This window comes from Brevibacterium sp. AGC70 (genome assembly GCF_057334195.1).
Map to the genome: position 1 here is coordinate 338,054 of NZ_JBHFIH010000019.1, position 46,557 is coordinate 384,610.

Genomic DNA, 46,557 nt, shown 5'->3' on the forward strand with positions numbered 1-46,557 from the left:
CACTAATAGCGCCCGGCGCCGGGGGTGTTTAGTGACGTCGGGCAGGTTTTGCGGGAGAAGTCGAGGTCGGTGAGGACCTTCTCGAAGACGCCCAGCCCGGTCTCGAGGTCCTCTTCGCTGATGTTGATCGGCGGGACGACGTGAAGACGGTGGTAGTTGTTGAAAGGGACGACGCCGTGTTCCTTGAGTGCAGCAACCACCGAGGCGACTTCGGGCGAGCCCCCACCGTAGGGCGCCAGCGGTTCGCGGGATTCCTTGTCCCAGACCAGTTCGATCGCCCAGAAGGCGCCGACTCCGCGGACTTCGCCGACGTGCTTCGAGTTCTCCGCTATCTGGCGCAGCCGTGGCCCGATGATCTCCTCGCCGATACGTCTGGCGTGCTCCGTCATGCCCTCTTCGTCCATGGCCTTCATCGTGGCCACCGCTGCTGCGCAGGCCAGCGGATGACCGGAGTAGGTGAGCCCGCCGGGGTAAGCCTTCTGTGCGAATGAACCATAGATCGCATCGTCCATGATCACCCCTCCCAAGGGCACGTAGCCGGAGTTCACGCCCTTGGCGAAGGTGATGATGTCGGGCACCACGTCGAAGTGCTCGAAGGCGAACCATCTGCCGGTGCGACCGAACCCGGCCATCACCTCGTCGGCGATGTAGATGATGTCGTGCTTGTCGCACAGCGCACGGACGCCGCGCATGTAGTCGCTGCCCGGGAGCATGATGCCTGCTGTGCCCGGAATGGTCTCGAGGATGATTGCGGCGATCGTCGACGGCCCCTCGAGTTCGATGGTGCGCTCGAGGTGCCGCAGCGCCCGCTCGGTCTCCTCCGCCTCTGTGGTGGCAGAGAACTCGGACCGGTAGAGGAAGGGCCCGAAGAAGTGGACGACACCTGAGTCACCACGATCATTCGACCAGCGACGCGGGTCGCCGGTGACGTTGACGGCGGTCTCGGTGCCGCCGTGATACGAGCGATAGCGGGAGAGGACCTTATGCTTGCCCGTGTGCAGCCGGGCCATGCGGATCGCGTGCTCGTTCGCGTCGGCTCCGCCGTTGGTGAAGAACACATGGTCGAGTCCGACCGGGGTGCGATCGGTGATGAGGCGGGCGGCCTCCGAACGAGCGCCGTTGACATGGGCGGGACTGATCGTGCACAGCAGGTCCGCCTGATCCTTGATGGCCTGGACGACCTTCGGATGCTGGTGCCCGATGTTGGTGTTGACCAGCTGGGAGGAGAAGTCGAGGAATGACTGCCCCTGGCCGTCGATGATGGTCGATCCCTGCGCACGGGAGACGGTCATCGGCTCAAGCAGCTCCTGCGCCGACCAGGAGTGGAAGACGTGCGCCCGATCGAGCTCGTAGGCCCTGGCGGATTCGTCCTTGATCGCTGAGATGTCTGCCTCGCTGAGCTGCTGCACAACGCATCACCCTTTCACCATTGTTCAGGTTCGTCCGATCATCGTAGATCAGATTCCGGTGAAACGGTCCGCGTCCGTGGTTTTCGGTAGAGTGACCGGCATGCCTTACCGCACGCTCGCCGCCGTGTCCGAAGCCGAGATCGAGATCAAGAAGTCACGCTTCATCGGATTCCTCGCACCGGTCGCCGATGAGGCAGAGGCCAGGGAGGTCATCGCCGAGCGCCGCAGCGCCCATCCGAAGGCGCGCCATCATTGCACCGCGTTCGTCCTCGATCCGGATTCGCGCACGCAGCGCTTCAGCGATGACGGCGAACCGGCAGGAACGGCAGGGGCACCGATCCTCGACGTCGTCTCCGGTCACCAGCTGACGTTCGTCGTTGCGGTCGTGACCAGGTACTTCGGGGGAACTCTGCTGGGTGCGGGAGGACTCGTCCGCGCCTACGGCCAGGCCACCTCGGCGGCATTGGAGACGGCACGCGTGGTGACCAAACATGAGCTGGTGCCTGTGCGCGCCGAGGTCGACTATGCCCAGGCCAATGCCCTGGACCGGGCGGCCGGGAACAGAGGATGGACGACGCGGTCGCGCTACGGTGCCGCCGTCGTCATCGACATGATGGTCCCCGTCGCCGAGGTGGACGCGGCCCTGGCGATCTACGCAGACGTCACCGCAGGGCAGGCAGAGCCCGCCGTCGGTGACGTCGAATGGACGTGATCAGTGCTGGACTGATCAGTCCAGGGCTGCGATCTTTCCGACCTGTGCATTGGTCAGCATGACGAGATCTTCGGGACGGATTTCGATCTCGAGGCCGCGACGACCTGCGGAGACGAAGACCGAGGAGTGCTCGAGTGCGGTGCGGTCGATGACGACCGGCACAGCATGGCGCTGCCCGAACGGGGAGACCCCGCCGACCGGGTAGCCGGTGCGACGCTCGGTCTCGGCCACGCCAGCCAGCTGAGCCTTCTTCGCTCCGCGTGCGGAGGCGAGGCCCTTGAGGTCGAGCTGCCCGGACACGGGAACCAGGGCGGTGACGGGTGCGCCGTCGACCTGGATCATGAGGGTCTTGAATACTTGGTCCGAGCCCACGCCGAGCTTGTCGGCTGCTTCGGTTCCGTAACGGCGTGTGCTCGGATCGTGATCGAAGCTGTGCAGGGTGTAATCGATGCCTGCCAGGTTGAGCACACGGACGGCCGGGGTAGCCGCGCTTGTCGGTTTGGATGCCACTGTCATAAAGGGGTCGTGCCTCCTGCCCGTAAATCTGCGAGGACACGCGGAGCATTTCTGCCCAGGGCATTCGCCCCTGTGTTCCCGCGTCGATACGGACGGAATGTTGTATCGAGTGCTGATGGGTACCCGCCCACAATAAGCGAAGTCCCGGCCCGAGCGCCAATCAATGACGGTTGCTGAAGAGTCAGATACCACCTACGACCTGGGGTGACGCCGGCGTTCACGGTCAACTGCGGAGGTTGTACAGCTCAGCCCCAGCCGATCTCGTGGAGCCGTTCGTCATCTATTCCGTAGAAGTGTGCGATCTCGTGGACGATGGTGATGACGATCTCGCTCCGCAGGTGGTCTCGGTCTTCTGCGAAGGCAATGAGGTTGTCGCGGTAGAGGAAGATATTGTCCGGCAGCTCGAGTCCGGAGATGCCGCGCTCCCCCACCGGCGTTCCGTCATAGAGGCCCAGCAGATGTGTATTGCCATCCTCAGGCCGGTCCTCGACGAAAAGAGCGACATTGTCGAGCTCATCGGTCACGCCCGCTGGAAGCTGGTCGAGTGCCTCGTCAAGGATCGCTTCGAACTCTTCTTCACTGAGGTCTTCCATGCCCACCAGCCTAACGGGACGATCTCAGAAGGGACTGTGGGCCGCTGTCCCGCGGGCCTCAAACCTTTGTCCTCCATGCCCTCTCGCGGAGCCCGGAAACAGTGTGACCGAGGACACGGGTTGCCGGTTTGCACTCTTCGAAATGGTTGGGATAAGCTTAACGTCGTTGCCCCGGGGAATCCGAGGTCAACCTGGGCCCCCATCGTCTAGAGGCCTAGGACACCGCCCTTTCACGGCGGCGACACGGGTTCGAATCCCGTTGGGGGTACGGTGTAGGATTGTAAAGTCCGACATCGGATCAGATGCAACATAGTAAGGCCCTGTAGCGCAGTTGGTTAGCGCGCCGCCCTGTCACGGCGGAGGTCGCCGGTTCGAGTCCGGTCAGGGTCGCGGAGCACGAGGCTCTTCTTCGGAAGGGCCTTTGTTTCTCTCAACATACTTGACGTATGTTTGCGGCCTGGCTCTGTAGCTCAGTTGGTAGAGCGTTCGACTGAAAATCGAAAGGTCACCGGATCGACGCCGGTCGGAGCCACCACACAAGAGAACCCCCGGATTTCCTCAGAAATCCGGGGGTTCTCTGCGATTCCGGGCTCAGCCTTCTGCGAGCACCGGCCGGGAGTCCCCGGGCACCTGCTGCCGATGGCGCGGAGGAAGAATTCTGCCGCGACGATGGGCTGTGACGATGAAGATGGCACCGGCAAGCGTACAGAGGGCAATGGAGAACACGCTGCCTTCGGGACCGAAGTCTCCCCCGGTGATGAGCACCGGTCCAGACATCGTTGCATCCAACAGTCCCTGCGGCGTGTTGGCTCCGGATACCTCAGTGCTGAAGATTCCACCGGCAGCCATGTTCCACCCGAAATGCAGACCGATAGGCACCCACAGTCGTCTCGTCGCCATGTATGCGGCAGTGAGCATGAAGCCGGCCTCGACCGCGATGGCGATCGCACCGAAGAAGGAGGCGTTGGGGTTGAGCAGGTGCATGAGGCCGAACACCAGACCGGTGACCGCCATGGCGATCCATGAGCCTGTCCGCTCTTCGATGACCCGGAACAGGACACCTCGAAAGATCACTTCCTCAGTGACTGCGACTGCTGCCATGAACCCGAGCAATCCCAGCAGTGCCCCCGGGGATCCGAGGCCGTCGACGGTGTATCCGCCGAGGAGCGCAATGATCACGATGACGAGAGAGAACAGGCCGATGCCGATGAGCGCTCCGAGGCCGAGCGACCGGTCTGCGCCTGCGTGGGACACCTCGGTGACAGTGCGATTCTCCGTGCGCGAAACGACTGCGTGATAGACAACGAGCGTCAGGGTCGCAGTGATGAGCCCGGCCGCCAGGGCCAGCACCCCATTCCCTCCGACGAAATCTGTGGCGACGCTTCCGAGGACGGTGACTGCCACGACGGCGATGAGCTGTTTGATGAAACGCACGATACTGACTCCATTCGCAGGATGACCGGAAGCGTCTGCCTCGGCCATCCACGACGGTAGAGGGCACCCGTCCGGGCCGACATCACTCCTGAGAGTGAAAACGGATGCGACCAACTGGTTACGTATCGGTAACCATGGCATGTAATGTGATGTCTGCAACTGGGTTCCCAATCGAACCATGCGCTCAGACTCACGATGCAAAGGAGCAGACATATGACCCGCGGTACCCAAATCAGAGGTGCACGAGTACTGATCACCGGTGCAGGCAGCGGCATCGGACGCCTGATGGCTCTGGACGCTGCGGCACGTGGAGCCGCAGAGATTCTCATCTGGGACCTCTCTGCCGAGACCGGTCAGGCCGTTCGCGATGAACTCGTGGCAACCGGAGCGAAAGCCCGCTCGTTTGCAGTCAACGTGGGCGACTCCAGCCAGGTCACAGCGGCCGCAGAGGAAACCGGACCGATCGACGTCCTCATCAACTGCGCGGGAATCGTCACCGGCAAGAAGCTGCTGGAAGCCGATGAGGACGCAGTTCGACGCGTCTACGACGTCAATGTCTTCGCCCTGTATTGGACGACACGTGCCTTCCTGCCTGGAATGATCGAACGGAACCGCGGCAGCGTGGTCACCATCGCCAGCGCCGCTGGCCTCACCGGTGTGGCCAAGCAGACCGACTACTCGGCCAGCAAGTTCGCAGCTCTGGGCTTCACCGAGTCCCTGCGCAACGAACTGCGCACCGACGGCAGCAAGGTCGGAACTCTCGTCGTGTGTCCCTTCTACATCAACACAGGCATGTTCGAGGGTGTCACGACGAAGTTCCCCCGTCTCCTGCCCATCCTCGAGGAGAACTACGTCGCCACCAAGGTCATCGACTCCATCGAAGCCGGACGTGAGCAGCTGATTATGCCCGCCCTGGTCCGTCTGCTGCCAAGTCTGCGTTTGCTGCCGACACGGGCATTCGACCGAACCTTGGACTTCCTCGGCGTCAACAAGACCATGGAGCACTTCACCGGCCGTCGTCCCGTGGCCGCGGAACCCAACACTGCCTCGCCGGCTGCGGAGCTCAATTCTGCCGACCCCGCCGCTGCCAGGGGCTGACGAGGGACACGAGCTCCTCCTTTCCTCGTCCGCACCCAGCCTGGGTGACAATGAGAGGAGGAGCATCGACGCGGAGTTCACAGGCGCACTGAGGCCGCTGAGAAGGAGGACGCTATGCCCCTCACCGATCTGGTCCTCGAAGGCGGAGGAGCAAAACTTCCCGGGCTCGTCGGCGCTGTCAATGCGCTGACCTCGGCCGACTACTCCATCCACCGCATCGCGGGAACCTCAGCCGGCGCGATCGTTGGCGCGTTGGCCACCGCGGGCATTCCACCTGAGCGCCTCACCGAGACGATCCTCGGCAAAGACTTCACCGACTTCGAGGACCTCAGCCCCGCCTTCCGATTCACGCCATGGCTCGGAAAGGTCCAGGGGCTGCTGTTCCACAAGGGAATGTACCTCGGCACTGCCCTCCACGACTTCCTTGACGATATCCTCACCGCACAGGGCATCCGCACATGGGCAGACCTCCGCCTGCACGACCCGGAAAGTGCCTTGCCTCCCGAACGGCAGTACCGCCTCGTCGTCATCGTCTCGGATGTCTCCCGCGGTCGAATGCTGCGTCTGCCCTGGGACTACCGCCCGGCGCTCGGCGTCGACCCGGACTCGCAGTCCGTCGCGGACGCTGTCTGCGCCTCGGCGGCGATGCCGTTCTACTTCCGACCCAGATCACTGCCGGCCGATCGCCGCATCGCCGGCGGCTCATCGGTGCTCGGCTCGGACGGGGGCCTGCTGTCGAACTTCCCCGTCGACCTCTTCGACCGAAAGGATCAGCGACCAGCGCGCTGGCCGACTCTGGGAGTGATGCTGTCAGCCAGGACGACGGCAGGCGCACAATGGCGACCGAATGCGAACACCTACCAATACGCCGTTTCTCTCCTGTCGACCATGATCAATGCCCACGACCGACGCCACATCGACGAACCTTCGATCACCGAGCGGACGATCTTCGTCGACACCGTCCGCCACAGCAGCACCGATTTCGCCCTGTCACGGGGGGACAAACTCGACCTCATCGACTCGGGGGCGAACGCGGCTCGATCATTCCTCAAACGCTGGGACTGGCTTGAATGGAAGGAGCACCACGGGCGCCGATGAGCTGCGGCGCCTTTGAGCCGCCGCACCACAGGTATCGCCATGGACCCTATCGGCAAGGCCGAGCTCGCGTGCAACAATGTCCGTGAGAGTTATACTGATCGACCACACGCGAAGGAGAGATCATGAGCGACAATCCCAACGAACCGACGCAGTGGCAGGACGACCTGGAGGTCGAGGACCCGACGCTCGACGAGCCCACCGCTGATGACTTGGACGACCCAGAGCTCAACGCGGCTGAGGCCGACGCCCTCGACGTCGACAGTGATCTCGACGCTTCGTCCGCTCCCTCTGTCGAACCCGGCGCCGAAGGTCCGGAGGGAACCGGCATCGAAGGCGCCGATAACGAGCTGTTGGATGCCAAAGACATGGAATCGGGAAATGCAGCGCCCGACATACCGGACGAATTCTCCACCGATTCCTCACCTGCAGCCGAACAGGGGAACCGGCGCAGCGATCACATGGTCTCCGAGGACCACGACGATGCAGAGGTAGCCGAACTTTCCGGTGATGACCTCGATGTCGACGCACTCGCCGACGATGGGATCGAGCAACGGGGTCTATGAGTCCACGTCCGAGACCGCGAAATATGACAGGACGTTCGCGGTCTGTGCCGGGCGGCCAGAAGCCAGGCCTTCCAAGGACTGCAGAGCCATAGACACCGCAGTTCGATAGAGCAGCGACCCCGTGCTGATCCTCGCTACGCCCACGTCGGCCAACTGCTCAAGTGAGAAGCGAGGACTGGCGAGGACGTTGACCGGCAGCGGGCAGGCATCGACGATGCCGGCGATGACGTTCAGTTCGAGATCGCCGGGAACGAAGATCCCATCGGCTCCGGAATCAACGTAGCGCCGCATCCGGTCGAGGGTATCGCCGAGGTTGTCCTGCCCTGTCCAATAGGTGTCGATCCGAGCATTGACGAAGAGATCCGGAAATTCGTCCTTGATCGCGTTCACCTTGCCAGCAAGCGCCACCGCGGGGAGGAGTCGACCGCGAGCAGAATCCTCGATGTTGATGCCGTCGACGGCGAGGACACCCTCAGATGAGGCACGATGTCCACCCGGTGCAACCGCCGGGGCAGGCAGACTCGGGAAACTCCTTCGCAGAATATCGACGACGCCCTTCGGATCGTCGCTGTACCCATCTTCGAAGTCGCAGGTGAGCAGGCCCTCTGGCAGTGCTCGCCGCATGTTCGCGATGAGAGCGGCCATCGCAGTCAGAGTCTCGCGGTCCTCATCGGCGGCGCCGATGCCGGCCGCCACACCGAGACTGGTCGTGCCGACGGCAGGGTGACCAGCCTCGGCGAACAATCGGGCACTCGCCACATCCCAGGCGCAGGGCAGAATGAATGGCTCCCCCGGGCGGTGCAGACGGTGGAAGGTAGGGATCGGTGCGGACGGTGTGCTCATAGCTGTGTCACCTCTGTGATCAGGATCCAGTCGAGACGCTCCCGGCCGGCAGGTGTGAGTTTGAGAGCTCGACTGCTCGGTCGGCGCGTGATCCACGTGCGGTCGAGAAAGTCGCGGCACAGTTCGTCTCCGAGCCACCCGCCGAGGTGGGTCCGTCGTTCCGTCCAATCGAGGCAGCGGCGTGTGACCGGACGGGCAGATGTCGTTGTGGTCGGCACATCGATGCCCCACGCCTCCGCGATTGCCTCCCTACCGGAATCGGTCACGGTCACCGCCTCGTCGATCCACCCGTGTGCGCTCAGGGCTGCGAACAATCGGACGCCGAGCTTTCCTGCGATATGCCGGTAACAGGTCCTCGCCTCGAGGAGGTGACGGTCACGGGTCTTCGCAACCAGAGACGAGGCCGATTCGACCCGCTGGCTTGCGAGGGCTCCGGTGTGCTCGAGCCAATCGGCGATATCTGCCGAGGCGAGCTGGACATAACGGTGCCGACCCTGTCGGCGCTCCGCCAGGACTCCGCGGTCGATGAGGATGCTGACATGTTCCGAGGTCGACGACATCGGCAGCCCGAGTGCACGGGACAACTCGGTCAGCGTCCAGGCTCTGCCGTCGAGGACGCAGGTGCAGATCATCACTCGTGTGGGCTCGGCGATGGCCGATGCGAGTGCGGCGATGTCCGGCGCCGCTTCCTGGTGTGCCCTGCTCATGCCTCCATGCTAGGACTCCAACGGTTCGGGCAGTGCCGAAGTGACCTCGCGCTGTGGCATATGGTGGACAACGATGACAGAGACAGCGGATGTGAGGGGGCAGTCATGACAGACATGACGGTGGACGACTCGGCGGCAGACCGCCTGGAATCCGCACTGTCGGGACGAATCGACCGGTCGGCCATGGACACCGTCGCAAATCTCGCACACCAGGTCTCCCTCCCTGAGCTCACCCGGCTCGTCCACACGACGACCCCGCTGCAGTCGGCGGTCCTGTTCCGAGTACTGGACAAGGACGGGGCCCTGGCGGTGTTCGAGAATCTGACGCCGAGCTATCAGGCGGACCTGATCCAGAACCTCCGCGAACCCGAGATCGCCGATATCGTCGAGGGCCTGGACCCCGACGACCGTGCCGAACTCTTCGGTGAGCTTCCGGCCAATGTCACCCGACGGCTCATGAGCGGACTCGACGCCGAGGAACGGGAGATGACGACGGCCGTTCTCGGGTATCCGAAGTCGGCGATCGGCCGCTACATGTCCCCTGAGGTGCTCAGCCTCCACGAGGATTGGACGGCCGCCGAGGCGATGGAGGTCGTTCACTCCCGCATCGACGGACCCGAAACCGTCTACCTGCTGCCGGTGGTCGGCCCTGGCCGTGTGCTCCTCGGCGTCGTGTCGCTGCGCAATCTCATCGCCGCCGACGAGTCGACGGTCATCAGTGAAATCGTCCGCGATTCCATCAGCACCCATGCGCTCACCGACCGTGAGGAGGCATCCCGCCAGTTCCTCTCGCACCGGCTCATCGCGATGCCGGTTGTCGACGAGGAGGAACGGCTCGTGGGCATCTTGACGATGGACGATGTCCTCGACATCGTCGACGAGGAGGACGCGGAGGACATCGCTCGGTCCAGCGGTTCCGAACCCCTCGACCGTTCTTACCTGTCGAGCACCATCGTGCGCCTGGTCAGGAGCCGCATCGTCTGGCTGCTCGTCCTCGCAGTCTCCGCGATCCTCACCGTCCAGGTCCTCGAAGTGTATGAGGACCGGCTCGATCAGGTCGTCATCCTTGCCCTGTTCATCCCCCTGCTGACCGGCACGGGCGGCAACACCGGCAACCAGGCTGCGACGACAGTGACCCGGGCGCTGGCCGTCGGCGAGGTGAGAGTCCGCGACCTCGGCCGGGTCATCTGGAGGGAGCTGCGGGTCGGCGCACTGCTGGGAGCCGTTCTCGGCCTGTTGGGCTTCCTCGTCGCCGGCCTCGTCTACGGGTGGGCGATCGGACTGGTCATCGGGCTCACGCTGCTGTCCGTGTGCATCATGGCGGCTACCGTGGGCGGACTGATGCCGATCATCGCGAAGAAGGTGGGCGCGGACCCTGCGGTGTTCTCCAACCCCTTCATCTCCACGTTCTGCGATGCCACTGGCCTCATCCTCTACTTCTCGATCGCGACGGCGGTGCTGGGTCTGAGCTGACTCGCAATCCTCGCTGACGCCCGGGGGGCTCAGGCCGACCACGCCTCCCACAGCCGGGCGTAGCGACCGCCTTGGGCGACGAGTTCCTCGTGTGGGCCCTCTTCGACGATCCGTCCGTGCTCCATGACGAGCACGCGATCAGCGGTCTCGGCCTGACTGAGGCGGTGGGCGACGACGAGGGCTCCGCGCCCGGCAAGTGCGGCCCTGGCCGACTGCTCGAGGGTATGGGCTCCGGCGGATCCCGCCTCGGCGGTGGCCTCGTCGAGGATTGCGAAGTCCGGATTCGCCAGTACAAGACGGGCGAGGGCGATCGTCTGCTCCTGCACCGCGCTCAGACGGGTTCCGCCGTCACCGACCTCGGTGTCGGAACCGTGTGCAAGTTCGCTCACCCAATCGGCTCCCACCATGTCCAAGGCCGCAGCGACCTGTTCGTCCGATGCGTCAGGGACGGGCAGGGCGACGTTGTCGCGCAGGGTGCCGTTGAAGGTATGGACCTCCTGGGCGACCATCGTGATGTGCGAGCGCAGCACGAATTCGGGCAGCGCGGTCAGAGGAGCCGCCGACTGTTCATTTTCGGTGCGCTCTTTCGCCGAGGAGGCTGTGCCGGATTCGAGTCGCGCCGAACCGTGCGTGGGTGCGGAGAGTCCGGCCGCGATCCGTGCCAGCGTGGACTTCCCGGCCCCGGTGGTGCCGACGACGGCGACGACTTCGCCCGGCTCCAGTCGCAGATTCACGCCCTTGAGGACGTGGTTGCTCGATTCCGGATCCTCGTCGTAGGTGAACCACAGGTCTTCCAACACCAGTGCGGGCCGGTCGATGCTGATGTCGGTCGTCCGCCTCGGCGAGCTGGCGGCTTCGTCGATGACGCCGACCATGCGGGTCAGCGAGGCACCCGCGGATTGGATCTGGTCGAAAAGGCCGACTAGGGCGCCGATGGGATTGAACAGGCGGTGGAAAACCAGGGCCGCGGTGGTCACGGCGCCTGCGGTCGTCTCGCCGGCGAAGACCAGGACGAATCCGGCGATGAGGAGCAGGGAGAGTACGACAGCCTCGGCGCGGTTATTGCGCGAGAAGGCGCGGGTGAGGAAGCTGAACACTCCGATCGACAGGTCCCTGGCCTGCCCGGAGGCCGAGTCGATACGAGCCAGCTCTCCTGACTCAGCTCGGTAGGCACGGAGAGTCTGTGCTCCGGTGAGCCCGCCCAGCAGTCGACCGGCGCGCCTGCCGAACGCCGCCCGCTCCTCCTTGTAGATCGGTTCCGATCGGGGCAGATACCAGCGCAGGGTGAGCCAGTACATCGGCAGTGCGACGAGGCCCACGAGTCCCAGTCGCCAGTCGATCGCGCCCAGGCCCACGGCGGAGACGATGACGATGAGCAGCGATTCGACGACGAGAGGCAGCACCTGGGCGGCCGCCTCGCTGATCTTGCGGGAATCGTCGGCGACGCGGGAGACCAGGTCGCCGGTGCCAGTCTTCTCGATGCGCTGGGAATCCAGTCTGAGCGCGGACTCGACGACCTGAGTGCGCAGCTCGGCGACGACGGGCATGGCGATATGGGCCAGTGACCAAGCGCTGACCCACGTGCCCAGTGCCATGACGATGCCGGCGGCCGCTACAGCGATCGCGCAGGTCCAGACGAGATCCGAGCCGGCGCCGGTGGGCAGTTCGTCGACGAGGCGGCCGATCGCCCAGGGCCCGACGAGCCCGGCACCGGCGTTGGCCAGACCCGAGACGGCGAGCACAACAAGCCATCCGGTTCGCGCCCGCAACAGCGGTGCCAGGTGGGAGAAGGAGCGTCGCCTCGAGGCGATCGACAGAGTAGCGGGCGCGGGGGACGCGGTCATCGGGTCACCGCCTGACGGTAGGACTCTGCGGCCGCTGACTCCGCTGCGAGGAGTTCGGCGTGACCGCCGATGAGAACCTGTCCGTTCGCAGGGACGAAGACAACCGTGTCAGCGGCTGCCAAGAATGCCGGAGAGCTGGTGACGATGACGGTGGCAGCCGATCGGCTGGCTCGACGCAGATCGCTCACTCCGCTCGAGATGCGTGCCTCGGTGACGGCGTCGACGGCGGTGGTGGGTTCGTGGAGGACGAGGATGCTCGGGTCGGCGTTCAGCGCTCGGGCCAGGGCCACGCGCTGCCGTTGGCCGCCCGAGAGGTTGCCGCCGAGTTCCTGGATTCGGTGGTCGAGTCCCCCGTCGATGAGTCCGAGGAGTTCGTCGACCCCCGATGCGAGGAGCACCTCTGCGGGGACAGGGTGGTCGGTCGTGCCGACGACCATGGTGATGTTGGAGCGGATCGTGCCCTCGAAGAGGTCGACGGTGTGGGGCGAGACGATCATCTGGTCGGGACTCGTTCCGCGGGCATGGGATGCCAGCGCTGCGAGGAGTGCCGTCGTCGGCTCGGCGCGCTCGGTGACAATGCACGTCAGCGAGCCGAACTCGGTTGTGAAGTCGACACTGCGGTCCTCACCGACTGCCCAATCGCGGACGTCGACCGCGGTGTCGCCGATATGGATCCTGATCAGCCTCCCGCCTCGGCGAGGGGCGCTCTTGTCGGATTCTGTCTCGTCTGATTCTGTCTCAGTGTCTGCGTCGGTCGATGTGAGTGCCGCGGCCGAGGGAACAGCCTCGGCGGAGTCGATGTCGGTCAGGAGCCTGGCGATCCTGCCTGCCGCGCCGTGCGATTGGGCGAAGAGGCCGACGATGTCGGCGAGCGCGCGCATCGGTTCGGTGAGGAACGCGGTCATACCGAGGATGCCGATGAGTGCGCCGACGCTCATCTGCCCTTCGACGAGCCGCAGGCTTGCGACGACGAGGACGACCGCGAGCACCATCGACATCACGAGAGCACCCAGGCCTGCGAGTCGGCCTGTTCTCTCACCGGTGGCGATGCCGGCTGTCGCGGCCTCGTCGGAGGTCTTCTCATAGCGGCGCACGGCCCAGGGCTCACCGCCCATGGCCTTGATCACGCGCAGACCGTGCATCAGGTCGGATGCGGAACGACCGGCTCCGGCGACTGCTTCGAGCTGGGTTGCGGCCTTCGCGGACACGGAACGGCTGGGAAGGGCGACGATGAGTAGCCCGAAGGGTACGGCGATGAGGACGACGAGCCCGGTCACTGGGTCAGCGATGAGGAGGAATACTGCGGCAGTCACCATGCCCAGCACCGAAGCGATACCGCGCCCGGCCTGGGCGAAGGACTGAGCTGCGGTGTCGGCGTCTGCCGAAGCGATCGAGAGGACCTCGCCGGAGGCTCGGTCGGGTGGAAGGCTCGCCGAGGTGAGCGCGGCGTGGGTGATCTCGACGCGAAGGGCATGGGCTTCGTGTTCACGGGCGGAGTTGCAGAAGCGGGAGCCGAAACGATACCCGAGGCTGAGCACCGTGAACAGCAGGCCGATGCCGATGATCGAGACGGCGAGCATCGGAAGGGAGCGCGGGATGATCGCGACGTCGACGACGATTCCGATGGCGACGGGCACGAGCGCCTCACAGACCTGCCACAACGACAGGGTGAAGGCTCCGGGCACGAGCAGCGCGAGTCGACGCCGGGCGGCCCTGCGCAGCAGCATCGAACCTGATGAGGGAGTCTTCGGCACGAAGGCTACCCTAACATTTTGCGAGGAGCCATGAACGGCTTGCTTGGGCTTACGATTGCCTTATGGGCAATAGGCTCGATGACAACATCTCCTCAGCGGCGAACCGCACCATCGTCGTCACCGGTGGCAACAGCGGAATCGGTCGGGCAACAGCGTCCATGCTTGCGGGCATGGATGCTCAAGTGGTGCTTGCCGTTCGCAACTTGGACAAGGGACGAGCTGCAGCTGACGCGATGCGTGGGACCGTCGACGTACGACATCTCGACCTCGCCGATCTCGCCTCGGTGCGCGCCTTCGCTGAGGAATTCACAGAGCCCATAGACATCCTCATCAACAATGCGGGGATCATGGCCCCGCCCTTGGGTCACACCGCCGACGGGTTCGAATCTCAGTTCGGCACGAACCACCTCGGCCATTTCGCCCTGACCAACCTGTTGCTTCCCCAGATCCGAGATCGGGTAGTCACCATCTCTTCGATCGGGCATCGGATGGGGACCATCGACTTCGATGACCTCAATTGGGAACGCAGACCGTATAAGCCGATGGCGGCCTACGGGCAGTCGAAGCTCGCCAACCTTCTCTTCACCTCCGAACTCCAGCGACGGCTCACCGAGGTGTCCTCCTCCGTCATCGCGGCCGCGGCCCATCCGGGCTTGGCGGCGACGAACCTCTACCGGCTGCAGGGAAACCGAACGCTCGCATCCGTCACCGAGGCCCTGATCGGTCTGATCTCGCAGAACGAGCAGCAAGGTGCTGTGCCGACATTGTGCGCAGCCACAGCCGACATCCCAGGCAACAGCTATGTCGGCCCACGCCGATTCAAGGAGACTTTCGGACAGCCGAAACTCGTCGGCCGCTCAGCTGCAGCCAAGGACGCCGAAGTTGCCCGACGTCTGTGGACGGTGTCGGAGGAGCTGACAGGGGTTGGGTTTCCGCTTTAGGTCGTGTGGTTCGTTGCGTGCCGCTTTTTCAGCACCCCATCCACTTGCCTCAGCGGCCTACCGAAACGCCTGTTCACCTGTGATGTGACGACCCAGAATCAGAGTGTGCACCTCATCCGTGCCTTCGTAGGTGCGCACCGATTCGAGGTTGTTGGCGTGGCGCAGCGGTGAGTATTCGAGCGTGATGCCGTTGCCGCCGAGCATGGACCTGGCCTCCCTGCAGATGGCGATCGCCTCACGGCAGTTGTTGAGTTTGCCGACCGAGATCTGAATCGGGTCGAGCGTGCCCGCGTCTTTGAGTCGCCCTGTCTGCACAGCCACGAGGATGCCCTTCTGGATCTCGAGGACCATATTCACCAGCTTCTGCTGGGTGATCTGATAGCCGGAGAGAGGTTTGTCGAACTGCATCCTCTCCTGCGCATACTTCAGAGCCACCTCATAGGAGTCACGGGCCGCACCCATCACACCCCACATGATTCCGTAGCGGGCTTCGTTGAGGCAAGAGAAGGGCCCCTTAAGGCCTTTTGCTTCGGGAAGGACCGCCTCGGCGGGAAGTTGGACGTCTTCGAGGGCGATGTCGCATTGGATGGAGGCTCGCATGGAGAGCTTCTGTTCGATCGGAGTCGCGGAGAATCCGGCAGTGTCGGTGGGGACGAGGAAGCCGCGGATACCGTCGTCGGCGGCGGCCCAGATGACCGCGATGTCGGCGATGGAGGCCAGGCCGATCCAGCGTTTGGCTCCATTGAGGGTCCACGTGCCATCATCATTGCGTACTGCTGTGGTGGCCATCGATCCTGGGTCGGACCCGGCAGTGGGCTCGGTCAGGCCGAAACAGCCGATGATCTCACCCTTGGCCATGCCCGGCAGGTAACGATTCTTCTGCTCTTCGGAGCCGAATTTGTGGATCGCGGACATGGCCAGGGATCCCTGCACGGACACGAAGGTCCGCAGTCCCGAGTCACCGGCTTCGAGCTCCATGGCCGCGAGACCGTATTCGACGGCGGATCGCCCCGGGCAGCCGTAGCCGTGCAGGTGCATTCCCAACAGTCCGAGGTCGCCCATCTCGGCCACGATCTCTCGGGGAAAGACGGCGTTCTCATACCAGTCGGCGATGTTCGGACGGAAACGCTCATCGACGAAGGCCCGCACCTTGTCGCGAAGTTCGATCTCGGACCTGCTGAAGAGTCCTTCGAGGTTGAGGAGGTCGGACTTGTCGAGGTCGGCGGCATCGTGCGCGGTGGCGGTCGTAGTCATTTCAGTCTCCTGTGGTGGCTGGGTGTGGGTGGACGGCGCCGCCGAGGATCTCGTGAGTATCTGCGCCGAGCTCCGGTGGCGCGGAACGCACGGGTGGCCGGACTCCGTTGAAGTTGACGGGGAAGGCCACCTGTCGCATCGGTCCGGCGGTGGGGTGCTCGACGGTCTGGACCATTCCCAGGGCCTCGGTCTGCGGATCGGCATAGACCTCGTCGAGGTGTTTGATCGGCGCAGCAGGAATTCCGGAGGTCGAGAACAGTGCACACCAATGGTCGACGGTATTCGTGCGCAGGGTGCGGGAGAGTTCCTCGTTGAGGTATTCGCGGTTCTCGACTCGACCGCGGTTGGCCGACAAGCGTTCGTCACCGCCGAGATCCGGCCGGTCGATGGCGGTGCAGAGGCTCCGCCACAGGGAATCGTTGCCGATTGCGATGACGAAGTAGTCATCGGCGGCAGGATAAGCCTGGTAGGGCACGAGGTTGGGGTGACCGGAACCCAGAGCGTGCGGGCGTTGGCCGTCGGCGAAGTAGTTCGTCGCCCAGTTCACGTGCAGCGCCAGCTGCCCTTCGTAGAGCGAAGTCGTCAGGTATTGGCCCTTGCCTGTTCGGCTGCGTTCGAAGAGCGCGGAGACGATGCCGATGATGCCGAACAGTCCCGCACCCAGGTCGCCCATCGCGAACCCGGCCTTCATCGGCGGTCCCCCTGCTTCTCCTGTCAGGGACATGAGCCCGCCGCGGGCCTGAGCGACCATGTCGTAGCCGGGTTCATCGCGCATCGGGCCGTGGTCCCCGTAGGCGGAGATGTGGAGGATGACGAGGTGTGGGAACTCCGCCGAGAGCTCCTTGTAGTCGAAGATCGTCTGCAGGGAGCTGCCGGGCCTGAAATTCTCGACGAGGACATCGGCCTCGGCTAACAGATCGTGGACCTGTGCCTGTCCACGGTCGGATTTGAGGTCGATCGTCACGGACTTCTTGCTGTGGTTGGCGGCGTGGAAGTAGGTGGCATCGGCGCCGACCATCGGCGGGCCCCAGGCTCGGGTCGGGTCTCCCCCATCAGGGTGCTCAACCTTGATCACCTCGGCACCGAGGTCGGCCAGTGACATCGTGGCATAGGGTCCGGCGAGGATCTTCGAGAGATCGATGACGCGCACGCCGGCGAGTGGTCCTTCGAAACTCCCGCCTGCCGCAGTGCTCGCATCGGGAGTGGATTCTGTTTCTGTGGTTCTCACGACTTGCTCCGGTGTTGTGCGTGGTTTCAGGCCACGGGTGCGGGTGTTGGGGCGACGTCGACTCGCATAGCGTCGCGGGGCACGGTCTTGCCATCGACGATGTCCTCGAAGTGGGACAGGGTGTCGACCACGGTGTGCTCATCGCCTGTGATGTTGCTGCCGATGAAGGTCCTGGCGACGAGCAGCTTTCGGAAGTTGGCATCGCAGGTGACTTCGGCATCGGCCTGTTCGAGCAGCAGGGACGCCATGATCAGCTGTGCCAGATCGTCGGCAAAGCCGCCGATGAGAGCCTCGCCCGCATCGGCCTCGGCATTCAGAATCGCGTCACCGCGATCGGCGATCGCGCTCCAACTGTTCAGAATCTCACGGATCTCAGGGCCCGCCTCGGCGAGGTTGATGGTGTTCAGCTTCTGCGTCATCGTCTCAGCCAGGAGCCTGTGGGTGTTCTGTTTGCGCATGCACCGCAGGACGTCGAGGGCGATGACGTTGCTCGAGCCCTCCCAGATCGAGCCCAGGTGGGAGTCGCGGACGAGGCGGGCATCGGGGAATTCCTCGATGTAGCCGCGACCGCCGCGGACCTCCATCGCCTCACCGGTGACGAACCGGGCGCGTTTGCAGATGTAATGCTTGGCCAGCGGGGTGAGTGCGCGGATCTGCGCGGCCGCATCCGCATCCCCGCCGTCGGCTCGTTGCAGCATGTCACCGCAGTAGAAGACGAGACCCAGTGCGGCCTCGGCTTCGGCCTGCAGCGGCAGGAGCGTCATACGCATCAAGGGTGCCTCGACGAGCGCCTTGCTGAAGACTACGCGCTGGCGGGCGTGGGCGAGCGCTTCGTTGATCGACCGGCGCATGAGGGCGGTGGCGCGCATCGCGTTGGACAGTCGGGAGGTGTTGACCATCTCCGCCATCTGTCGAAATCCGCGTTCAAGTTCGCCGACCTGAATGGCATAGGCACCGTTGAGGGTGACCTCGCCGCTGGGCATGGACCTGGTGCCGAGCTTGTCCTTGAGCCTGTCGATGACATAGGAGTTCTTCGTCCCGTCCGGACGGTGCTTGGGCAGCATGAACAGTCCGACTCCACGTGTGGTGTCATCGCCGCCGGGGAATCTGGCGAGGGTGAGGATGATGTCGGCGTCCGGGTTCGAGGCGAACCACTTGCGGCCGGACAGGGCCCAGTTCTCGCCGTCAAGTTCGGCCACGGTCGAAGTCTGAGCGATGTCGGTGCCGGCATGGATCTCGGTCATGAACATCGCACCGGTGAACCGACGCTCGGGGTCGGTCGAGATGAGACGATCAATCGCCTCGGCGATCTGCTCGCCTTCCCCGAACTTCCGCAGGGTCCGCGCCGCGGCATCGGTCATCGACACCGGGCATGCGAGGCCGAACTCGGCTTGGACGAATACGTAGGAGAGGATGTATTTGACCAGGTGAGGTGGTACGTCTGCCCAGCCGTGGAGGCCTCTGTGTGAGAGTGCGGAAAGTCCGTACTCTTCGTAGGCGGCCTTCTGCAGCTCCAGGTAGCTGTGGTGGTAGTCGATCATGTCGACGCGATCGCCCTCGCGGTTGAACTGCGCCAGCGTCGGCGGGTTCTTGTCTGCGACGTCTGCCAGTGGGGCGAGACGCTGTGCAGCGTCGGCGCCAAGTGCAGTGAGTACCGGGGCCAGCAGCTCCTGATCGCTCGTGTCGAGGTAGGACTCGATCAGGGGCTGCAGAGCGGGATCGAGGTCGATGTAATTCATGGTTCCTTACTGTTCCACTTGTATTACACGGTGTCCAAGACGTAATTTCATGTGTATTAATTGGAGTTCTTTATTAATACTTAGCTGTCTGCGGAGACGGCCGAACAACAACGAAAGCGGGCACCATGGAGCTACGGCATTTCTCGGCTTTCCTCGCCGTGGCACAGGAGCTGCACTTCGGACGGGCGGCGGAGACACTGCACATCGCGCAGCCGGCCTTGAGCCAGATGATTCGCGCCCTCGAGAAGGACCTCGACGTGGCGCTGTTCGAACGGACAACGCGCCGGGTGCGACTGACTTCTTCAGGTGAGGCGCTGCTCGAGCCCGCTCGCGCGATCCAAGCCCAGGTCGAAGGTGCGCGACGTATCGCTCGCGCTGCCAAGGAAGGCGAGGTCGGCCGGGTGCGGATCGGGTTCGGCGGCACGAGCGGCTATTCGATCCTGTCCCTGCTCGCCCGGGAGGTCGCGCACCGACAACCCGGCATCAGCCTGGAGATGCACCCACAGACGTATTCCGGTGAGTCGGCCTTGGCCGTTCGCGACGGGACCATGGACATGGGGATCATCTCCCCGCCAGCACCAGCGGGCATCGCCGTGCACGTCATCCGGCAGGAGCGGGTCATGGTCGCAGTCCCCACCAGCCACGAACTCGCCGGGGCGGAGAGCGTATCAATGGCGGATCTGAAGGAGCAGCCATTCATCACCTACGCGCCCTCGCACGGTTCGCAGGTGCGGGAGGCGATGATGCGCCTGGCCGATCAGGCCGGCTATCTTCCGCACATCGCGCAGGAGGCGCCGGATCCGTACAGCCTGCTCGCACTTGTGGGAGCGCAGGTCGGGATCGCAATCGTCGTCGAGTCCTCGAATCACATCCGCATCGACGGGGTCACCTATGTTCGCCTCGCCGAGGGTGGGGATGCGTTCACCCTCGCGCTGGGATGGCGCCGCAACAATCCCTCGAAGGCCCTGGCTCGGGTAGTCGAGATCGTGCAGGAGATCATCCCCGCGGCGCGCACCTCCCGCTAAACCTCCCCGACGTCACTAAAACTCCCCGGCGCCACGCGTATTTAGTGACGTCGGGGAGGTTTAGTGGGGCGCGGACTACCAGCTGATCACGTGGGGAACGCTGACGTGCTTGAGGCCCTCGAGACCGAACTCGAGGCCGAAGCCGGACTTCTTCACACCGCCGAAGGGAATCCGCGGGTCCACGGCGCCGTGTTTGTTGATCCACGTCGATCCTGCCTCCAAGCGGGCTGCGACCTTCTTGCATTCCTCGAGGTCACTGCCCCAGACCGAGGAGCCGAGGCCGACCTCGAGCTCGTTGGCCCACCCGATGGCCTGTTCCAGGTCTGTGTACCTGATGATCGGCAGGACTGGTCCGAACTGTTCTTCGGCGACGAGCGGGTTGCTGTTGTCGATATCGGCAACGAGCGTGGTCGGATAGAAGTATCCGGGCTGATCGGCGGCGGGGTCACCTCCGGTGAGGACTCGAGCTCCACCGTCCTTCGCCGCCTGGACGAGCTTGGCGACGATATCGTACTGCTGCTTGTTCTGCAGCGGCCCGAGCACGTTCTCCTCCTTCAGGCCCACTCCCATCGGTGACTGCTTGGCCACCTCGACGAGGGCATCGCAGACCTGGTCGTAGAGGGATTCGGGCACGTAGAGGCGCTTCATCGCTGCACAGGTCTGACCGGTGTTGATGAATGCACCCCAGAACAGGTCGCCGGCGATGGCCGCGGGATCGGCGTTCTCAAGCACGATTCCCGCGTCGTTGCCGCCCAGTTCCAAGGTCAGCCGGGCCAGAGTATCGGCCGCCGAGGCCATGATCGCCTGGCCCGTCTTCGTCGAACCGGTGAACATGATCTTGTCGACATCGGTGTGGGAGGTCAATGCTGCACCGACCTCGCCACCGCCGGGAACCACGGTCAGCACATCGGCGGGAAGGACCTGATTGACCACCGCGACCAGTGCCTGCACTGACAGAGGCGTGTATTCGGAGGGCTTGAGCACTACGGTGTTGCCCATCTTCAGCGAGGGCGCGAACTGCCAGACCGAGATCATCATGGGCCAGTTCCAGGGCCCGACGGCACCGATGACGCCCACCGGTGCGTAGTGAAGTTCGGCGTGGGTCTCCTCATCGTCGACGAGAGTTTCGGCGTCGAGCTCGAAGGCAGCATTCGCCCGCAGCCACGCAGCGCAGGCACCCACTTCGAAGCGGGCATTGGGTCCGTTGAGCGGCTTGCCCTGCTCACGTGAGAGCAGTTCTGCCAGGGCTTCGGCGGAGGCTTCGATCGCGTCGGCGGCCTGATTCAACAGGCCGCTGCGTTCCTGCAAGGTCCGCGCTGCCCAATCGGACTGGACCCTGCGGGCGGCAGCCACAGCGGTGTCGATGTCGGCGGGGCTGCCCTCACGGGTGCGGCCGACAACCTCGCCTGTGGCGGGGTCGAGCAGCTCACGACCGCTCGGGTCCTCGATGGACGACAGCAGTCCTGCGTAAGTGGTGACGTCGGTGCTCATGATTCTCCCTTTCTGGAGGTTGACTTGGCTGATCTCGGTGGTTGTCGATGGTTCATGGGGCGGATCGGCAGGGTCTTCATCCCAGGCTTCCACCAGTGCCGATGCCTGCATAGAGCTGCGGGCGACTCGACCTCAGGACGAGGGCCCAGATGGTGCCGAAGATCCCGGGAACAAGCACGATGGCCGGCAGCAGCCAGGAGAGCACCGAGGCGCCCTCGAGACCGATGAGGACGTTGAAGTTGATGACGATGGCTACGAAGAGAACGATCAGTCCGATGGCGGAGAGCCCAGGTGCGATCACGCGCGTCCACAGTGAGTAGTCGCTCGAATGCGACCGTAGGAATCCGACGACGGCCAACGCCGTGAGCGCCATGAGGAGGACAAGGCCGAAGGCGCCCATATTCGTCAGCCAGGTGAAGAGGGTGACGACTGGAAAGAGCGGGTCGTCACTGCCGGAGCCGACGATGGCGAAGATGATGATGACGATGAGAGCGAGTCCCGACTGGGCCAGAGAGCCGGCGACTGGAGCGCCGGTACGCCGCGAAGTCGTGGCCAGGATCGTCGGCAGCACCCGATCGCGGCCCAAGGCGAAGAAGTAGCGCGAGACGATGTTGTGGAAGGCCACGAGCGCGGCCAGCAGCGAGGTGAGGAAGAGCAGGTTCGACAGGTCGACGAACCAGACCGGGGTATGTTCGCCGAGGTAGACGAACATCAGGTCGGGACCGAACTCCTGGGAGCGTCCGACGACGTTCGAGGCGCCTTCGCCCACGGTCATCGCCCAGGCTGAGAGGGCGTAGAAGACGGCGATGATGCTCACTGCGATGATCGTCGCTCGTCCGGCCGTGCGCTTAGGGTCCTTGACCTCTTCGTTGTAGATCGCGCCCGACTCGAAGCCCATGAACGCCGCGATCGAGAACGCCAGCGCGGCCCCGACTCCGGGAGCGAAGAGCTGGTCGGGCAGCAGCCCGTCGGCAGTGATGCCTTCGGGGCTGTGGGCGAATCCGATGACGTCGAAGACGATGACGATGAGGAATTCGGTGCCGACAATGATGCCGAGGACCTTCGCGGAGAAGTCGACGCGGCTGATGCCCATGAGACCGACGATCACCCAGGCGATGAGCGCGCAGATCCACCAGGCCGCCTGCAGACCGAACAGCGAATCGAGGAAGGAGGAGAAGACGAAGCCGAACATTCCGGCGATGCCGATCTGCATCGAGTTGTAGGCGACCAGCGCGGTGATGGCAGCGCCCATCCCGACGGGTTTGCCCAGACCTTTGGCGATGTAGGCGAAGAAGGCACCGGCATTGTGCACGTGCCGGCTCATTGCTGCGTAGCCGATGGCGAAGAGAATGAGAATGACGCCGAGGACGACGAAGGACAATGGGATGCCGAGCAGTCCGGTGACCGCAAAGTTGCTGGGGACGCCGCCGGCAACCACGGTCAGCGGCGCCGAGGCGGCAATGATCATGAAGACGAGAGCGAGAGTGCCGATGCGGCGGGAGTCGAGTCCCGAACTGATCGGTTGATGGGATGCGCTGTCAGGTTCGCTGCCAGTGCCGAGATTCACGCCCATGTGATCCCCCTTGCGATAGTGGCTGTATCGTCAGGTTCTCTCATCAGCCTTGCCAGTGTCTTGGCTCTGGAAGCAGGCCTCTTGACTTTCGGCGCAGAGAAAGCCGCGTCGCGGATTGCTCGAGTCAGCGCAATGCGCTGCGGCGGAACTGCGCCGGAGGCGATCCCACCAGGCTGCGGAAGAGTCGGGAGAAATGGGCAGGGTCGCTCAGGCCCCACCGAGCTCCGATCGCTGCCACGGGAACCTGCGACTTCTGCGGATCGGCGAGGTCTTGTCGGCAGGCCGCGATTCGGCGACGACGGATTTCCCCGGACACCGTCTCCCCGCTGCCCTCGAATACCTGATGCAGTGTGCGTACCGACATGAAATGAGCGGCGGCGATCGTTGAGGGTGTCAGCTGCGGGTCGGCGAGATTGGCGTCGATATAGGAGGTGACCTCCGTCCAGAGTCGCTGCCTCTCCCCCGGTGCATCTTCTGACTCTGCGAGCTCATCGGCCATGACGGTGGTGAGCAGGTCGACGACGTTTCCGGCCAACCTGATTCCGATGGACCGGTTGAGTGTGGGCAGCATGGCTCCCGCTTGCGTGATGATCTGCGTGGCAACGGCGCCGAGCTGATGATCGGCGCCGATCGAGGTGGCCGTGAGCTGACCTACGGTGTCGGTGGGCAGGTTCACCCGCGATTGCGGGAACATCATCACGTAGGACGAGAAGTCGCAGTCGAAGCTCAGGGTATAGGGACGCGAGGTGTCGTAGATCGCCAAGGAACCGGGTGCCAGAGACACTTCTCGACCATCTTGGATGAGCAGTCCATGCCCGTTGAGCTGGAGCGAGACCTTGTAATAGTTCGTCGACGAGCCCACCTTGAGCCCACCCGCGTCGCTGGGCCCGGTTGCGTTGCTGAGTGAATCCGCCCCGATGAGCTCAGGGGTTCGCAGCACAGCATGAGGGTTGGCGCTGATGTGGGACATGACGACGGAGTCATAATCGCGGGCGCTGATCGCTCCCCTGAATCCGCCGCGGCGCGCAGGCTCGGTGTCCAGTGGCACGAACGAGTCCGAGACGAGGGCTTGCCACCCGTCGAAATCAGAGGCTGTGCTCTCAAGTAACATCTTCGTCCTTCTCAGAAACATCCGACGACCGACTGCTGTGTCGACGGTCACTTGGCGCCACTCTATCCCCAACCACGCGGGGAGTCACGGCTTCCCAGGCATTTACCGACCGAATGGTCATGATTACGTGGAAAGTTGCGCAATCACATGGTCGAGCTGCCTGCGAAAGCCTGCGAAGTCGAACGATCCGCCTCCGATGATGGCTGCGGTCTGGGCACCGAGCAGATACGTGAGGAGAACATCGGCTGCAGTCTCAAGCTCGACCTCGGCGGCCAATTCTTCATCGTCGTCGGCCTGGCGAAGCCAGCCTCGGATCCAGGTCCGCCACTGAGCCATGGTCTCGCGGGTGGTCCGGGCATGATCGGGACTCTGGGCCACCTCGGCGAGGAATGAGAGAACGACGCGGGCCTCATCGTGAAGCTCGGGCGTGACCGGGAGGACTTCATTCGCGAAGGCCCGCAGGGCAGCGAGGCCACGCAGGTGGGAGGTGGAGAGCTCGACGCGGCGGTTCGTGGCTTCGTAGACGAAGAGGTAGGTAGCGGCCAGCAGGTCCGATTTGGAGGCGAAATAGGACTTGATCGCCCCATTGGCGAATCCGGACTCCGCGGCGATGTCACGCATCGTCGCTCCGGCCAGCCCCTGGTCGACGATGATGCGCAGGGTCGCTTCGACGAGCTCGCGCCGACGCTGATCGTGATCGACGATCTTAGGCATTCTTCCTCCGGTCCCGGCCTTGACTTTATTTTCTACAAGCGTAGGTTATTAAGTGAATCAGCACACATCAATGACGTTGCGAAGGTGCACACATGTCTTGCCATTCCACTCCCGCCGATCCCTCCACACCGACCGCGCTCACACCGTTTTCACTCCCGACCGAGGCAGAGATCGCGACCGTGACCTCGGTGCTGCGCGAAGCCGGGCACTTCCCTACCGAGGCGCGCCTGTCCTACGTCGGGCTGCTCGATCCTGTGCGCGGTCACGCGCGCACCGTTGCGGAGGCGGACCGCCGTTTCCGTGCCCTCGTCATCGACAAGTCCGCTGGCACATCCCGCGACATCATCGTGTCCGCAACACATGCCCGAATCGATTCCGTCGCCGAGGTGGATTCGACGGCCGAAGGTGAGTTCCCGGTCATGGAAGAGGAGTTCGAGATCGTCGAGAACGTCCTAGCCGCGGATCCGAAGTGGCAGCAGATCCTCGCCCGTCGTGGCCTGCCGATCGAACAGGTTCGGGTCGCACCGCTATCGGCCGGTGTCTTCGAATACCCTGAGGAGTCGGGGCGCAGGATCCTGCGAGGGCTCGCCTTCCTCCAACCGCACGAGACCGATTCGGCCTGGGCGCATCCGATCGACGGCCTCGTCGCGTACGTCGATGTGACCACCCGGACCGTCGATCAGATCCTCGACCTCGAGGATGTTCCGGTTCCCGCCGAGCACGGAAACTACACAGATCCGGAGCTCACCGGCCCGGTGCGCACCACGCAGAAGCCGATCGAGATCACTCAGCCGGAAGGGCCGAGCTTCACACTCTCAGAGGGCAACCACATCGAATGGGAGAAGTGGTCATTCGACGTCGGCTTCGACATGCGCGAAGGCCTCATCCTGCACAACATCGCCTTCAAAGACGGCGAGGCCAGCCGCACGATCCTCGACCGGGCCGCGATTGCAGAGATGGTCGTGCCCTATGGTGACCCGTCCCCGGTGCGGTCCTGGCAGAACTACTTCGACACGGGTGAATACCTCGTCGGGCAGTGGGCGAACTCGCTCGAGCTGGGCTGCGACTGCCTCGGCGACATCACGTACCTGTCCCCGTGGGTGGCGAACAACCTCGGCGAACCCCGGCAGATCAAGAACGGCATCTGCATGCACGAGGAGGACGCCTCGATCCTCGCCAAGCATTCGGATCTGTGGTCGGGAGTGGACTACACCCGGCGCAACCGGAGGTTCGTCGTCTCCTTCTTCACCACTGTCGGCAATTACGACTACGGCTTCTACTGGTACCTCTACCTCGACGGCACGATCGAGTTCGAGGCCAAGGCCACCGGGGTGGTCTTCACCTCGGCGCTGCCGAACGGATCAAGCGACTTCGCCTCAGAGATCGCACCCGGCCTGGGTGCACCGTTCCATCAGCATCTGTTCGGGGCGCGTCTCGACTTCGCCCTCGACGGCGGCAGATGCCGGGTCGAGGAGGAGGACGTCGTGCGCCTGCCGGTCTCGGAATCCAATCCGCGCGGCAATGCCTTCAGCCGCAAACGCACCGTACTGGGTACGGAACTGGCCGCCCAGCGCGACGCAGATCAGTCGAAGGCTCGGACCTGGGTGGTGACGAACCCGGACTCGGCCAACCGCCTCGGCGAACCCGTGGGTTACAAGCTCCACCCCACGGGACTGCCGACCTTGCTTGCGGCAGAGGACTCATCGATCCACAAGCGGGCGACGTTCGCATCAAAGGCCCTATGGGTCTCGCAGTACCACGAGGACGAGCGCTATCCGACCGGCGACTTCCCGAACCAGCATCCCGGTCACGCAGGGCTGCCCGCATGGACCGCCGCCGATCGCAGCGTCGACGGTGAGGACATCGTGGTGTGGCACAGCTTCGGCCTCACGCACTTCCCCCGGGTCGAGGACTGGCCGATCATGCCCGTGGACACCGTCGGGTTCAAGCTGCGCCCTGAGGGATTCTTCGACCGCTCCCCCGTCCTCGACGTCCCCGCTCCGGAGCCCGGTAGACACTGCGGAGGATCCGACGGAGGCTGCTGCGAGAGCTGAAGCTCTCACTCACGACTGCGGCTTCAGAGGTGCGCAGCGCGCAGAGAGCGCAAACGGTCCTCAAGACTGCCGGGGCCCTCGGCGGCGAACGCGGGAGCATTCCCGGCGGTGCTCGGGTCGATGGCTGCACCGAGACGGCCGAGCTCGACGAGGAGTGGAATGACCTCGAGTCCGCGCTCGGTCAGCGAGTACCGACCCTGCTTGCCGCGACCGACCTCCGACTTGCGGAGGAATCCGGCCGCAGTCAGGTCGGCCAGCCGGCGAGACAGCACCGGCGCGCTGATCCCTTCATCGCTGCCTGCGACCAGTTCCCGAAACGAACGACGATCGCGCATCGCGATATCGCGCAGAATCAACAGACTCCACTGGTCGCCGAGCATCTCCAAAGCGCGGTTGATCGGACAATTCGATCGTGGGGTGGTGATCATGGGAACTCCGAAGTGATTGCAAAGTGTTACCGGATAGCTCTAGAGTACTACTGGTAACAGAATGCAACCACCTATGCTGCCAGGAGCTCACTATGAAAGCCTTCGTCCTCGAGAAGTACGGCTCCGCACTTCGGCCGACCGAGATGCCCGTTCCGACCCCCGCACCCCATGAAGTACTGGTGCGTATGGTCGCCGCGGGCCTCAACCATGCCGATGAGAGGCTCCGGGCGGGCGAGTTCAAACTCCTCTTCCCCATCGACCTTCCGAAGGTCGCGGGCGGTGAGTTCGCCGGGGTCGTCGTCGAGACCGGCTCCGCTGTCACCGATATCACCGTGGGCGAGAACGTGTATGGATACGTCGGTCTCTTCGCCGCCGGGACTCTCTCGGAGTTCGTCTCCGTCGATGCTCACGATGTGGCACGCGCGCCTCAATCGCTGAGTCTGTCGGAGGCTGCCGGCCTTCCTGTCGCGGCACTCACCGCATGGCAGGCCCTGGTGGACATGGGGCACACGGCAGAGGGCGATACCGTTCTCGTGCACGGCGGCACCGGAGGTGTCGGCTCTGTTGCGATCCAGCTCGCCAAGCACCTGGGGGCTACCGTCGCCACCACTGTCTCGACGAAGAACATCGATGCCGCTCGAGAACTCGGCGCAGACATCGTCATCGACTACACACGCGACGACCTTGTCCAGCGACTCGGCGGCACGTCACTCGACCTCGTCCTCGATACTCAAGGTGGGACCACGCTCCTGAATTCGCTTGAGGTGCTTCGACCCGGCGGCACAGCCATCGGAGTCACAGGACCACCCGAGCCGGTGTTCGCGCACCGCATCGGCGTCAACCGGGTGGTTCGGCTGGCCATCCGGGCCATGAGTGCACGTGTGCGCCGAAAAGCGCGCCGCCTCGGCGTCACATACAGATTTCTGTTCATCACTCCCGACAGAGCCGCCCTGCAGGAAGTGGCGAAACTCGCCGACGATGGGGTTCTGCGCCCGATCATCGATCGTGTACGCGCCTTCGACCAGGCTCAGACGGCACTCGACGATGTCCTCGCCGGTGGAACACGCGGCAAGGTCCTCGTCACGACCGACCCGAACTCGGTGACCACTCATGGATGAGAAATTCGCTCAGCAGAGTCCGACCGTTTGGGCCTCGACACCAACTCGCCGCATCGTCGTCGGTCAGCAGATGTTCGTCTACCGCGACCTCGGTCCTGACCGGGGTGTTCCGCTGGTCCTCCTCACTCACCTCGGCGCCACACTCGATGAGTGGGATCCGAGGTTCGTCGATGCGGTTGCCCGCGACAGGAGGGTCGTTGCCGTCGATCTGCCCGGTGTGGGCGGCTCCACAGGCCGGGTTCCGGACACCATCACAGCAATGTCGGAAGCTGTCGAAGCTTTCGTCAGCTCCCTTGGACTGCCCCGCTTCGATCTGCTCGGCTTCTCACTCGGTGGTTTCATCGCCCAACAGGTGGCGCTGGAGGCCCCGAACCTCGTGCGACGCCTCATCCTGGCCGGCACCGGCCCTTCCGGCGGTGCCGGAATCGACCACCCGGCAGGTGGGACCTACATCTACTGGGATATGCTCCGAGCCCTTCTGGCCCGGACTGACGCGAAGGAATTCCTCTTCTTCGCTCGCACCCGGACAGGAAAGGCTGCGGCACGAGACTACCTCGCCCGACTGCGCGAGAGGATCATGGACCGCGATGACCCCATCGCTGTGTCGTCCTTCCGCCGTCAAATCTCAGTCATCCGAGCCTGGGGCCGGGCCGCTCCTCACGACCTGTCACGCATCAGCGCCCCGACGCTCATCGCCAATGGCGACCACGACCGAATGGTGCCCACCGCGCTGTCGCACGATCTGCATGCTCGCATCCCCGGCAGCACACTCATCATCTACCCCGGCTCCGGGCACGGCGGCGTGTTCCAGTACGTTGACGATTTCGCCGCCGCGGTCCGCTCCCACCTCGACGCCGACGACTGATGCCGGCAGCGAGCAGGCTAGGCAGGGCGGGAGCCTTCTGGACCTCGGCGTCGGTGCTCGCTCTGGTGCTGTGGTCGAGCGGAGCTCCGAGCGTTCTCTACCCGTTGTACGCTCAGAAGTGGGAGCTGAGCCCAGCCCTGATCACATTGGTGTTCGCCGCCTATCAGCTGGCGCTGATCGTCACCTTCCCTCTTTTCGGCAATCTGTCGGATCAGTTCGGGCGACGACTGGTGATGGTGTGGGGCGTGGCCATGATCGCGGCGTCGGCCGTCGCCTTCGCCATCGCCCCGAACGTCGCGTTCCTGTTTGTCGGACGCGTGCTCCAGGGCGCAGGTTCCGGACTGGCGATGGGAGCCGCAACGGCGTCCCTGGTAGAGAACAACACGACCGGCAACGCCCGATTCGCCAGCTCTCTGGCAACCGTGTCGACCGCCGCCGGGCTCACCCTGGCACTCGTGCTCAGCGGAGTATTCGCTCGATACTTCCCCATGCCCCTGTTCTGGAGCTACATCCTCCTGATGGGCCTGGCCGTGGCCGCCATCATCGCGCTGACTCTGACCCCGGACGACCGCCCCTCGGAATCACGCCGGTGGCGGCCTCAGACATTGCGTCTCGCCCGCGGACAGCGTGGCAGCTTCTCGATCGCAACGCTGTCGGTCTCTCTGGCATATTGCGTGGGAGCGATCTTCCTCTCACTCGGCGCGCACATGATCGGCCAATTCACCCACACCACCAATGCGGCAACGGTGGGAGCACTGCTCGGAAGCTCCTCGGCAGCCATCGGCGTCACCGGTCTGCTGCTCGCACGTATCCGTCCACGCACCTCGGTGCTGATGGGCGCACTGCTGACGCTCGTCAGCCTGAGCCTCATGGCCGCGGCGGCGGGCATCGGTTCAATCGAACTGTTCCTGGCCTGGTGCTTCGTCGGCGGAGTCGCCTACGCCTTTGCGTTCACCGGCGGGCTCGGGGTGATCAACCAAGCAGTTCCTGCCCACCACCGCGGCGGGACTCTGTCTCTGCTCTACTTGGCAGCCTATGCGCTCCAAGCTGCTACAGCCATCGGCATGGGTGCCCTTGCCACAGCTGGCACATTGGGTTCAGCAGTCAGCGTCGCCAGTGCGATGATCGCCGGTCTGTGCCTCGTCCTGCTGGTGCTGCTCATCGTCAATGCACGGACGCGACCCTCCGAATCACGCTGATCGAAAGTTTCGCCGAGGTGGGGTGAACTTGATTTTCCACGCAGTTCGGCCCCCTCGGCTTGCCAGTTCGCGCACAGTTGCGACCAGGCTGTGTCGCGACCCGAGTCGTGTCACTAGCCTGTCGACATGACCACACTCATCGTCACCAACGGCCCCATCTACACCAGCGACCCCGAACGCCCATGGGCCGAAGCCTTCTCTGTCGAAGACGGCAGGATCGGCACGGTCGGAACCCTCGACGAGGTTCGTTCATCGGTGACCGCCGACGCCGGGGTCGTCGATCTCGCAGGTCGGTTCGCCATGCCCGGTCTGGTCGACGTCCACGCTCACCTCGGCCTCGGCGGGCGCCAGCTCGCATTCGAACTCCAGGTGCTGCCCAGCGACGATGTCGCCGCGATTGCGGCAAAAGTCAGACAGTGGCGAGCGGAGCTTGAGCCCGGCCAATGGGTGGTCGGCGGAATCGTCGGCTCAACTGTCATGGACGATCTCACCCACCAGGATCTGCTGACCCTCGATGACGCGGCAGAAGGGCATCCCGTACTGCTGCGCGATGACACGATGCACAACCGATGGGTGAACTCGGCCGCGTTCGAGATCCTCGGCATCACCGAGGGGTCACCGAATCCAGAGGGCGGAACGTATGTCCGGGACAGCGACGGTCTGCTCAATGGCGTCCTCACCGAGCTGGCCTGCAGCGCAGCCGAGGCCGCGGTGCTGGAGTCGATCGGCGACGTCGCGAACTTCCATGCACGGGCTATCGGCACTGCGGTGCAGACTCTCAATTCGTTCGGAGTCACTGCTGTACAGGAATCTGCAACGATGGACTACGCACTGACAACGCTGCGCGTCCTCGACGAAGCCGGAGAACTGACCGCCCATGTGGTGGCCTCGATGCCTGCACAGCCTTTTCTGGAAGAGGGCATCACCGGCGAAGAACTCTATCGAGTCGGAGACGCGAACCACACGGCTCATCTGCATCCGACCTTCGCCAAATACGTGCTCGACGGCGTTCCGATGACTCGCACCGCGGCACTGCTCACTCCGTACCAGTGCCACCACCCCGGAGATGATCCGACCTTCACCGGAGAACCGCTGTGGGGCCGCGAAGAGCTCGTCGCTTCGCTGCTCTCCCTGGCCGACCGTGGCCTCAGCGCGAAGCTGCATGCCACCGGCGATGGTGCCGTCCGGATGATCCTCGACGCCGTGGAGACCGTGAGACGTGAACGGGGCTGGCAGACGAAGTTCCACATTGCACACGTGGAGTATGTCCACGACGATGATCTGGCTCGTTTTGCCGAGCTGCAGGTTGTCCCCGACGCGTCTCCGTACCTGTGGTTTCCCTCGGTGATGCAAGAATCGATGGCCAAGCAGGTGTCGGCAGAGACCTTCGAACGTTCCTGGCCGCTGCGTCGGCTCATCGACTCCGGCGCACAGGTCTCCTGTGGTTCAGACTGGCCCTGCGCTGCTCCGACTCCGGATCCGTGGACCGGGCTGGCAACCCTGATCACCCGAGCCAACCCGGACCCTGCGGTGACAGGAGAACTCAACCCCGGCGAGGCGCTCTCCGTCGAACAGGCGATCTCAGCATTCACCCGCAACCCGGCTCACGCAATGGGCTTGGGTGAGGTCACCGGAATGCTGCGCCCCGGAATGTCCGCCGACTTCATCGTCCTGGACCGGAACCTGTTCTCCGCCGACCCTGCCCATCTGCATGAGACCACGGTCCTCACAACCTATTTCGAGGGTCGCCTGGTTCACCAAACGTGAGCCTCAGAGTTCGCGGAAGAAATCATCCGTGGTTGCGTTGGGGTGCTTCGCCAAGGGCGTGACCTTGACGTTCATATAGGCGAACATCGGGAAGCCCTGAAACGTCGCGTGCAGGAAGTCGAGGTCATCGACCTCGTACATCGAGTAGTTCGAGTATTCCCCAACCACGCGCCAGATGCCCTTCATGATTCCGCGTTCCTGAAGATCGGCAGAATAGGCCTTCTCCCTGACCTGGAAATCGGCTTTGGTCTCGTCGGTCATCGATTCGGGGAATACGACGTCCATGCGTGCCAAGAAAAGCATGTGTTCCTCCTGCCCTGCGGGTCAGAGCTGCGCTGAGTGAGTGGATGTTCCGAACGCCACTATAGGTGCTCACGGCAGAAGGCGGTGAGGGCGTCCGCGCTTCGCGGTCCGAATTGACCCTCCGCGCACACGCAGTGTCCCGGCTTGCCTGTGCGCGCAGAGTTCCGCTCCGCCCCCTGTTGCGGCGTGAGGCAGGTCTCTATTCTGACATCATGAATACCACCGCAGCAGACAACGCAGTCAGCCCTACAGGTTCGATCACCGAGCACAGCGAGACCTTCCCGACCGACCTGCCCGACGAACGCTTCGACTATGTCGTAGTCGGTGCCGGATCTGCCGGGTGCGTGATCACCCGCAGACTCATCGATGCGGGCAAGAAGGTCTGCCTCATCGAGGCCGGCGGAGATGAGACGAACCCGAACATCGATCACCTCAACACCCTCGGTCTGATCTGGCATTCGAAACAGGACTGGGACTACTACACGACCCCACAGCCGGCGGCCATGAATCGCAAGATCCACCTGCCCCGCGGAAAGGTCCTCGGCGGATCGAACGCACTCAATGCGGTGATCTGGGTTCGCGGCGATGCCTGGGACTACGAGCAGTGGGTGGAATCGGGCTGCCCTGGCTGGTCCTGGGACGAAGTCCTGCCCGTGTTCAAGGCCATCGAGAACTATGACGGCGAACTCACGGACAATCGGGGCACGGACGGGCCTATGGACGTGCGCATCGGCTACGAGCGCAATCCCATCCAGGAGGACATGGTCACCGCCGGTGAGCAGACCGGTCTGAGCTACAACCCGGACTACAACTCCGGCAGCGTCGAGGGCATCTCCCGGATCCAGCTCAATGTCCGCGACGGCAAGCGATTGAACACCTGGCGCGCCTACCTCAAGCCCTGCCTCGGCGATGGGAATCTCACGATCCTGACGTCGACGCACGCACGTCGGCTCCTCGCCGACGACAAGCAGATCACGGGAGTCGAGGTGGACTTCCGCGGCCGTGTCGGCACGATCACCGCCGAAGAGGTCATCCTCACGTCCGGTGCGCTGGCCTCACCGGAGCTGCTCCTGCGTTCGGGAATCGGCCCTGCCGAAGAGCTGCGCGAGGTCGAAGTCGATCCGATCCACGACCTGCCAGGGGTGGGCAAGAACCTCCAGGATCATTGGCTCTCCCCGGTCATCTTCACCACCGGATCCGAGCCCGTGCCGATGGGTGAGGTCGCCCCCGCCGAGGTGCATCTGTTCTGGAAATCGAAGCCTGACCTTCCGGTGCCCGACACCCAACCCCTGTTCTTCTCGGTACCGATGTATGCCCAGGATTCCGCGCCGAATGTGCAGTCGGGTCCGGACAACGCGTTCACCCTCCAAGGTGGGATCGTTCGTCCCGAGTCCCGTGGCGAGGTCACGCTCAGCGGACCGAATCCGCAGGACCCGACGCTGGTCAACCCGAATGTGCTGGCCGAGCAGGCCGATGTCGACGCCCTCGTGGCTTCGGTGAAGCAGTGCCGGGAGATCGGACGCGCCGAGGCGCTGGCAGCGTGGGAGCCGACCGAGATCTTCCCCGGCCCCGAGGTCGCCGATGAGGATCTCGAAGACTATGTCCGAGGATCTGTGGTGACCTACCACCACCAGGTCGGGACCTGCCGAATGGGCCAGGACGAAACCGCCGTCGTCGATCCGCAGTCGTTCAAGGTCCACGGGCTGGCCGGCCTGCGGATCGCCGACGCTTCGATCATGCCGCAGGTGCCCACCGGCAACACGAATGCGCCCACGATCATGATCGCCGAACGTGCTGCCGCCGCACTGATCGGCTCCACGGTCGAGGGAATCACTGCGCCAGGACAGTAGCGGATAGGCACGTACGCCCTCCTCGCGGTTCGGCTCGGATAGGATGAACGTCCGAGGCCGTCGAGGAGGGCAGACGCGTGAGCAGCAACGAAACCAACCCCGTGCCCAAGCCCGGCCGCGGAGTCCGCTCCCAGACGCTGGAGCGAGCCCTCGATGCTCTCCAGCTCCTTGCTGATGGACGACAGCGCACCAGCAGGGAACTCGCAGCGGAACTCGACCTGCACAGGTCCATCGTCTATCGAATTCTGCGCACTCTGGAGGACTATTCCCTCGTCACGCGCAACGAAGACGGACGGTTCCGGGTCGGACTGGGCATGACTGCCCTGGCAAAATCTGGAATCGGCGACGTCGAAATCGAAATCGCGGCGGTCCTGCAGGAACTGTCGAATGTCACCTCGGCGACGGCGATCTTCTGCGCGCGACAGCGCAATGATGCCGTCGTCCTGTCATCGACCCGACCGGGGCAGAGCCCGGCCTCTGTCGCTGTGCGAACGGGCAGTCGCTTCCCAGTGGACAACAGCGCGCCCGGCCTGGCGATCCTGTCCCTGCAGGAGCACAGTGAGCACGATGTCGATGAGGTGGCACTGGCCAGACAGACGGGCTACGTTCACACCAAGGGACAGCCGTTCATCGGACTCGAAGCCGTCGCCGCTCCTGTGAGAATGCCCGACGGGCAGGAAGCCAGTCTTTCCCTCCTGTTCCCTGTGGGCGACAAAGATGTGCAGCTCATGGTCAACGAACTGCGGATATACAGCGAACGCCTGATCTCTCCCGCGAACGACTGGCAGCTCTGACTGCTCGCATCCTTGGCCGATGGCCGCGTCGACGGCCTGAACCTCCACTATCCGTTTTGCGAAAAATCCCAGCTTTATCCCCGGCACCATTGTGTGCGGTACGCCACTTTCGGTAGATTCGTTGCTCACATAGAGAGCAGAAGTTACTAATGTGCTCGATATGCGAACACACATGAATCTACTGTCGGACATCGACGTCCATCCGAGAGGAACGAATGATGAAGAGCATCGGGATCATCGGCGCAGGAGTCGCCGGACTCCACCTGGGTCTGCAACTGCGTCAGCATGGAATCGCCACTACCATCTACACCAACCGCACACCCGAAGAGGTTGCCGATGGCAGGGTGATGAACAGTGTCGCCCATATGCACGTGACTCTCGAGCTGGAAGAGGACCTCGGGATCAACCATTGGACCGAGGACCAGTACTACTACACCCACCACTACCACTACAACGGCTGGGGCGAGGAGCGGACTTTCCAGGGTCAGTTCGCGTCACCTTCACGGACGCTGGACTATCGAATCTATCTGCCCCAGCTGATGAAGGACTTCACCGACCGCGGCGGCGTCATCGAATATCGTGATCTTGCAGTCGCCGACATCCAGGACCTCAGCGAAGTCCACGATCTCGTCGTGGTCTCGACCGGCAAAGGGGAAATCGGCGCAATGTTCCCCAAACGCGCGGACAAGTCACCTTACGATCGCCCTCAGCGCAAACTTGCTGTGGGGTTCTGGAAGGGCGTCGAACGCTGCGATCCGAACGGCGTCGGAGTCAGCGTCGTTCCCGGCGTCGGAGAACTCCTTGCCATTCCGATGTGGTCGTTCTCCGGCGATGTCATGGCCCTCTTGTTCGAAAGCGTGCCCGGCGGCGTACAGGAACCGCTCACCGATCAGCGCTATGCGGATGATCCTGAGGGCTACCGCCAGCTCACGCTCGACATGCTCAAGGAGCATCACCCCACCGTCTACGACCGAGTCAACCACGACGAATTCCGCCTCCAGTCCGACTCAGACAAAGACATCCTCCAGGGTGCCTTCACTCCAGTGATGCGCGAAGACTACGCCCGCCTCCCCAACGGCAAATTCCTCCTGGCATTGGGTGACGTGCACCTGACCATGGACCCTGTACAAGCACAGGGCGCGAACTCAACCGCCTATTCGGCTCGAGTCGTCGGCGATGCGATCATCGAAGACGATGTCTTCGACGAACGTTTCATGAAGAAGGTGGCAGCCCGTCGCAATGAACGCCTCGAGGCCGCCAACGACTGGCTCAATACAATCATCCACACTCCCACCCTTCCGCAGATCCCGAAGCTCTTCAGCGCCATGGTCGACAACCAGGAGCTGACGGATGAGTTCACCGAGAACTTCAACCACCCCATCCATCAGATTGACCTGCTGGCCAGCGAAGAGCGTGTGGACGCGGCCATTGAGCGCACATCTGCCTGAGCCCCGCACTCACCGAATCGAACTCAAGACTGGAGCCGACCATGCACAAACTGCTCGTTCTCTACCCCGAGCCCACCGACCGCGCCACGTTCATCGACTACTACACCACGACCCACCTGCCGCTCGCCAAGCGCCTGCCCGGAATGCTGAGCTGGACGTACTCGGTCGATATCACCACGGATAAGGACGGCAACTCGCCTTACTTCGCGATCTTCGAAGCAGCATTCCCCGACCAGGACACATTCGCAAGCGCAATGGCTTCACAGGTGGGCCAGGATGTCGCCGCAGATGTGGGCAACTACGCCACCGGCGGGGCCACCATCGTCGATTTCGCAGTATCAGGAGGAGAAGAATCATGAACGAACTCAATGACGTTCAACAGCAATTCCGTCAGGCGATGGCCCACCTGGCCGCGGCCGTGAATATCGTGACCACCGAAGGAGACCACGGAAAACTCGGCATCACGGTCAGCGCGGTATGCTCGGTCACAGACTCTCCGCCCACGGTGCTCGTGTGTGTCAACCAGCGCAGTGCTGCCCATGACGTCTTCACGAACAACGGGGTGGTGGCGATCAACGTCCTGGCCGCAGAGCAGTGCGAACTGGCTCGTCACTTCTCCGGGGCGACCAAGGTTCCGATGGAGGACCGGTTCGCGTGGGACATCTGGGATGACGACACCACCGCACCGACTCTCAAAGACGCTCGGGTCGCCCTCGTCGGCCACATCCAAAGCACAATGACACAGGGAACCCACTCCGTGGTCTTCGTCGAAATCGACTCGATTCGAGTCAGGGATGAAGCAGAGGGGCTGGTCTACTACGGTCGCGGCTTCCACCGGATCAGCGAGCTGACAGCGATCTGAGATGAACGACAGCTCAGCCGACCGCAGCCCGGAACTCGATCTGTCGCCGAGGCGGCTGCGCGGGCAGTCACCTGAAGAGGCACTGGAGGTCGGCACCGAGCTCTACTACCCGCACCAGCTGCGCATTCGGGGAATCGGCTCTCGATTCGAGATGCGGGCAACGGCGACCAAGGTGGGCCCATTGTCGATCGGGACGCTGAAGTACACGGCTCCAGTCACGGTCAAGACCGGCCCCTACGAAGACGCCTACCAGGTGAATATCGCGCTGAACGGTTCGTTCCGGACGTCCGCAGGGTCAGACGTCGTCGTGGCAGACCGCTCACGGTGCGCCGTCTACAGGCCCGATGTCGATACGGCATTCAGCGGTTGGGACTCTCCCTGCACAATGTTCACCGTCAAGATCGAACGATCCGAGTTCGAACGCATCGCCGCACAGTATCTGGGTGCGGAGGTGCCCTCCCCGATCGACTTCGAACTTCCGATGACGGTTGCCAGCGGCGACGGCTCCGCATGGATGCGTTCGGTGCGACTTCTGGCCAACCTGCACCAACAGGGCGATGCCGGTCCGCTGCTCATCGATCGAATGGTCGAGGAGGTGGTGGCCGGCCTGCTCTGGGCAGCCGAACACTCATTTCATCGACATCTGGACAGACCATCTTCGGTGTCTGCTGCCGCCCTGCGCCGCAGCAGAGATCTCATCCACGCGATCCCCGAAGAATCCCTCACCCTCGATGTCGTTGCTCGATACGCCGGGGTCAGCGGACGATCGCTGCAGATGGCGTTTCGACGAGAACTCGGTTCCACACCCATGCAGTACCTCAAGTCAGTGCGCCTGGACAAAGCTGCCGAAGCTCTGCGGGAGTCGAACCCACGCGATCATTCCGTCTCCGAAGTGGCCCGGCGCTTCGGCTTCTCCCATCTCGGCCGCTTCGCCTCCGACTATGCCAATCGGCATGGCGAGAAGCCCTCCGAGACGTGCAGACGCAGCTCATAGCTCTGCCCCGGCAAAGGTCGCTCGTCGGGGCCGTCGCAAGGCGACGTTCAGAGTTCGGCAGTGAAACCGGCTTCGTAGTCCCGGCGCTGGTTCTTGCGCGCATCGACCTGATCGGGGACAAGACCGGCGAAGATCCTGTCGCGGATCGGCGTCGGCAGGACCTCCACGACCCGGATCATGGGGCCGAGGAACCCCGGAACCGTGACCTCGAATCGGGGCCGGACAGCGGCTTTCACCACGGCCCGAGCCACCTCGGCTGGGGTGAGCAGCTTCGCCGCACCGGGAGAGGTTCCGGCCGCCATCGTCGTGTCGACGACCACGGGCATGATCGACGTGACGCGCACACCCTTGCCGCGCATCTCCGCCCGCACCGCCTTGAGGTATCCAAGCACACCGTGCTTCGTCGCAGCATAGGTCGCCTCCCCAGGGAGAGGCAGGATAGCGCCCGCTGAGGCCACGGTGATGAGGTGGCCCCGCCCTCGCGCCAACATGCCGGGAGCCACCGTCTTGATGCCGTTGATGACTCCGAGCAGGTTGACCTCGACCTGTGCCCGTGCCGCCGATGCGGGTTCGTCGGTGAAGGCGCCGGCCCACATCAGGCCCGCATTGTTGACGAAGATGTCGATGGGTCCGAATTCATGAGTCACCTCGGCCAGGAACGCATTCAGACTATCCTGGTCCGTGACGTCGAGCCTGCTGGCGTGGGCTCTCAGCTCCGCGGCAGTCTCTTGGGCGGCGTGCAGGTCGATGTCGCCGATGGCAACCTTCGCCCCGGAAGCACTGAAGGCGGCCGCGATCTCCCGGCCGATACCGCGGGCTCCGCCGGTGATCGCCACGACCTGTCCTGTCAATGCCTGTGTCCGGTTCATGCCGCCACCTTTCCTCTGCGCAGTTCGCGCTCCAATTCCAACAGATAGTGGTCGAAGTCGACCTGCATCGTGTGCCTGGGAGAATCGTAGAACGCGCGTTTGTTCCGCCGGTCATCCTCATGCATTCGCCGGGTCATCTCTCGCTTGTCTGGCAGCTCGTACTCGCCGGTGAGCACCTTGGCGACCAGTCTGCTCTGAGCCTCGGCCAGCGGCATCACAGCGCCGACGGGCTGGAGCAAGCCGATGAAGAACAGACCTGGCCGATCAGGATGGATCATCCGTTTGAACAGCGGCAGATCGTTGCCCTCTGCTGAGATCAGGTCTGCGTCGAAGAACGGGAACTTCACCCGATACCCCGTCGCCCACACGATGAGAGCGGCTGGAGCTTCGCTTCCGTCGGTGAACACCACTCGGTCTCCGTCGAGTCGTTCAATGCCCGGTTTCACCGTGATCGCACCGGCACCGAGGCGATCCCTGATCGAATCCGACTGCACCGGATGCGATTGGCCCGGGGTGTGCCCCGGGGTGGGCAGACCGTATCTGCGCAGACCTCCGGAGAGCAGGGCGGCCACGCGCAGGCGAATGCTTGTGGCCCACCACGGAGCCCAGCTCGGCAGGGTGATCTGGTCGGCGGCCATGCCCAAGATGGTCTTCTTCAACACCCATTGGCCGCGGCGGATCGAAAGGTTGACGCTGCGCGCCCGGTGGGAGCCTTCGACCGCGATGTCCATCGCGGAGTTGCCTGCACCGACGACCACAACAGCGCGGCCCTCGAGCTGGTCTCCGCTGCGGTAGTCGTGGGCGTGGATCTGCTCGCCGTCGAAGTGGCCCGGATACTCGGGCTCGGGCCAGCGTGCATCCCAGTGATGACCATTGGCAACCATCACCGCATCGTAATGGCGAGTCTCGACTGCTTCTTCGTCCGGGGCGCCGACGGCACGGATGTCGACATCCCACCCTTCGTGCTCACCCCGGCGGACATGGGTCACCTCGGTGTCGTAGGTGATCGTGTGGCCGAAGCCGAAGTGCTCGACGTAGTCGCGGAAGTAGGCATGGACTTGGTCGTGGCTGGCGTAGGCCGGGTACTCCTCCGGCATCGGGAAGTCGGAGAACGCCATGCGCGGGCACGAGGTGTTGATCTGCAGGGTCTCATAGCATGCGCTGACGCCGTTGGGGTTGTCGAAGAGCCAGTTCCCGCCGAATTCACTCCCCTTCTCGAAGCAGTCGAAGGGGATTCCCGCGGTGTAGAGAGCTTTGGCTGCGGTGATACCGGAGGACCCGGCACCGATGACGCACACCCGCGGCAGTGCGGGGTTCGGGGGGATCTGGGCGCTGACCCTGGGGGCACGATGCTTCTGTCTGACGTTGTAAGGCATGTCACATAGTCTGCCATCTAAAATCTAAATTTTCACTATAATGGGAAAATGACTGATCGAGCGTCCGCGGATTCCTCCCCCACCACCTCGACGAAGCTGTGGCGTGGAACCTCGCGCGCCGACCGTGATGGGGCACGCCGTCAACGCCTCCTCGAAGCCGCCCTCGAGTTGTACGGGACCCTCGGCTTCCGCGCCACCTCGATCCAGGCGCTGTGCCACGAATCCGGGGTCTCGAGCCGCTCCTTCTACGAGCTCTTCCCTTCCCGGGGCGCGAAGTCGGGGCTGGAGGCACTGTCGGCCCAGGAAGCACTTCTCGAGCAGCTCTACGTCATCCTCAATGAGGAGATCACCGAGGCCCTGGCGACGCTGACGTTTCCCGCGCATGCGCCCCTTCTCGACACCACCGTCCACGTGGTATCTGCAGCGCTCATGCCGATGCTGAGCGACGAGCGCAAGGCTCGCGTTCTCGAGATCGAGACCGTCGGGGTCAACGATTCGCTCGAGGCAAGGCGGCGGGAGACGATGCGCACGATTGCGACCGCCGTCGATGCCGCGGTCGCCCATCTGCGCAGCGTCTATGACCTGCCGATCCGCGACACGCCCTCGGTGGCAGGTGGTGCGGACCTCACCAGCATCATCCTCGTCGGTGGGATCACCGAAGCACTGGTCCAGCGTGTGCACACTCCCGTTGAGGAGCGAACGTCGACCGCCGAATTCCTCACCCACATCGCCGAGGTTGCTCTGCGCGCCCATGGGGTGTCTGCAACCAGCGGGGCATGACATCATGAGACCTTGATCGAACTGAACGGGCGCGAGTGTGGCCCGACCATGGGCTGGTGATCGGGGAGACAATGGCTGTTTCGAAATCGCGGCTGGGGCGAGGCGCAGGCGTCGCCATCGTGGCTATCGTCGTGGCCCAATGGTTCGGAACCTCCCTGTGGTTCAGCCCCAGCGGCGCAGTCGACGGGCTCGCGGCCTGGCTCGGATCGACGCCGGGACAGTTCGGGTGGCTGATCGCGGCGACCCAGATCGGCTTCATCGCGGGAACTCTGCTGAGCGCGGCGACCGGGGTGGCCGATCGCTTCACGCCGGAGAGGATCTTCATCGTCGCCAGCCTGGCCGGTGCTGCGCTCAACTTCGCCTGGACGTTCGGGCCCTCAGATCTCGTGCTCGTCTGGATCTCTCGCTTCTTCGTCGGCGTCAGCCTCGCTGGGATCTACCCGATGGGGATGAAGATGATCGTCAAGCGGGCTCAGGCGAAGTCCGCCCAAGCATTGGCCTGGCTCGTGGCCATGCTCACACTGGGCACCGCGATGCCTCAGTTCCTCTCTGCCGTCGGTGCTTCGTTGCCTTGGCAGTCGATCATGTGGGGGTCGTCGGCTCTGGCGGTCGTGGGGGCACTGCTCATCGGGGCAATCTCCGGGCGCAGGGCCACGCAGCCGCCTCAGTCGGCACAGCCGGCGAGCGCACGGTCTGTGTCTGCGACGGCCGCCGACGATGCTCCGCTGCGCAGATTGTTCCGGGACAGGATGTTTCGCGCCGCCGTCTTCGGGTATCTGGGCCATATGTGGGAGCTCTACGCCTTCTGGGCTGTGGTCCCCACGCTCGTCATCTCGGCACTGGCCGATCCGAGCAGCCCCACAACGCTCGCCGCCACCAGCTTTCTCGTCATCGCCGCCGGGGTCATCGGCTGTGTGGCCGGCGGAATGGTCAGCCGCAGAACCGGCAGCGCCGCAGTGGCCGCATTCGCGCTCGCCGGCTCGGGGCTGATGTGCCTGATCTATCCCCTGCTGCCCGACGTCGGCACTCTCCTCATCGCAGCCCTGGCGCTATGGGGCCTCCTCGTCATCGCAGATTCTCCGCAGTTCTCGGATCTCGCCGCAGGTCATGCTCCATCAGAGCTGACCGGAACGGGGCTGACGGCGATGAATTCCCTCGGCTTCGCCGTCAGCGTCATCAGCATCGTCATTCTGCAGAGCCTCATTGCCGACATCGGAGTGGCCGCTGTGTGGATTCTGCTGCCGGGTCCGATCCTCGGCCTGGTGGCGATGCGACCGCTCCTGTTCAGGCGAAGGGAGACGAAACCCGATCGAGGCGCGAGAGGTCCTCGGGACTGAACTCAAGGTCCGGGGCCGCCATCAGGGCATCGAGCTGTTCGGGTGTGCTCGCCGAGACTATCGGGGCGGTGACTCCCTTGGCCAGCAGCCAGGCGAGCGCAACGGTTGCCGGTGCGACGTCATGGGCTTCGGCCACAGCATTCAGCTCATCGACGGCTGTGAGGCCATCGGCGTTGAAGTAGCCCTGCACCATGCCGCCGCGGCTGGCTCCCTCAAGGTCTGCCTCTGTGCGGTACTTTCCGGTGAGGAATCCGGCAGCCAGGCTGAAGTAGGTGAAGACACCGAGGTTGTGCTCATCGGCCAGCGGCTGCAGCTCGGCCTCGTAGTCGCGGCGGAACACGAGGCTGTACTGAGGCTGGATCGCCACCGGCCTGGCCAGGTTCTCCTGCTCTGCCACGGCCAGCCACTCGGCGAGACGGTCCTTGGAGTAGTTGGATACGGCGACATGCTTGGCCTTACCGGCACGCACGATCTCATCGAAGACTCGGGCCACCTCGGCGATGGGGGTCACCTCATCATCGCGGTGGGCGTAGTAGAGGTCGACATGATCGGTCTGCAGTCGCTCGAGGGAAGCATCGATCGCGGTGCGGATGTACTCAGGGTCCTGCGTCTTGTGATCCGGATGGTCACCGACCTTCGTGGCGATGACGACCTTGTCCCGGTTGCCGCGGGTGGCGAGCCAGGTGCCGATGATGGTCTCGGACTCTCGCCCGGTGTTCCCGGGCACCCATGCCGGGTAGGACTCGGCTGTGTCGAGGAAGTTGCCGCCGGCGGCGACGAACGTGTCTAGCACGGCGTGTGATCCGACTTCGTCGGCGGTCCAGCCGAAGGTGTTCGTGCCCAGGTTGATGGGGAAGATGGCCAGGTCTGTGCCGGGGATCTGTAGCTGCTGCGTCATCATGCTCCTGTATCTGCGAGAGTCGGATTGCCTGCTCCTTGCAACGATGATCGCGGGAGGATTATTTCCCCTGGTCGGCCCACCGCACCTGCGGAGGTGCTGCTCAGCTGCGGACTGCGTCGAGGGCCGCGAAGACGATCGATTCGGTGTCGATGCCGTGATAGCGGTAGACGTCGTCTATGTCGCCCGACTGTCCGAAGGTGCTCACGCCCAGCGCCACATGTTCGACCTGATTGATCGTCGCGAGGAATGACAGCGTGTGCGGGTGGCCGTCGAGGACCGTGACCATGGGAACCGCGTTCGAGGCAGGGAACACCTGATCAAGGATCCATCCACTCCCACCAGCGGACCCCAGCGCCGGCGAACGGCGCTGCCCGGATCTCAGTGCACGATAGAGCAGTCCGGGGCTCGTCACGCACACGACCTCGGCCTCAATTCCCATCTCCGCGAGTCGATCGGCGGCCGCGAGCACCTCGGTCATGAGCGCGCCCATTCCGACGAGCTGCACGACCGGTCGGGTCGAGGATCTGAGCCGGTAGGCCCCGGCGATGACCTGCTGCCGGCGACGCTCCCGTGCGGCAGGATCCGCGGGAACGCGGGCCAGACTCTGGTCGACGGCGCGGGTGGACAGGCGCAGGTAGGCCGACTCGCCGCCAGGCTTTCCCATGAGCGACATCGCGTGCAGCAGCGACCATTCGACGTCCTGCGCGAAGGCCGGCTCATACGTGACCAGCCCCGGCACCTCGATGCCCGTCGACGGAGTGGTGATCGACTGGTGCGCCCCACCTTCCGGTGCCAGCGTCACTCCGGATGGAGTGCCGACGAGGATCGACTGGCCACCGGCATAGATGCCGAATGTCCACGGTTCAAGCGCACGATTGACGAACGGGTCGTACATCACCCCGATCGGGAACAGCGGCTCGCCCCAGCGTCTCCACGTCGCACCCAATTCGCCGAGAAGTCCGACGAGGTTGGTCTCGGCGATGCCGAGCTCCATGTGTTGGCCCTGTGCCGATTCGTTCCACTGCAGGATCGTCTCCGCATCGTCGGCGAACCAGTTCTGGGCCGCATCCGCGCTCCACACACCGACCTTGTTGACCCATCCGCCGAGGTTGGTCGTCGATGACACATCGGGACTGACGGTCACGACTCGGCGGGCTGTCTCCGGCGATTGCCGACTGAGGTCCATGAGGACCCGACCGAGCGCCGACTGCGAGGACGAGGTCCCTTTGTGCCTCCGTTCCAGGTCGCGGGGAAGCTCGACCGGTGCGGCGGGCGCGAATTCGGGGCGGGTCAGTCGCTGTGCGGCCTCGGCCACGACTCGACTGGCGGGGGTGTCGGGGTCGAACCGCGACCACGGTGACTGCGGATCCTGGCCGCTGAGCTCGGCCAATGCCGAGTACTCGGCCGCGTCGATGAGCGCCGAGTGATTCTGGGGATGACCGGAGCTCGGCAGCCCGAATCCCTTGATCGTGTAGGCGATGACCGCGGTGGGACGAGAGTCGTCGATCTGTGCGAAGGCCTCGAGCAGGGTCGGAATGTCATGACCGCCGAGGTTCCTGATCGCGGCCAGGAGCGTGGCATCGTCGAGATCGGAGATGAGGGCATGAAGCGCTTGAGGGCTCTCGCTGTCACCGTCGCCGTCGCTTCCTCCTTCTCCGGGCAGACGAGTGCGCAGTTCATCGGCGCTGCAACGCAGGATCCGCTGATACTCGGGGTTGGACATCGTGAGGATGCGCCGGCGCAGCGCGTCCCCGCCCTCACGTGCGAAGAGATCTTCGAGCAGACGCCCGAACTTCACCGTGATGACCTGCCACCCGGCGGCCTCGAACGTCGCCTCGATCCGTCCGGCGGCGATGTCGGGGACGACGCGGTCAAGCGACTGCCGGTTGAGGTCGATGATCCACACGATTTCGCCGAGATGCTTGACTCCGGGATCGTTGACGGCTTCCCAGACGGCTCCTTCGTCGAGTTCGGCATCGCCGACGAGTGAATACTGGCGTCCGGTGCCGATGTCGCGCAGGCTGGAGTCGACGTAGCGGCGGGCAACGGCTCCCCAGATCGGGGCAGTGGCACCGATGCCCACTGATCCCGTCGAATAGTCGGCCGGGACCGGGTCCTTTGTGCGACTCGGGTAACTCTGGAGGCCGCCGAACTCCCGCAGCGTCGTCATCTGCTCGTCATCGAGTTCCCCGAAGAGATAGTTGATGGCATGCCACACGGGACCAGCATGCGGTTTGATGCTCACGCGGTCCTCGGCCCGAAGTTCGTGGAACCACAGCGCGGTCATGATCGAGGCGATCGATGCGCATGAGGCCTGATGGCCGCCCACTTTGAGGCCGCTCAGGTTGGGCCGGACTCGGTTGGCGTGGTGGATGATCGAGGTCGAAAGCCACAGGATGCGGTCATGGATCTCATCGAGGGCCTCGAGAGCAGAGCGGTCGGACACGTATTCCTCCTTGAATGAACTGTCTGGCGCGTGCGCCGGTCCATGT

The 46,557-nt window shown here is 63.9% G+C and carries 41 protein-coding genes and 3 tRNA genes; 23 read left to right on the top strand and 21 right to left on the bottom strand.

Annotated features, from left to right (window positions below; all coding sequences use genetic code 11):
- Nucleotides 1-2: 2 nt before the first annotated feature.
- Nucleotides 3-1,409 (bottom strand): aminotransferase class III-fold pyridoxal phosphate-dependent enzyme, encoded by a 1,407-nt coding sequence (locus ACE03M_RS19235; RefSeq protein WP_485935622.1) that lies wholly within the window; start codon nucleotides 1,407-1,409, stop codon nucleotides 3-5.
- 100 nt (nucleotides 1,410-1,509) lie between these two features.
- Between ACE03M_RS19235 and ACE03M_RS19240 the strand changes: the two genes are divergently transcribed.
- Nucleotides 1,510-2,121 carry a YigZ family protein gene (locus ACE03M_RS19240; RefSeq protein WP_485935624.1) on the top strand — a complete coding sequence of 204 codons (612 nt, stop codon included), beginning with the start codon at nucleotides 1,510-1,512 and terminating at the stop codon, nucleotides 2,119-2,121.
- Between the two features lie 15 nt (nucleotides 2,122-2,136).
- Here ACE03M_RS19240 and ybaK read toward each other — a convergent pair whose 3' ends face one another.
- Together ybaK and ACE03M_RS19250 are read right to left on the bottom strand one after the other, a co-directional pair.
- Nucleotides 2,137-2,637 (bottom strand): Cys-tRNA(Pro) deacylase, encoded by a 501-nt coding sequence (ybaK, locus tag ACE03M_RS19245; RefSeq protein ID WP_143922254.1) that lies wholly within the window; start codon nucleotides 2,635-2,637, stop codon nucleotides 2,137-2,139.
- 245 nt (nucleotides 2,638-2,882) lie between these two features.
- Nucleotides 2,883-3,230: a metallopeptidase family protein gene (locus tag ACE03M_RS19250; protein ID WP_143922255.1), complete on the bottom strand. Its 348-nt coding sequence runs from the start codon at nucleotides 3,228-3,230 to the stop codon at nucleotides 2,883-2,885.
- A 195-nt stretch (nucleotides 3,231-3,425) separates the two neighbouring features.
- On the opposite strand from ACE03M_RS19250, the gene ACE03M_RS19255 reads away from it, so the two are divergent.
- From ACE03M_RS19255 to ACE03M_RS19265, 3 genes are all read left to right on the top strand, one after another.
- A tRNA-Glu gene (locus ACE03M_RS19255) sits at nucleotides 3,426-3,498 on the top strand.
- A 48-nt stretch (nucleotides 3,499-3,546) separates the two neighbouring features.
- Nucleotides 3,547-3,620: transfer RNA gene (locus tag ACE03M_RS19260), tRNA-Asp, on the top strand.
- 69 nt (nucleotides 3,621-3,689) lie between these two features.
- Nucleotides 3,690-3,765: transfer RNA gene (locus ACE03M_RS19265), tRNA-Phe, on the top strand.
- A 56-nt stretch (nucleotides 3,766-3,821) separates the two neighbouring features.
- On the opposite strand, the gene ACE03M_RS19270 is transcribed toward ACE03M_RS19265, so the two are convergent.
- Nucleotides 3,822-4,664 (bottom strand): CPBP family intramembrane glutamic endopeptidase, encoded by an 843-nt coding sequence (locus tag ACE03M_RS19270; RefSeq protein WP_485935627.1) that lies wholly within the window; start codon nucleotides 4,662-4,664, stop codon nucleotides 3,822-3,824.
- Nucleotides 4,665-4,877: 213 nt separating this feature from the next.
- Here ACE03M_RS19270 and ACE03M_RS19275 point away from each other — a divergent pair, with 213 nt between their 5' ends.
- The 3 genes from ACE03M_RS19275 (at nucleotide 4,878) to ACE03M_RS19285 (ending at nucleotide 7,423) form a co-directional block, all read left to right on the top strand.
- Nucleotides 4,878-5,762 carry an SDR family oxidoreductase gene (locus ACE03M_RS19275; protein ID WP_143922257.1) on the top strand — a complete coding sequence of 295 codons (885 nt, stop codon included), beginning with the start codon at nucleotides 4,878-4,880 and terminating at the stop codon, nucleotides 5,760-5,762.
- Nucleotides 5,763-5,876: 114 nt separating this feature from the next.
- Nucleotides 5,877-6,860 carry a patatin-like phospholipase family protein gene (locus ACE03M_RS19280; protein WP_485935629.1) on the top strand — a complete coding sequence of 328 codons (984 nt, stop codon included), beginning with the start codon at nucleotides 5,877-5,879 and terminating at the stop codon, nucleotides 6,858-6,860.
- A 122-nt stretch (nucleotides 6,861-6,982) separates the two neighbouring features.
- Nucleotides 6,983-7,423 carry a hypothetical protein gene (locus ACE03M_RS19285; protein ID WP_143922259.1) on the top strand — a complete coding sequence of 147 codons (441 nt, stop codon included), beginning with the start codon at nucleotides 6,983-6,985 and terminating at the stop codon, nucleotides 7,421-7,423.
- Here the strand turns inward: ACE03M_RS19285 and ACE03M_RS19290 are convergent.
- Together ACE03M_RS19290 and ACE03M_RS19295 are read right to left on the bottom strand one after the other, a co-directional pair.
- Nucleotides 7,418-8,266, bottom strand: coding sequence for an isocitrate lyase/PEP mutase family protein (locus ACE03M_RS19290; protein ID WP_222103594.1), 849 nt, complete (start codon nucleotides 8,264-8,266; stop codon nucleotides 7,418-7,420). The genes ACE03M_RS19285 and ACE03M_RS19290 overlap by 6 nt on opposite strands.
- Complete coding sequence (locus ACE03M_RS19295; protein ID WP_143922260.1) at nucleotides 8,263-8,973, bottom strand: ArsR/SmtB family transcription factor; 711 nt, start codon at nucleotides 8,971-8,973, stop codon at nucleotides 8,263-8,265. Before ACE03M_RS19295 ends, ACE03M_RS19290 begins: the two co-directional genes overlap by 4 nt.
- A 105-nt stretch (nucleotides 8,974-9,078) precedes the next feature.
- Here ACE03M_RS19295 and mgtE point away from each other — a divergent pair, with 105 nt between their 5' ends.
- On the top strand, nucleotides 9,079-10,446 hold the full coding sequence (gene mgtE, locus ACE03M_RS19300) for a magnesium transporter (protein ID WP_485935632.1): 1,368 nt from the start codon (nucleotides 9,079-9,081) through the stop codon (nucleotides 10,444-10,446).
- 29 nt (nucleotides 10,447-10,475) lie between these two features.
- On the opposite strand, the gene ACE03M_RS19305 is transcribed toward mgtE, so the two are convergent.
- A complete protein-coding gene (locus ACE03M_RS19305; RefSeq protein WP_485935634.1) occupies nucleotides 10,476-12,290 on the bottom strand; it encodes an ABC transporter ATP-binding protein in 1,815 nt (604 codons plus the stop codon).
- Nucleotides 12,287-14,044, bottom strand: coding sequence for an ABC transporter transmembrane domain-containing protein (locus ACE03M_RS19310; RefSeq protein ID WP_485935636.1), 1,758 nt, complete (start codon nucleotides 14,042-14,044; stop codon nucleotides 12,287-12,289). The genes ACE03M_RS19305 and ACE03M_RS19310 overlap by 4 nt, the downstream gene beginning before the upstream one ends.
- 62 nt (nucleotides 14,045-14,106) lie before the next feature.
- Between ACE03M_RS19310 and ACE03M_RS19315 the strand changes: the two genes are divergently transcribed.
- Nucleotides 14,107-14,985, top strand: a complete 879-nt coding sequence (locus ACE03M_RS19315) for an oxidoreductase (RefSeq protein WP_143922263.1) — start codon at nucleotides 14,107-14,109, stop codon at nucleotides 14,983-14,985.
- Nucleotides 14,986-15,042: 57 nt separating this feature from the next.
- On the opposite strand, the gene ACE03M_RS19320 is transcribed toward ACE03M_RS19315, so the two are convergent.
- From ACE03M_RS19320 to ACE03M_RS19330, 3 genes are read right to left on the bottom strand one after another with little or no spacing between them, the layout of a single operon-like run.
- Complete coding sequence (locus ACE03M_RS19320) at nucleotides 15,043-16,239, bottom strand: acyl-CoA dehydrogenase family protein (RefSeq protein ID WP_485935638.1); 1,197 nt, start codon at nucleotides 16,237-16,239, stop codon at nucleotides 15,043-15,045.
- A 1-nt stretch (nucleotide 16,240) separates the two neighbouring features.
- Nucleotides 16,241-17,467, bottom strand: a complete 1,227-nt coding sequence (locus ACE03M_RS19325) for a CaiB/BaiF CoA transferase family protein (protein ID WP_222103595.1) — start codon at nucleotides 17,465-17,467, stop codon at nucleotides 16,241-16,243.
- 26 nt (nucleotides 17,468-17,493) lie between these two features.
- Nucleotides 17,494-19,206 (bottom strand): acyl-CoA dehydrogenase family protein, encoded by a 1,713-nt coding sequence (locus ACE03M_RS19330; RefSeq protein ID WP_485935641.1) that lies wholly within the window; start codon nucleotides 19,204-19,206, stop codon nucleotides 17,494-17,496.
- Nucleotides 19,207-19,331: 125 nt separating this feature from the next.
- Between ACE03M_RS19330 and ACE03M_RS19335 the strand changes: the two genes are divergently transcribed.
- On the top strand, nucleotides 19,332-20,231 hold the full coding sequence (locus ACE03M_RS19335) for a LysR family transcriptional regulator (protein WP_485935643.1): 900 nt from the start codon (nucleotides 19,332-19,334) through the stop codon (nucleotides 20,229-20,231).
- Between the two features lie 75 nt (nucleotides 20,232-20,306).
- Here the strand turns inward: ACE03M_RS19335 and ACE03M_RS19340 are convergent, their stop codons facing one another.
- The 4 genes from ACE03M_RS19340 to ACE03M_RS19355 all read right to left on the bottom strand — a co-directional run bounded on the left by ACE03M_RS19340 (nucleotide 20,307) and on the right by ACE03M_RS19355 (nucleotide 25,120).
- Nucleotides 20,307-21,722 carry an aldehyde dehydrogenase family protein gene (locus tag ACE03M_RS19340; RefSeq protein ID WP_485935645.1) on the bottom strand — a complete coding sequence of 472 codons (1,416 nt, stop codon included), beginning with the start codon at nucleotides 21,720-21,722 and terminating at the stop codon, nucleotides 20,307-20,309.
- Nucleotides 21,723-21,798: 76 nt separating this feature from the next.
- Nucleotides 21,799-23,295, bottom strand: coding sequence for an APC family permease (locus tag ACE03M_RS19345; protein WP_485935647.1), 1,497 nt, complete (start codon nucleotides 23,293-23,295; stop codon nucleotides 21,799-21,801).
- A gap of 124 nt (nucleotides 23,296-23,419) precedes the next feature.
- Complete coding sequence (locus ACE03M_RS19350) at nucleotides 23,420-24,406, bottom strand: AraC-like ligand-binding domain-containing protein (protein WP_186293034.1); 987 nt, start codon at nucleotides 24,404-24,406, stop codon at nucleotides 23,420-23,422.
- 123 nt (nucleotides 24,407-24,529) lie between these two features.
- On the bottom strand, nucleotides 24,530-25,120 hold the full coding sequence (locus ACE03M_RS19355; protein ID WP_485935649.1) for a TetR/AcrR family transcriptional regulator: 591 nt from the start codon (nucleotides 25,118-25,120) through the stop codon (nucleotides 24,530-24,532).
- 92 nt (nucleotides 25,121-25,212) lie between these two features.
- On the opposite strand from ACE03M_RS19355, the gene ACE03M_RS19360 reads away from it, so the two are divergent.
- Entirely contained in the window at nucleotides 25,213-27,174 is a 1,962-nt protein-coding gene (locus ACE03M_RS19360; protein WP_485935651.1) for a primary-amine oxidase, read from the top strand.
- 23 nt (nucleotides 27,175-27,197) lie between these two features.
- Here ACE03M_RS19360 and ACE03M_RS19365 read toward each other — a convergent pair whose 3' ends face one another.
- Nucleotides 27,198-27,602 carry a winged helix-turn-helix transcriptional regulator gene (locus ACE03M_RS19365; RefSeq protein WP_485935653.1) on the bottom strand — a complete coding sequence of 135 codons (405 nt, stop codon included), beginning with the start codon at nucleotides 27,600-27,602 and terminating at the stop codon, nucleotides 27,198-27,200.
- 92 nt (nucleotides 27,603-27,694) lie between these two features.
- Between ACE03M_RS19365 and ACE03M_RS19370 the strand changes: the two genes are divergently transcribed.
- The 4 genes from ACE03M_RS19370 (at nucleotide 27,695) to ACE03M_RS19385 (ending at nucleotide 32,551) form a co-directional block, all read left to right on the top strand.
- On the top strand, nucleotides 27,695-28,720 hold the full coding sequence (locus ACE03M_RS19370) for an NADP-dependent oxidoreductase (protein WP_485935655.1): 1,026 nt from the start codon (nucleotides 27,695-27,697) through the stop codon (nucleotides 28,718-28,720).
- Nucleotides 28,713-29,585: an alpha/beta fold hydrolase gene (locus ACE03M_RS19375; protein WP_485935657.1), complete on the top strand. Its 873-nt coding sequence runs from the start codon at nucleotides 28,713-28,715 to the stop codon at nucleotides 29,583-29,585. Before ACE03M_RS19370 ends, ACE03M_RS19375 begins: the two co-directional genes overlap by 8 nt.
- A complete protein-coding gene (locus tag ACE03M_RS19380; protein ID WP_485935659.1) occupies nucleotides 29,585-30,784 on the top strand; it encodes an MFS transporter in 1,200 nt (399 codons plus the stop codon). The genes ACE03M_RS19375 and ACE03M_RS19380 overlap by 1 nt, the downstream gene beginning before the upstream one ends.
- Before the next feature lie 126 nt (nucleotides 30,785-30,910).
- Entirely contained in the window at nucleotides 30,911-32,551 is a 1,641-nt protein-coding gene (locus ACE03M_RS19385) for an amidohydrolase (RefSeq protein ID WP_485935661.1), read from the top strand.
- A gap of 3 nt (nucleotides 32,552-32,554) precedes the next feature.
- On the opposite strand, the gene ACE03M_RS19390 is transcribed toward ACE03M_RS19385, so the two are convergent.
- A complete protein-coding gene (locus tag ACE03M_RS19390; RefSeq protein WP_143922272.1) occupies nucleotides 32,555-32,854 on the bottom strand; it encodes a muconolactone Delta-isomerase family protein in 300 nt (99 codons plus the stop codon).
- Nucleotides 32,855-33,066: 212 nt separating this feature from the next.
- Between ACE03M_RS19390 and ACE03M_RS19395 the strand changes: the two genes are divergently transcribed.
- From ACE03M_RS19395 to ACE03M_RS19420, 6 genes are all read left to right on the top strand, one after another.
- Complete coding sequence (locus tag ACE03M_RS19395; protein WP_485935663.1) at nucleotides 33,067-34,704, top strand: GMC family oxidoreductase; 1,638 nt, start codon at nucleotides 33,067-33,069, stop codon at nucleotides 34,702-34,704.
- Between the two features lie 77 nt (nucleotides 34,705-34,781).
- Nucleotides 34,782-35,498: an IclR family transcriptional regulator gene (locus tag ACE03M_RS19400; RefSeq protein ID WP_485935665.1), complete on the top strand. Its 717-nt coding sequence runs from the start codon at nucleotides 34,782-34,784 to the stop codon at nucleotides 35,496-35,498.
- A 215-nt stretch (nucleotides 35,499-35,713) separates the two neighbouring features.
- A complete protein-coding gene (locus ACE03M_RS19405) occupies nucleotides 35,714-36,946 on the top strand; it encodes a styrene monooxygenase/indole monooxygenase family protein (protein ID WP_485935667.1) in 1,233 nt (410 codons plus the stop codon).
- A 41-nt stretch (nucleotides 36,947-36,987) separates the two neighbouring features.
- Nucleotides 36,988-37,305 (top strand): EthD family reductase, encoded by a 318-nt coding sequence (locus ACE03M_RS19410; RefSeq protein ID WP_143922275.1) that lies wholly within the window; start codon nucleotides 36,988-36,990, stop codon nucleotides 37,303-37,305.
- Nucleotides 37,302-37,808, top strand: a complete 507-nt coding sequence (locus ACE03M_RS19415) for a flavin reductase (RefSeq protein WP_485935670.1) — start codon at nucleotides 37,302-37,304, stop codon at nucleotides 37,806-37,808. The genes ACE03M_RS19410 and ACE03M_RS19415 overlap by 4 nt, the downstream gene beginning before the upstream one ends.
- A 1-nt stretch (nucleotide 37,809) precedes the next feature.
- Nucleotides 37,810-38,802, top strand: coding sequence for an AraC family transcriptional regulator (locus ACE03M_RS19420; RefSeq protein WP_485935672.1), 993 nt, complete (start codon nucleotides 37,810-37,812; stop codon nucleotides 38,800-38,802).
- Between the two features lie 47 nt (nucleotides 38,803-38,849).
- On the opposite strand, the gene ACE03M_RS19425 is transcribed toward ACE03M_RS19420, so the two are convergent.
- Both ACE03M_RS19425 and ACE03M_RS19430 read right to left on the bottom strand, forming a co-directional pair.
- Nucleotides 38,850-39,671, bottom strand: coding sequence for an SDR family oxidoreductase (locus tag ACE03M_RS19425; protein WP_485935674.1), 822 nt, complete (start codon nucleotides 39,669-39,671; stop codon nucleotides 38,850-38,852).
- Nucleotides 39,668-41,047 carry a flavin-containing monooxygenase gene (locus ACE03M_RS19430; protein ID WP_485935676.1) on the bottom strand — a complete coding sequence of 460 codons (1,380 nt, stop codon included), beginning with the start codon at nucleotides 41,045-41,047 and terminating at the stop codon, nucleotides 39,668-39,670. Before ACE03M_RS19430 ends, ACE03M_RS19425 begins: the two co-directional genes overlap by 4 nt.
- A gap of 48 nt (nucleotides 41,048-41,095) precedes the next feature.
- Between ACE03M_RS19430 and ACE03M_RS19435 the strand changes: the two genes are divergently transcribed.
- Both ACE03M_RS19435 and ACE03M_RS19440 read left to right on the top strand, forming a co-directional pair.
- Entirely contained in the window at nucleotides 41,096-41,827 is a 732-nt protein-coding gene (locus ACE03M_RS19435; RefSeq protein ID WP_485935678.1) for a TetR/AcrR family transcriptional regulator, read from the top strand.
- 71 nt (nucleotides 41,828-41,898) lie between these two features.
- Nucleotides 41,899-43,164: an MFS transporter gene (locus ACE03M_RS19440; RefSeq protein WP_485935680.1), complete on the top strand. Its 1,266-nt coding sequence runs from the start codon at nucleotides 41,899-41,901 to the stop codon at nucleotides 43,162-43,164.
- Here ACE03M_RS19440 and ACE03M_RS19445 read toward each other — a convergent pair.
- Both ACE03M_RS19445 and ACE03M_RS19450 read right to left on the bottom strand, forming a co-directional pair.
- Entirely contained in the window at nucleotides 43,112-44,062 is a 951-nt protein-coding gene (locus ACE03M_RS19445) for an aldo/keto reductase (protein ID WP_485935682.1), read from the bottom strand. The genes ACE03M_RS19440 and ACE03M_RS19445 overlap by 53 nt on opposite strands.
- 103 nt (nucleotides 44,063-44,165) lie before the next feature.
- On the bottom strand, nucleotides 44,166-46,511 hold the full coding sequence (locus ACE03M_RS19450) for a transketolase-like TK C-terminal-containing protein (RefSeq protein WP_485935684.1): 2,346 nt from the start codon (nucleotides 46,509-46,511) through the stop codon (nucleotides 44,166-44,168).
- Between the last annotated feature and the right edge of the window lie 46 nt (nucleotides 46,512-46,557).

What these genes read in the sequence shown, in the direction of transcription:
- ACE03M_RS19360 (WP_485935651.1), top strand. Translation starts at nt 25,213, where the DNA reads ATGTCTTGCCATTCCACTCCCGCCGATCCCTCCACACCGACCGCGCTC.
- ACE03M_RS19415 (WP_485935670.1), top strand. Translation starts at nt 37,302, where the DNA reads ATGAACGAACTCAATGACGTTCAACAGCAATTCCGTCAGGCGATGGCC.
- ACE03M_RS19365 (WP_485935653.1), bottom strand. Translation starts at nt 27,602, where the DNA reads ATGATCACCACCCCACGATCGAATTGTCCGATCAACCGCGCTTTGGAG.
- ACE03M_RS19380 (WP_485935659.1), top strand. Translation starts at nt 29,585, where the DNA reads ATGCCGGCAGCGAGCAGGCTAGGCAGGGCGGGAGCCTTCTGGACCTCG.
- ACE03M_RS19285 (WP_143922259.1), top strand. Translation starts at nt 6,983, where the DNA reads ATGAGCGACAATCCCAACGAACCGACGCAGTGGCAGGACGACCTGGAG.
- ACE03M_RS19295 (WP_143922260.1), bottom strand. Translation starts at nt 8,973, where the DNA reads ATGAGCAGGGCACACCAGGAAGCGGCGCCGGACATCGCCGCACTCGCA.
- ACE03M_RS19290 (WP_222103594.1), bottom strand. Translation starts at nt 8,266, where the DNA reads ATGAGCACACCGTCCGCACCGATCCCTACCTTCCACCGTCTGCACCGC.
- ACE03M_RS19405 (WP_485935667.1), top strand. Translation starts at nt 35,714, where the DNA reads ATGATGAAGAGCATCGGGATCATCGGCGCAGGAGTCGCCGGACTCCAC.
- ACE03M_RS19335 (WP_485935643.1), top strand. Translation starts at nt 19,332, where the DNA reads ATGGAGCTACGGCATTTCTCGGCTTTCCTCGCCGTGGCACAGGAGCTG.
- ybaK (WP_143922254.1), bottom strand. Translation starts at nt 2,637, where the DNA reads ATGACAGTGGCATCCAAACCGACAAGCGCGGCTACCCCGGCCGTCCGT.
- ACE03M_RS19345 (WP_485935647.1), bottom strand. Translation starts at nt 23,295, where the DNA reads ATGGGCGTGAATCTCGGCACTGGCAGCGAACCTGACAGCGCATCCCAT.
- ACE03M_RS19315 (WP_143922263.1), top strand. Translation starts at nt 14,107, where the DNA reads ATGGGCAATAGGCTCGATGACAACATCTCCTCAGCGGCGAACCGCACC.
- ACE03M_RS19320 (WP_485935638.1), bottom strand. Translation starts at nt 16,239, where the DNA reads ATGACTACGACCGCCACCGCGCACGATGCCGCCGACCTCGACAAGTCC.
- ACE03M_RS19330 (WP_485935641.1), bottom strand. Translation starts at nt 19,206, where the DNA reads ATGAATTACATCGACCTCGATCCCGCTCTGCAGCCCCTGATCGAGTCC.
- ACE03M_RS19440 (WP_485935680.1), top strand. Translation starts at nt 41,899, where the DNA reads ATGGCTGTTTCGAAATCGCGGCTGGGGCGAGGCGCAGGCGTCGCCATC.
- ACE03M_RS19280 (WP_485935629.1), top strand. Translation starts at nt 5,877, where the DNA reads ATGCCCCTCACCGATCTGGTCCTCGAAGGCGGAGGAGCAAAACTTCCC.
- mgtE (WP_485935632.1), top strand. Translation starts at nt 9,079, where the DNA reads ATGACAGACATGACGGTGGACGACTCGGCGGCAGACCGCCTGGAATCC.
- ACE03M_RS19375 (WP_485935657.1), top strand. Translation starts at nt 28,713, where the DNA reads ATGGATGAGAAATTCGCTCAGCAGAGTCCGACCGTTTGGGCCTCGACA.
- ACE03M_RS19355 (WP_485935649.1), bottom strand. Translation starts at nt 25,120, where the DNA reads ATGCCTAAGATCGTCGATCACGATCAGCGTCGGCGCGAGCTCGTCGAA.
- ACE03M_RS19250 (WP_143922255.1), bottom strand. Translation starts at nt 3,230, where the DNA reads ATGGAAGACCTCAGTGAAGAAGAGTTCGAAGCGATCCTTGACGAGGCA.
- ACE03M_RS19425 (WP_485935674.1), bottom strand. Translation starts at nt 39,671, where the DNA reads ATGAACCGGACACAGGCATTGACAGGACAGGTCGTGGCGATCACCGGC.
- ACE03M_RS19445 (WP_485935682.1), bottom strand. Translation starts at nt 44,062, where the DNA reads ATGACGCAGCAGCTACAGATCCCCGGCACAGACCTGGCCATCTTCCCC.
- ACE03M_RS19430 (WP_485935676.1), bottom strand. Translation starts at nt 41,047, where the DNA reads ATGCCTTACAACGTCAGACAGAAGCATCGTGCCCCCAGGGTCAGCGCC.
- ACE03M_RS19340 (WP_485935645.1), bottom strand. Translation starts at nt 21,722, where the DNA reads ATGAGCACCGACGTCACCACTTACGCAGGACTGCTGTCGTCCATCGAG.
- ACE03M_RS19390 (WP_143922272.1), bottom strand. Translation starts at nt 32,854, where the DNA reads ATGCTTTTCTTGGCACGCATGGACGTCGTATTCCCCGAATCGATGACC.
- ACE03M_RS19350 (WP_186293034.1), bottom strand. Translation starts at nt 24,406, where the DNA reads ATGTTACTTGAGAGCACAGCCTCTGATTTCGACGGGTGGCAAGCCCTC.
- ACE03M_RS19305 (WP_485935634.1), bottom strand. Translation starts at nt 12,290, where the DNA reads ATGACCGCGTCCCCCGCGCCCGCTACTCTGTCGATCGCCTCGAGGCGA.
- ACE03M_RS19385 (WP_485935661.1), top strand. Translation starts at nt 30,911, where the DNA reads ATGACCACACTCATCGTCACCAACGGCCCCATCTACACCAGCGACCCC.
- ACE03M_RS19435 (WP_485935678.1), top strand. Translation starts at nt 41,096, where the DNA reads ATGACTGATCGAGCGTCCGCGGATTCCTCCCCCACCACCTCGACGAAG.
- ACE03M_RS19410 (WP_143922275.1), top strand. Translation starts at nt 36,988, where the DNA reads ATGCACAAACTGCTCGTTCTCTACCCCGAGCCCACCGACCGCGCCACG.
- ACE03M_RS19370 (WP_485935655.1), top strand. Translation starts at nt 27,695, where the DNA reads ATGAAAGCCTTCGTCCTCGAGAAGTACGGCTCCGCACTTCGGCCGACC.
- ACE03M_RS19420 (WP_485935672.1), top strand. Translation starts at nt 37,810, where the DNA reads ATGAACGACAGCTCAGCCGACCGCAGCCCGGAACTCGATCTGTCGCCG.
- ACE03M_RS19240 (WP_485935624.1), top strand. Translation starts at nt 1,510, where the DNA reads ATGCCTTACCGCACGCTCGCCGCCGTGTCCGAAGCCGAGATCGAGATC.
- ACE03M_RS19395 (WP_485935663.1), top strand. Translation starts at nt 33,067, where the DNA reads ATGAATACCACCGCAGCAGACAACGCAGTCAGCCCTACAGGTTCGATC.
- ACE03M_RS19275 (WP_143922257.1), top strand. Translation starts at nt 4,878, where the DNA reads ATGACCCGCGGTACCCAAATCAGAGGTGCACGAGTACTGATCACCGGT.